General features: G+C 68.3%; 56 protein-coding genes and 1 pseudogene (2 of these 57 running past the window's edge). 35 read left to right on the top strand and 22 right to left on the bottom strand.

Going from position 1 to position 55281, the window contains the following annotated elements; all coding sequences use genetic code 11:
* Nucleotides 1-772, bottom strand: partial view of a flagellin N-terminal helical domain-containing protein gene (locus L0977_RS13300; RefSeq protein WP_234265337.1) — the 5' portion only. The gene continues 53 nt to the left of window position 1, outside the view; only the first 772 of its 825 coding nucleotides appear in the window; the start codon lies at nt 770-772; its stop codon lies off the left edge, out of view.
* A gap of 513 nt (nt 773-1285) precedes the next feature.
* Here L0977_RS13300 and flhD point away from each other — a divergent pair.
* From flhD to L0977_RS13210, 18 genes are all read left to right on the top strand, one after another.
* Entirely contained in the window at nt 1286-1621 is a 336-nt protein-coding gene (gene flhD / locus L0977_RS13295) for a flagellar transcriptional regulator FlhD (RefSeq protein WP_234265336.1), read from the top strand.
* A 29-nt stretch (nt 1622-1650) separates the two neighbouring features.
* Nucleotides 1651-2187: a flagellar transcriptional regulator FlhC gene (gene flhC / locus L0977_RS13290; RefSeq protein WP_234265335.1), complete on the top strand. Its 537-nt coding sequence runs from the start codon at nt 1651-1653 to the stop codon at nt 2185-2187.
* Nucleotides 2188-2337: 150 nt separating this feature from the next.
* Entirely contained in the window at nt 2338-3198 is an 861-nt protein-coding gene (gene motA, locus L0977_RS13285) for a flagellar motor stator protein MotA (protein ID WP_234265334.1), read from the top strand.
* Nucleotides 3199-3242: 44 nt separating this feature from the next.
* Entirely contained in the window at nt 3243-4211 is a 969-nt protein-coding gene (motB, locus tag L0977_RS13280; protein WP_234265333.1) for a flagellar motor protein MotB, read from the top strand.
* 27 nt (nt 4212-4238) lie between these two features.
* Complete coding sequence (gene cheY, locus L0977_RS13275) at nt 4239-4613, top strand: chemotaxis response regulator CheY (protein WP_234265332.1); 375 nt, start codon at nt 4239-4241, stop codon at nt 4611-4613.
* A 20-nt stretch (nt 4614-4633) separates the two neighbouring features.
* Complete coding sequence (locus L0977_RS13270) at nt 4634-5260, top strand: protein phosphatase CheZ (protein WP_234265331.1); 627 nt, start codon at nt 4634-4636, stop codon at nt 5258-5260.
* Nucleotides 5261-5452: 192 nt separating this feature from the next.
* Nucleotides 5453-6613 (top strand): EscU/YscU/HrcU family type III secretion system export apparatus switch protein, encoded by a 1161-nt coding sequence (locus L0977_RS13265; RefSeq protein ID WP_234265330.1) that lies wholly within the window; start codon nt 5453-5455, stop codon nt 6611-6613.
* Complete coding sequence (flhA, locus tag L0977_RS13260) at nt 6610-8691, top strand: flagellar biosynthesis protein FlhA (RefSeq protein WP_234265329.1); 2082 nt, start codon at nt 6610-6612, stop codon at nt 8689-8691. The genes L0977_RS13265 and flhA overlap by 4 nt, the downstream gene beginning before the upstream one ends.
* On the top strand, nt 8688-10163 hold the full coding sequence (gene flhF / locus L0977_RS13255) for a flagellar biosynthesis protein FlhF (RefSeq protein WP_234265328.1): 1476 nt from the start codon (nt 8688-8690) through the stop codon (nt 10161-10163). Before flhA ends, flhF begins: the two co-directional genes overlap by 4 nt.
* Entirely contained in the window at nt 10156-10959 is an 804-nt protein-coding gene (locus tag L0977_RS13250) for a hypothetical protein (protein ID WP_234265327.1), read from the top strand. The genes flhF and L0977_RS13250 overlap by 8 nt, the downstream gene beginning before the upstream one ends.
* 4 nt (nt 10960-10963) lie before the next feature.
* Nucleotides 10964-11680 carry an RNA polymerase sigma factor FliA gene (locus L0977_RS13245; RefSeq protein WP_234265326.1) on the top strand — a complete coding sequence of 239 codons (717 nt, stop codon included), beginning with the start codon at nt 10964-10966 and terminating at the stop codon, nt 11678-11680.
* A gap of 27 nt (nt 11681-11707) precedes the next feature.
* Complete coding sequence (locus L0977_RS13240; RefSeq protein ID WP_234265325.1) at nt 11708-13330, top strand: hypothetical protein; 1623 nt, start codon at nt 11708-11710, stop codon at nt 13328-13330.
* The gene (locus L0977_RS13235) at nt 13324-14664 is read left to right on the top strand and encodes a bifunctional cytidylyltransferase/SDR family oxidoreductase (protein WP_234265324.1); all 1341 of its coding nucleotides are present in this window, start codon (nt 13324-13326) and stop codon (nt 14662-14664) included. Before L0977_RS13240 ends, L0977_RS13235 begins: the two co-directional genes overlap by 7 nt.
* 133 nt (nt 14665-14797) lie before the next feature.
* Nucleotides 14798-15499, top strand: a complete 702-nt coding sequence (locus tag L0977_RS13230; RefSeq protein WP_234265323.1) for a methyltransferase domain-containing protein — start codon at nt 14798-14800, stop codon at nt 15497-15499.
* Between the two features lie 63 nt (nt 15500-15562).
* Nucleotides 15563-16345, top strand: coding sequence for an NUDIX hydrolase (locus tag L0977_RS13225; RefSeq protein WP_234265322.1), 783 nt, complete (start codon nt 15563-15565; stop codon nt 16343-16345).
* Between the two features lie 69 nt (nt 16346-16414).
* Nucleotides 16415-17011, top strand: a complete 597-nt coding sequence (locus tag L0977_RS13220) for an NnrU family protein (protein WP_234265321.1) — start codon at nt 16415-16417, stop codon at nt 17009-17011.
* A gap of 71 nt (nt 17012-17082) precedes the next feature.
* A complete protein-coding gene (locus L0977_RS13215; RefSeq protein WP_234265320.1) occupies nt 17083-18216 on the top strand; it encodes a PQQ-dependent sugar dehydrogenase in 1134 nt (377 codons plus the stop codon).
* Between the two features lie 30 nt (nt 18217-18246).
* Nucleotides 18247-18957, top strand: coding sequence for a haloacid dehalogenase type II (locus L0977_RS13210; RefSeq protein WP_234265319.1), 711 nt, complete (start codon nt 18247-18249; stop codon nt 18955-18957).
* A gap of 64 nt (nt 18958-19021) precedes the next feature.
* Here the strand turns inward: L0977_RS13210 and L0977_RS13205 are convergent, their stop codons facing one another.
* The 3 genes from L0977_RS13205 to flgA form a co-directional block, all read right to left on the bottom strand.
* Nucleotides 19022-19396 carry a hypothetical protein gene (locus L0977_RS13205; protein ID WP_234265318.1) on the bottom strand — a complete coding sequence of 125 codons (375 nt, stop codon included), beginning with the start codon at nt 19394-19396 and terminating at the stop codon, nt 19022-19024.
* A gap of 23 nt (nt 19397-19419) precedes the next feature.
* Complete coding sequence (gene flgM / locus L0977_RS13200; protein ID WP_234265317.1) at nt 19420-19764, bottom strand: flagellar biosynthesis anti-sigma factor FlgM; 345 nt, start codon at nt 19762-19764, stop codon at nt 19420-19422.
* Nucleotides 19765-19878: 114 nt separating this feature from the next.
* Nucleotides 19879-20667, bottom strand: a complete 789-nt coding sequence (gene flgA, locus L0977_RS13195; protein ID WP_234265316.1) for a flagellar basal body P-ring formation chaperone FlgA — start codon at nt 20665-20667, stop codon at nt 19879-19881.
* 180 nt (nt 20668-20847) lie between these two features.
* Here flgA and flgB point away from each other — a divergent pair, with 180 nt between their 5' ends.
* The 13 genes and pseudogenes from flgB to queC form a co-directional block, all read left to right on the top strand.
* Nucleotides 20848-21249 (top strand): flagellar basal body rod protein FlgB, encoded by a 402-nt coding sequence (gene flgB, locus L0977_RS13190; protein WP_234265315.1) that lies wholly within the window; start codon nt 20848-20850, stop codon nt 21247-21249.
* A gap of 24 nt (nt 21250-21273) precedes the next feature.
* A complete protein-coding gene (gene flgC / locus L0977_RS13185; RefSeq protein WP_234265314.1) occupies nt 21274-21678 on the top strand; it encodes a flagellar basal body rod protein FlgC in 405 nt (134 codons plus the stop codon).
* A gap of 15 nt (nt 21679-21693) precedes the next feature.
* On the top strand, nt 21694-22356 hold the full coding sequence (locus L0977_RS13180; protein WP_234265313.1) for a flagellar hook assembly protein FlgD: 663 nt from the start codon (nt 21694-21696) through the stop codon (nt 22354-22356).
* 37 nt (nt 22357-22393) lie between these two features.
* Nucleotides 22394-23602, top strand: a complete 1209-nt coding sequence (gene flgE, locus L0977_RS13175) for a flagellar hook protein FlgE (RefSeq protein WP_234265312.1) — start codon at nt 22394-22396, stop codon at nt 23600-23602.
* A 34-nt stretch (nt 23603-23636) separates the two neighbouring features.
* Nucleotides 23637-24377 (top strand): flagellar basal-body rod protein FlgF, encoded by a 741-nt coding sequence (gene flgF / locus L0977_RS13170; RefSeq protein WP_234265311.1) that lies wholly within the window; start codon nt 23637-23639, stop codon nt 24375-24377.
* Between the two features lie 20 nt (nt 24378-24397).
* Nucleotides 24398-25180 carry a flagellar basal-body rod protein FlgG gene (gene flgG, locus L0977_RS13165; protein ID WP_234265310.1) on the top strand — a complete coding sequence of 261 codons (783 nt, stop codon included), beginning with the start codon at nt 24398-24400 and terminating at the stop codon, nt 25178-25180.
* A 31-nt stretch (nt 25181-25211) separates the two neighbouring features.
* A complete protein-coding gene (locus L0977_RS13160) occupies nt 25212-25910 on the top strand; it encodes a flagellar basal body L-ring protein FlgH (protein WP_234265309.1) in 699 nt (232 codons plus the stop codon).
* 125 nt (nt 25911-26035) lie between these two features.
* Entirely contained in the window at nt 26036-27139 is a 1104-nt protein-coding gene (locus L0977_RS13155; protein ID WP_234265396.1) for a flagellar basal body P-ring protein FlgI, read from the top strand.
* 7 nt (nt 27140-27146) lie between these two features.
* On the top strand, nt 27147-28067 hold the full coding sequence (gene flgJ / locus L0977_RS13150) for a flagellar assembly peptidoglycan hydrolase FlgJ (RefSeq protein WP_234265308.1): 921 nt from the start codon (nt 27147-27149) through the stop codon (nt 28065-28067).
* A gap of 13 nt (nt 28068-28080) precedes the next feature.
* On the top strand, nt 28081-29991 hold the full coding sequence (gene flgK / locus L0977_RS13145; RefSeq protein WP_234265307.1) for a flagellar hook-associated protein FlgK: 1911 nt from the start codon (nt 28081-28083) through the stop codon (nt 29989-29991).
* Between the two features lie 20 nt (nt 29992-30011).
* On the top strand, nt 30012-31226 hold the full coding sequence (gene flgL, locus L0977_RS13140) for a flagellar hook-associated protein FlgL (protein ID WP_234265306.1): 1215 nt from the start codon (nt 30012-30014) through the stop codon (nt 31224-31226).
* Nucleotides 31227-31249: 23 nt separating this feature from the next.
* On the top strand, nt 31250-32503 hold the full coding sequence (locus L0977_RS13135) for an HDOD domain-containing protein (protein WP_234265305.1): 1254 nt from the start codon (nt 31250-31252) through the stop codon (nt 32501-32503).
* Nucleotides 32504-32558: 55 nt separating this feature from the next.
* Nucleotides 32559-33275 (top strand): annotated as a pseudogene (gene queC, locus L0977_RS13130) (7-cyano-7-deazaguanine synthase QueC); the annotation flags it as partial.
* Nucleotides 33276-33331: 56 nt separating this feature from the next.
* Here queC and L0977_RS13125 read toward each other — a convergent pair.
* The 3 genes from L0977_RS13125 to L0977_RS13115 all read right to left on the bottom strand — a co-directional run bounded on the left by L0977_RS13125 (nt 33332) and on the right by L0977_RS13115 (nt 37385).
* Nucleotides 33332-35164 (bottom strand): ABC transporter ATP-binding protein/permease, encoded by a 1833-nt coding sequence (locus L0977_RS13125; protein ID WP_234265304.1) that lies wholly within the window; start codon nt 35162-35164, stop codon nt 33332-33334.
* Nucleotides 35165-35276: 112 nt separating this feature from the next.
* On the bottom strand, nt 35277-36335 hold the full coding sequence (locus L0977_RS13120) for an aromatic ring-hydroxylating dioxygenase subunit alpha (RefSeq protein ID WP_234265303.1): 1059 nt from the start codon (nt 36333-36335) through the stop codon (nt 35277-35279).
* Nucleotides 36336-36344: 9 nt separating this feature from the next.
* The gene (locus tag L0977_RS13115; protein ID WP_234265302.1) at nt 36345-37385 is read right to left on the bottom strand and encodes an ABC transporter substrate-binding protein; all 1041 of its coding nucleotides are present in this window, start codon (nt 37383-37385) and stop codon (nt 36345-36347) included.
* A gap of 116 nt (nt 37386-37501) precedes the next feature.
* Between L0977_RS13115 and L0977_RS13110 the strand changes: the two genes are divergently transcribed.
* Nucleotides 37502-38401, top strand: coding sequence for a LysR family transcriptional regulator (locus tag L0977_RS13110; RefSeq protein WP_234265301.1), 900 nt, complete (start codon nt 37502-37504; stop codon nt 38399-38401).
* 13 nt (nt 38402-38414) lie between these two features.
* On the opposite strand, the gene L0977_RS13105 is transcribed toward L0977_RS13110, so the two are convergent.
* From L0977_RS13105 to gspG, 12 genes are all read right to left on the bottom strand, one after another.
* Nucleotides 38415-39308, bottom strand: coding sequence for a 5'-nucleotidase (locus L0977_RS13105; RefSeq protein WP_234265300.1), 894 nt, complete (start codon nt 39306-39308; stop codon nt 38415-38417).
* A gap of 70 nt (nt 39309-39378) precedes the next feature.
* Nucleotides 39379-40599, bottom strand: a complete 1221-nt coding sequence (gene gspF / locus L0977_RS13100) for a type II secretion system inner membrane protein GspF (RefSeq protein ID WP_234265299.1) — start codon at nt 40597-40599, stop codon at nt 39379-39381.
* Between the two features lie 14 nt (nt 40600-40613).
* Nucleotides 40614-42029, bottom strand: coding sequence for a GspE/PulE family protein (locus tag L0977_RS13095; protein WP_234265298.1), 1416 nt, complete (start codon nt 42027-42029; stop codon nt 40614-40616).
* Complete coding sequence (gene gspD / locus L0977_RS13090; RefSeq protein ID WP_234265297.1) at nt 42026-44164, bottom strand: type II secretion system secretin GspD; 2139 nt, start codon at nt 44162-44164, stop codon at nt 42026-42028. The genes L0977_RS13095 and gspD overlap by 4 nt, the downstream gene beginning before the upstream one ends.
* A 37-nt stretch (nt 44165-44201) precedes the next feature.
* The gene (gspN, locus tag L0977_RS13085) at nt 44202-44999 is read right to left on the bottom strand and encodes a type II secretion system protein N (protein WP_234265296.1); all 798 of its coding nucleotides are present in this window, start codon (nt 44997-44999) and stop codon (nt 44202-44204) included.
* Nucleotides 44996-45487 carry a type II secretion system protein GspM gene (gene gspM / locus L0977_RS13080; protein WP_234265295.1) on the bottom strand — a complete coding sequence of 164 codons (492 nt, stop codon included), beginning with the start codon at nt 45485-45487 and terminating at the stop codon, nt 44996-44998. Before gspM ends, gspN begins: the two co-directional genes overlap by 4 nt.
* Nucleotides 45484-46692 (bottom strand): type II secretion system protein GspL, encoded by a 1209-nt coding sequence (gene gspL / locus L0977_RS13075; protein ID WP_326491069.1) that lies wholly within the window; start codon nt 46690-46692, stop codon nt 45484-45486. Before gspL ends, gspM begins: the two co-directional genes overlap by 4 nt.
* Before the next feature lie 77 nt (nt 46693-46769).
* Nucleotides 46770-47777 (bottom strand): type II secretion system minor pseudopilin GspK, encoded by a 1008-nt coding sequence (gene gspK, locus L0977_RS13070; protein ID WP_234265293.1) that lies wholly within the window; start codon nt 47775-47777, stop codon nt 46770-46772.
* On the bottom strand, nt 47774-48511 hold the full coding sequence (locus tag L0977_RS13065) for a PulJ/GspJ family protein (RefSeq protein WP_234265292.1): 738 nt from the start codon (nt 48509-48511) through the stop codon (nt 47774-47776). Before L0977_RS13065 ends, gspK begins: the two co-directional genes overlap by 4 nt.
* Nucleotides 48511-48843 (bottom strand): type II secretion system protein GspI, encoded by a 333-nt coding sequence (locus L0977_RS13060; protein WP_234265395.1) that lies wholly within the window; start codon nt 48841-48843, stop codon nt 48511-48513. The genes L0977_RS13065 and L0977_RS13060 overlap by 1 nt, the downstream gene beginning before the upstream one ends.
* 44 nt (nt 48844-48887) lie before the next feature.
* Complete coding sequence (locus L0977_RS13055; RefSeq protein ID WP_234265291.1) at nt 48888-49358, bottom strand: prepilin-type N-terminal cleavage/methylation domain-containing protein; 471 nt, start codon at nt 49356-49358, stop codon at nt 48888-48890.
* A gap of 203 nt (nt 49359-49561) precedes the next feature.
* A complete protein-coding gene (gene gspG / locus L0977_RS13050) occupies nt 49562-50029 on the bottom strand; it encodes a type II secretion system major pseudopilin GspG (protein WP_284308597.1) in 468 nt (155 codons plus the stop codon).
* Nucleotides 50030-50114: 85 nt separating this feature from the next.
* On the opposite strand from gspG, the gene L0977_RS13045 reads away from it, so the two are divergent.
* Nucleotides 50115-50612: a general secretion pathway protein C gene (locus L0977_RS13045; RefSeq protein WP_234265290.1), complete on the top strand. Its 498-nt coding sequence runs from the start codon at nt 50115-50117 to the stop codon at nt 50610-50612.
* 9 nt (nt 50613-50621) lie between these two features.
* Here the strand turns inward: L0977_RS13045 and L0977_RS13040 are convergent, their stop codons facing one another.
* The gene (locus L0977_RS13040) at nt 50622-51713 is read right to left on the bottom strand and encodes a nicotinate-nucleotide--dimethylbenzimidazole phosphoribosyltransferase (protein WP_234265289.1); all 1092 of its coding nucleotides are present in this window, start codon (nt 51711-51713) and stop codon (nt 50622-50624) included.
* 18 nt (nt 51714-51731) lie between these two features.
* On the bottom strand, nt 51732-53312 hold the full coding sequence (gene ilvA, locus L0977_RS13035) for a threonine ammonia-lyase, biosynthetic (protein WP_234265288.1): 1581 nt from the start codon (nt 53310-53312) through the stop codon (nt 51732-51734).
* Nucleotides 53313-53544: 232 nt separating this feature from the next.
* Between ilvA and L0977_RS13030 the strand changes: the two genes are divergently transcribed.
* A complete protein-coding gene (locus L0977_RS13030) occupies nt 53545-53994 on the top strand; it encodes an OsmC family protein (protein ID WP_234265287.1) in 450 nt (149 codons plus the stop codon).
* A gap of 25 nt (nt 53995-54019) precedes the next feature.
* Here the strand turns inward: L0977_RS13030 and coq7 are convergent, their stop codons facing one another.
* Complete coding sequence (gene coq7, locus L0977_RS13025; protein WP_234265393.1) at nt 54020-54682, bottom strand: 2-polyprenyl-3-methyl-6-methoxy-1,4-benzoquinone monooxygenase; 663 nt, start codon at nt 54680-54682, stop codon at nt 54020-54022.
* Nucleotides 54683-54970: 288 nt separating this feature from the next.
* On the opposite strand from coq7, the gene L0977_RS13020 reads away from it, so the two are divergent.
* On the top strand, nt 54971-55281 hold the beginning of the coding sequence (locus tag L0977_RS13020; protein ID WP_234265286.1) for a porin. The gene runs 577 nt beyond the window's last position; 311 of the gene's 888 nt are visible here — the first part of the coding sequence; it begins with the start codon at nt 54971-54973; its stop codon lies off the right edge, out of view.

Below are 55281 nucleotides of genomic sequence, written 5' to 3'. Positions count from 1 at the left end.
TCGCCGTACCGGCCTGTTGCAGGATCTGCGTGCGCGACAGGTTGGCCGTTTCGACCGCGAAGTCCGCGTCCATGATCCGGCCGCGCGAGGCTGCCTGGTTTTCCGACGCCACCTGCAGGTTGGAGATCACCGATTCAAAGCGGTTCTGCGTCGCACCGAAGGTGGCGCGGGCCGTGGTGATCTCGTCGATGGCCGCATCGAGGTTGTCCATGGCGGCCAAGGCGTTGGTGGCGCTGGTGAGGTCGCCACCCACGACCGCGGTGATGCCCGAGCCTGCGGTCAGGTTGGTCGTGTTGATGCTGATCTGGTCTTGCGACACGTTGTTGGCGCCCACTTGGAACTGCAGGCCGGCGGAGGTGTTCAGCAGGTTGGTGCCGTTGAACTTGGTGCCGGTCAGCACGCGGGTCACTTCCTTGGCCAGTTCCTGGTATTCGGCGTCCAGGTTGGCGCGGTCGGTGCCGGAGTTCGAGGCGTTGGCGGCCTGAACAGCCAGTTCGCGCATGCGTTGCAGCGAATCGCCCACCTTGCCCAGCGCGCCTTCGGCGGTCTGCGCCAGGGAGATGCCGTCGTTGGCGTTGCGGATGGCCACGTTCATGCCCTTGACCTGGGCGTTCATGCGTTCGGCGATGGCCAGGCCGGCCGAGTCGTCCTTGGCACTGTTGACACGCAGGCCCGAAGACAGGCGTTGCATCGAGGTGGCGAGCGAGCTGGTCGTCGAGGCCAGGTTGCGCTGCGCATTGAGGGACATCACATTGGTGTTGATGGTGCTCATCGTTAACTCCTAAGAACAGAACAAAAGTAATCCGGCATCGCTGCCCATCTCAACGCCAGCCCCCTGTGGACTGGCCGCCATGACCGGAAATGCTGGAAGCGCCTGCCGGTTCGGCCCTGGGACCACTGACCGTCTCGCCGCTTCGCTTGCCGGACGACGAACCTGTTTAGAAGTTCGTTGAGTTCAATTTCGGAGGCCCGGCCATATTCTTTAGTGCCTGTGTGTGTGGCTTTGCACGAAAAAGGCGGCTTCCGGGGGCGCTGTTCGGTTCTTTCGGTGGGTGCGAGCTCTGTCAGGCGAGGGCATTGCAGGGGCGCGGACGGGGCCGGAGTTCGCGCCCGGGTGAATGCCTTGGTTGTAGGAAAAAGGCTGACAAGGTGTCGGTATCCGGATGACGACGGGAACAGATGTTTCCCGATTCAAGTTTTTTTACCGGCCGACACAATTACACACAACAGGCAAGCAGATGTAAGCAAATCGCCCATCTCCCGCCTGACCCTCTAGGAGAGACTCATGAACAGCGAACAACTTCTGGCCGAGATCCGCGAAGCCAACCTGACCTACCTGATGTTGGCGCAGAACCTGATCCGTCAGGACCGTGCCGAAGCGCTGTTCCGCCTGGGCCTGACCGAAGAAGCCGCCGACATGCTCGCCATGCTGACCACCGCCCAGCTGCTCAAGATCGCTTCGACCAACATGCTGCTGTGCCGCTTCCGCGTCGACGACGACCTGGTCTGGAACCTGCTGACGAACCACAACGTCAAGAAGGTGGACAACGCCACGACGACCCAGCTGCACGCCAACATCCTCATGGCCGGCCGTTTCGCCGACTCCATGGCCGCTCACTGAGTGGCTAGCACGGGTACACGGAGGACACCATGGCCACCAAAAGCATCCTGAACGAGTCGCGCGACATCGAACGCGCGGTGGCCCTGATCCAGCTCGGCGCCCGCCTGCAGGTGCTGGAGTACGAGACCAGTCTGTCCTACGAGCGCCTGTTGCGCCTGTACAAGGAAGTGGCGGGCAAGAGCCCGTCCAAGGGGCAACTGCCGTTTTCGACCGACTGGTTCCTGACCTGGCAGCCCAATATCCACGCCTCGCTGTTCCTGAACATCCACGAATACCTGTCCAAGGCCAGCGAGCTCGAAGAGATCGACACGGTCATCAAGGCCTTCCGCCTCTACAGCGAGCAGACCCAGGCCAGCCAGATCGAGCCCCTGTTGTCGATCACCCGCGCCTGGCGCCTGGTGAAATTCGTCAACAGCGGCATGCTGACCCTGACCAAGTGCTCGTGCTGCGGCGGCCACTTCGTGACCGAGCCCTACGAAAATGCCCGCCAGTTCGTCTGCGGCCTGTGCGAGCCACCGGCGCGAGCGGGCAAAGGCAGCGCCTCCGGCGGCCTGCGTTTGCACTGAAACCCGGCTTCAAAGCCCAAAAAGGACCCGCTTGCGGGTCTTTTTTGCGTTCACGGTGGCCCTCAATCCCTCCTAGAGTCGGTCGATACGAAAGGCAGTGGCCGTGGCAGGGGTGTCCTCCTGGGCCTGCAACCTCACTGAACTACACACATGTTTGCCATCGTCGGTCTGTTGTTCTCGATGATCTGCGTCTTCGGGGTGTTCATCGCCCACGGGGGCAACATCGGGGTGGTGCTCAAGGCCTTGCCCTTCGAAATGGCCACCATCATGGGGGCCGCGCTCGGTGCCTTCCTGGTGGCCAACCCCATGAAAGTGGTCAAGCAGTCGCTCAAGGGCATCGGCCAGTGTTTCAAGGGCAGCCGCTTCACCAAGGCCCGTTACATGGAGCTGCTGGCCCTGATGTTCGACATCCTGCAGAAGGCGCGCAAGGAAGGGCTGATGGCGATCGAGCAGGACGTGGAATCGCCCGAACAGTCGCCCCTGTTCAAGAAGTACCCGACCATCTCGGCCGATCACCACGTGGTCGAGTTCGTGACCGACTACCTGCGCATGATGGTGTCGGGCAACCTCAACGCCCACGAGATCGAGTCGCTGATGGACGCGGAAATCGAGACCCATCACCAGGAAGCGCACGCTCCTGTGGCGGCACTGACCCGCCTGGCCGGCGGTCTGCCGGCCTTCGGCATCGTGGCGGCCGTGCTGGGCGTGGTCAACACCATGGGCTCGGTCGGGCAGCCGCCAGCGGTGCTGGGGGGCATGATCGGCTCGGCCCTGGTCGGTACCTTCCTCGGGATTCTGTTGTCCTATGCGGTGTTCGAGCCGTTTGCCGGCATGCTGGAGCAGAAGGTGGAAGAGGCGTCCAAGGAATTCCAGTGCATCAAGACCACCCTGCTCGCCAGCATGCAGGGCTATGCCCCCTCGACGGCGATCGAGTTCGGGCGCAAAGTGCTGTATTCCGATGTGCGCCCGACCTTCACCGAGCTCGAAGGCCACGTCAAGGGCAAGAAGTGACGGGGACCCATCTGTAACCGCGGCGAACCGACAGGGGATTGCACATGGCAGGCGACGGCAAGAAGCTACAGCCCATCATCATCAAGCGCATCAAGAAGGGCGGTCACGCGGCCCACGGCGGGGCGTGGAAGATCGCGTACGCCGACTTCGTGACCGCCATGATGGCCTTCTTCCTGATGATGTGGCTGCTGGGCTCCACGTCCAAGGGCGATCTGCAGGGGATTGCGGACTACTTCAACACGCCGCCGCTGGTCACCCTGATGGGCGGCGACGGCACCGGCAACAGCGAGAGCGTGCTGCCCGGCGGTGGGCGCGACCTGAGCCGGGCGGCCGGTCAGGTCGATGGCGGCGACGCCCAGCGCGCTGAAAAGGTGCGGGGCGCCCAGATGGCGCGGGCCGAACTGGCGCGGCAAGATGCCATGCGCATCGACGCGCTGCACGCCAAGATCCGCGACCTGGTGGCCAACAACCCTACGCTGCGCGACTTCGGCGGGCAGATCAAGCTTGAACGCACCGCCGACGGTCTGCAGATCCAGATCGTGGACGACCAGAACCGGCCGATGTTCGACGTCGGCTCGGCGGTGGTGAAACCCTATATGCGCGACATCCTGCGCAGCATCGGCGCCGGGCTGACGGACGTCGAGAACCGCATCGCGCTGGCCGGACACACCGACGCCACGCCCTATGGCAGCGGCGACCGCGGCTACAGCAACTGGGAGCTGTCTTCGGACCGCGCCAACGCCTCGCGCCGCGAACTGGTGGCCGGCGGCCTGCCGGACGACAAACTGGTGCGGGTGGAGGGCCTGGCATCGAGCCGGCCCTACGATGCGGCCAACCCGGGCGCGGCGGTGAACCGGCGCATCAGCATCCTGGTGATGACCAAAGAGGCGGAAGAAAGGCTGACACCGGCCGATTTGCCGCCGGCCGCGGGGCCGCTGCCCCTGTCATTCCTACAGAACCACGTGGAAGTGCCGAAACCACGAGAAGAGTTCGAAACGGTCAAAAGCCGTTGAGATCACCCGCCTTGCCCGGAGCTCCTGATGAAATTCCTGATCGTTGACGACTTCTCCACCATGCGCCGGATCGTGCGCAACCTGCTCAAAGAGATCGGTCACAACGACGCCGACGAGGCCGAAGACGGTGCCATTGCGCTGAACAAGTTGCGCGAAGGCAACTTCGGTTTCGTGGTGACCGACATCAACATGCCCAACATGAACGGCTTCCAGCTGCTGGCGGAAATCAAGAAGGACGATGCGCTCAAGCACCTGCCGGTGCTGATGGTGACGGCCGAGGCGCGCAAGGAAGACATCGTGCAGGCCGCCCAGGGCGGCGCTGCGGGCTACATCGTCAAACCCTTTACCAAGGCCACGCTGGAAGAAAAGCTGGCCAACATCTTCAAGAAGATGGGCCTCTGAGCCCTACGGGAGACGCAGCCATGGATGACGACAAAGACACGGGGGCCGCTGGCAATCCCGAGATGTTCCAGCGTCTGGGGGCCATCACGCGGCAACTGCACGAAGCCCTCAAGGAGCTGGGCTACACCGACAAGCTGATGGGCACGGTGGACCAGTTGCCCGACGCGCAGAGCCGCCTGCACTACATTGCGCGCCTGACCGGCGAAGCCGCGGAAAAGGTGCTCAATCACGTCGACAAGGCCAAGGCCGAGCAGACCCTGATCGCCGAGCGCGGCGAACAGCTCGCGCGCACCATCGCCAGCGTGCCGGGCCTGGCCCGCGCCATGCCGGAGCTGCTGGTCTGGTCGAACGAGGTGGTCGAGAGCAGCCGGCGCTGCGACGGGCGGCTGACCGAAATCATGATGGCGCAGGATTTCCATGACCTCACCGGGCAGGTGATCAACCGCGTGGTCATGCTGGCGGCCACCATTGAAGAGCAGTTGCTGGCGCTGCTGCTGCAGGCCGCGCCAGGGGGCAAGCCCGGACAGGACAAGGCCATCGAGCTGCACCCAGGCCTGGGCGGTCCGGTGGTCGACCCGGCCAGCCGCACCGACGTGGTCAGCAACCAGGAGCAGGTGGACGACCTGCTGGCCAGCCTGGGGTTCTGAGCAGGCCGGGCGGTTCCGGCCGAGCACGCGGTGCTGCTGCCGTCGCATGCAGGCGGCGGATCAGCCATCGCGCGGGCATAGCAGGATCAGGGCGCTGTGCGCCGGAAAAACGGCCCGGACAGGGCCTTTATTCCCCTTTAGTTTTGGCGCCTCGCTTCCACAATCGGTCGCATCGCTTGATGAGACCGCATCATGGAAGGCTCCAGCCAGGACAAAAACCTACCGGCCACCGCCAAGCGCCTGAAGAAGGCGCGTGACGAAGGGCAGATCGCGCGCTCGCGCGACCTCGGACACTTTGCGGTCCTGGGCGGTGGTGCGGCCGTGTTCATGGCGCTGCTGCCGTCGGCTTTCGCGGCGCTCAAGGCCGGCATGGCGCGGCAATTGCATTTCGACCACCAGGCGCTGCTGGTGCCGCAGACCATGCTGGAGCGCCTGACCGACGGGGTTGGCCGCGCCTTGCTGCTGTACCTGCCGCTGGGCCTGCTGGTGCTGGCGCTGGCGTTGGGTGTGGCCTTCGCGTCCGGGGCCTGGACCCTGTCGACCAAGCCCCTGGTGCCGGACCTCAAGCGGCTCGACCCGCTGGCCGGCATCGGTCGGCTTTTTTCCAAACAGCAGCTGTTCGAAACTGTCAAGCTGGTGGGCATGGCGGCGGTGCTCGGGGCTGTCGGCTGGCAGTTTCTCCAGAGCCATCTGCAGCCGTTCGGCAGCCTGCTGATGCAGCCGCTGGAAGGCGGCCTGGGTCAGCTCGGGTCCTGGCTGTCGCTGGGCGTGGGCTTTCTGCTGCTGACGGTGGCGCTGTTCGCGGCGGTCGATTTCCCGATGCAGAAATTCCTGCACGCGCAGCGCCTGCGCATGTCGATGGACGAGGTCAAGCGCGAGCACAAGGAAAGCGAAGGCGATCCGCACATCAAGGGCAAGCGCCGCCAGCGCCAGCGCGAGCTGGCCATGCGCCAGAGCATCACGCGGGTACCCGCCGCCGATCTGGTGGTGATGAACCCGACCCACTACGCGGTCGCCATCCAGTACGACGATGCCACCATGAACGCGCCGCGCGTGATCGCCAAGGGCGCCGACCTGCTGGCGCTGAAGATCCGCGACGTGGCCAAGTCGGCCCAGGTGCCGGTGCTGGAGTCGCCCATGCTTGCACGGGCCCTGTTCGCGCACGCCGAGATCGACCAGGAAATTCCGTCGGCCCTGTACACCGCGGTGGCCCAGGTGCTGGCCTATGTCTACCAGCTCAAGGCCGCGCTCGCGGGCCGTGGCGTGATGCCCGGCGCCGTGCCCACGCCGCAGGTGCCGCCCGAGCTGGATCCGCACAACAAGAAAAAACCCAACACCGGGGGTGACGCATGAACGCGCAACTGCAGCGTGTCCAGCAATGGCTGGAGCAGAACGCCGCCTGGGCCAAGGGTCTGGCCGCACCGCTGCTGGTGGTGCTGGTGCTGTCCATGATGATCCTGCCGATGCCGGCCTGGATGCTGGACACCTTCTTCACCTTCAACATCGGCATGGCGCTGGTGGTGATGATGGTCGCGGCCTACATGAAGCGGCCGCTCGACTTCTCGGTGTTCCCGACGGTGCTGCTGCTCACCACGCTGCTGCGCCTGTCGCTGAACGTCGCCTCGACCCGGGTGGTGCTCATGGAAGGGCACACCGGACCGGCCGCTGCGGGGGCGGTGATCGAGGCCTTCGGCCACTTCCTGATCGGCGGCAACTTTGCCGTCGGCCTGATCGTGTTCGCGATCCTGGTGGTGATCAACTTCATCGTGATCACCAAGGGGTCGGAGCGGATCGCCGAAGTGTCGGCGCGCTTCACCCTGGACGCCATGCCCGGCAAGCAGATGGCCATCGACGCCGACCTGAACGCCGGCATGATCGACGAGAAAGAGGCCCGGCGCCGCCGCACCGAGGTGGGCGAGGAGGCCGAGTTCTTCGGCTCCATGGACGGTGCCTCCAAGTTCGTGCGCGGCGACGCCATCGCCGGCATCTTGATCCTGTTCATCAACATCATCGGTGGCCTGATCATCGGCATGGTCCAGCACGGGCTGGGCGCGGGCGAAGCGGCGGACAGCTACATCCTGCTGGCGGTGGGCGACGCGCTGGTGGCCCAGGTGCCGGCGCTGCTGATCTCGGTGGCCGCCGCCATGGTGGTGTCGCGTGTCGGCAAGGACGAAGACGTCGGCGTGCAACTGGTCGAGCAGATGTTCATGTCCTCGCGCGTGCTCGGCATCACCGCCGCCGTGCTGGCCCTGCTGGGCGTGATCCCGGGCATGCCCAACCTGGTCTTCCTGCTGTTTGCCAGCGCGCTCGGGGCGCTCGCCTGGTGGCGCTTCAAGGAAGAGCGCAAGCCCCCGCCCAGCGACGAGACGCCGGCCCCCGCCAGCGACGGCGAGGCCACCTGGGACGACCTGCAGCCGGTCGATTTGCTGGGCCTGGAGCTGGGCTACCGCCTGATCGCCATGGTCGACAAGAGCCGCCAGGGCGATCTGCTCACCCGCATCAAGGGCGTGCGCAAGAAGTTCGCGCAGGAGGTGGGTTTTCTGCCGCCCGCGGTGCATGTGCGCGACAACCTGGAGCTGCACCCCAGTGCCTACCGCATCACCCTGCGCGGCGTGGTGGTGGGCGAGGGCGAGGTGTTCCCCGGCATGTTTCTGGCGATCAACCCCGGTGGCGTCAACATGCCGCTGATCGGCACCCCCACGAAAGACCCCGCTTTCGGCCTGCCCGCGCACTGGATCGAAGAACGGCAGCGGGAGAGCGCGCAAATGGCCGGTTTTACCGTGGTTGATTCCGAGACCGTGCTGGCGACCCATCTTTCACACTTGATGCAAGTCCAGGCCGCGCGCTTGCTGAGCCGGACGGAGACCCAGGACCTGGTCGAACACGTGACACGCCTGGCCCCGAAACTGATCGAGGAAGTCGTGCCCAAAATGGTGCCCATCCCCACGTTCCAGCGAGTGTTGCAGTTGCTGCTGGAAGAGGGTGTGCACGTGCGCGACATCCGCACCATCGTCGAGACGCTGGCCGAAAACGCCGGTGTCGTCACCGACCCGCAGGAACTGGCACGCCGCGTGCGCATCGCCCTGGCCCCGGCCATCGTCCAGCAGATCTACGGCCCGGTCAAAGACCTCGAAGTGATCGCCATCGAGCCTGGTCTGGAGCGGCTGCTGATGCAGGCACTGGCCGGCACCAACGGCACGTCGCTCGATCCCGGCGTGGCCGAAATGCTGAGCAAGTCGGCCACCGACGTGGCCAACCGGCAGGAAGAGAAGGGCGTGCCCGCCTGCCTGCTGGTGCCCGACGCCATCCGCACCGCCATGGCCCGCCTGCTGCGCCGCGCCGCGCCGCGCCTGCAGGTGCTCGCCCACAGCGAAATTCCTGAAACCCACCTCATCCGTATCGGCCCGATTCTTGGGGAGCTTGCAGCATGAACATCCAGCGTTTCACCGCCTCGACCTCGCGCGAAGCCATGGCCAAGGCGCGCAGCACCTTCGGCGAGAGCGCCGTGATCCTCTCGACGCGCTCGACCGAAGACGGCTTCGAGGTGATGGCGGCGGCCGAAGAGAGCCTGAGCGCGCTGGCACCTGCGCCGCGCCAGATCAGCACCCAGGCCGCCGCGCCGGCCCCGCAGTCGCCTGCCGTGGCCGATGTCGAGGACGACACCGCCACCATGGCCATGAGCACCCTGTCGTTCCAGGACTATGTGCGCGAGCGCATGCTGCGCAAGCGCCGTGCGGCCCAGGGCGCGGAAGCCCCGGAGGCACCGGTCGCGCCCCAGCGCGCCGAAGCGCCGCGTGCCGCGCCCATGCCGGCGCCCGAGCGCCAGCCGATGTCGGCGCAACGCCTGGGCGATCTGGGCATGGCATCGGCCCAGGTGCCGCCGCCCATCCGCACCCGTCCGGCTGCGCCGAGCTGGGAAGAACCGGTGGTGGCCGCGCCCTCGCTGGGAGCGGGTGACCACCGCATCTCGGAGGAACTGTCGGCGCTCAAGGACATGATCGAAGAGCGCTTCAACACGCTGGCCTGGCTGGGCTCGTCCAAGCAGAACCCGATCCAGTCGAACCTGATGCTCAAGCTCATCCGCGCCGGCTTTTCGCCCACCATGTCGCGCGCGGTGCTTGAACGCATGCCGGCCGAGCTGAGCCCCGCCGAGGCGGTGCGCTGGGTCATGGACGTGCTGGCGCGCAACCTCAAGATCGCGGCGCCCGGGGCCGGCCTGGCCGACGAAGGCGGGGTGGTCGCACTGATCGGCGCCACCGGCGTCGGCAAGACCACCACCGCCGCCAAGCTGGCGGCCCAGTGCGTGCACAAGTACGGCACGGCCAGCGTCGGGCTGATCACGCTCGACACCTACCGGGTCGCGGGCTTCGAACAACTGCGCGCCTACGGCCGCATGCTGGGCGTGGTCGCGCACCAGGCACACGACCGCGCGGCGCTGGTCGACCTGCTGAACCTGCTGGCCGGCAAGCGCATGGTGATCATCGACACGGCCGGCCTGGGCCAGCGCGACCAGCGCATCCAGGAAATGCTCGACCTGCTGGACATGCCGGCGATCAAGAAGACGCTGGTGCTCAACGCCGGCGCCCACGGCGACACGTTGGACGACGTGCTGGTGGCCTTCAAGGCCAGCACCCTGCACGGTGTGGTGCTGTCCAAGGTGGACGAGGCGGTCAAGCTCGGCCCGGCCGTGGACGCGCTGATCCGCCACCAGGTGGTGTTGCGGGGACTGGCCAACGGCCAGCGTGTGCCGGAAGACTGGTCGGGTGCCGACGCCGCCGCCCTGGTCCGGCTGTCGCTGGGCAGCGAGGGCAAGTCGGCCTACGACCCCCGTGCCAGCGAAATGGGTTTTTACTTTGCGCAGTCCTCCGCCCGTGGCATCGACCTCGGAGGTGCCTATGTTTGAGCCCGGTTTCGACCAGGCGGCCGGATTGCGCACCCGCCGGCCCGGCTCGCCGGTGGTGATGCCGGTGGCCAGTCCGGCCCAGCCGGCCCGCGCCTACGAATTGCTGTGCCAGCTCTCGCTGCAACTGGCCGCGGCCGGCCGGCATCCGGTCGTGCTCGACGGCAGCGCCGCCGAATCGCTGCAACGCCGCAGCGGGCCGGACGGCAGCCACCTCGGCCTGCTGCACCTGCTGCAGGACCCGTCCATCGCCAACCTGGAGCGCCCGACCGGTGGCGGCGAATGGCTGGTGCTGCCGGCCGCCCGTGGTCTGGAGCGCCTGCAGGAAACCGCCCGTGCCGGCGGCAGCCGGCCCGCCCTCACACGGCTGCTGGCGCCGTTCGGCGACGGGGCCGCGCTCCTGCTGCTGGCGCCCGCGGCCACCCTGGCCACGCTGTTCCGCGATCTGGAAGCCCGCGTGCTGGTGCCGGTGCTGGGGCTCGCCCAGTCCAGCATCGATGCCTACGGCGCGCTGAAGCTGCTGCGTTCCCAGGGGCTGGCGCCCGTGCTGGCGCCCCTGCCGGACGAAGGCGCGCCCGACGTGCTGCACAAGGTGCTGGACACCGTGACCGATTGCGCCCGGCGCCATCTCGACTACGATGCCGAGGTGTGGCCGGCCGCTGCATGGGGAACCCGGGTGCAGGAATGCGCACTGGGCCGGCCCAGGGACCTTCGGGTGACACCCGGCACACCGGACGCTTCGGCCCCGGTGTTCCGGGGCTGGCAGCCCGGTGGCGTGGCCGGCACCCAATGGAGTTGAGGACATGTACACCGCCAAAGGCACTCTCGATCGCGACGACCAACTGCGCAAGTACAGCCCGCTGGTCCGGCGTCTGGCGCACCACATGATCGCCAAGCTCCCGCCCAGCGTGGAGCTCGACGACCTGATCCAGGTCGGCATGATCGGCCTGACCGAAGCCATCGCCCGCTACGAACCCTCGCAAGGCGTGCAGTTCGAAACCTTTGCCAGCCAGCGCATCCGCGGCGCGATGATCGACGAACTGCGCGACGGCGACTGGATGAGCCGCGGCTCGCGCAAGAGCCAGAAAGAAATCGAACAGGCTGTGCACCGGCTGCAGCAGAAGCTCCACCGCGCACCGATGGAAAGCGAGATCGCGCAGGAACTTGGCATGGGTCTGGCCGATTACCAGACCCTGCTGGCCAAGGTGCGCGGCACGCAACTGGTCTACCTCGAAGACATCACCGGTCAGGGCGATGACGACGAGAGCTTCCTCGACCGCCACATGGGCGACACCGAGGCCGACCCGGCCGCGATGCTGCAGGACCAGCGCATGCGCATGGCCCTGGTGGAAGCGATCAAGAACCTGCCCGAGCGCGAGCAGCACATCATGTCGATGTACTACGAGCACGACATGAACCTCAAGGAAATCGCCGCCGTGCTCGGGGTGACCGAGTCGCGCATCTGCCAGTTGCACAGCCAGTCCATTGCCCGACTGCGCGCCAAGCTGCGCGAGCATTGAGCGCTGCCGTTGCGCCAAGGAGTCTCCATGTACGTCTTATCCCACGAGGCCGAGCGGCTCCAGCTCATCGACCGGCTGCTGCAGCAGAAAGACCATGCCTTTCTGGAGCGCGTGACGGTCGATGAAGTGGGGAGGGGGCTGCTGGACGCGCAAACGCTTCAGGCCGCGCGCGCGCTGCGCCTGCCGGCGACCGTCATTTACCTGGCGACGCTGGGCATCGAAAACCTGCCCGCCCCGGGTGACCGGCCGGTCTGGCTCGCGGCGTACCAGTCGCTGGGCCGGGGTCAGGCCAGCGAGGCCCTGGCGCGCCTGCCAGAGCGCCTGCCCCTGAAATGGGTCGTGCGCCAGTTGCTGGCGGCCACGGCCCCGGACACCTCGACCCTGCGCAAATGCAAGGGGCAGGCCGGCGACTGGCTGGCTGCGGCCGAGTTGGCGGTCGACCACGCCCGTTTTGATCTCCTGGAAGCGCTGATCGCGGACGGTGAGCGCCGCAAGCAACCCCTGATCGACTGGCTGAACCTCACCAAGTCGCTGTTCGTGCGCCACCAACTGCTGGGGCGCCAGGCCGATCCCGAGCCCCTGGGCCGGTGCTATGAGCGCATCCGCGCGATGCTGCCGACGCACAGCCTGCCGCTCGTCAACTCCCGCAGCCGCCTGGCGCTGTATGCCAGCCAGTGTTACCTGCAGGCGGGCAAGCCTGCGGCCGCCATCGCCATGGCCGACCAGGCCAAGGCGCCGCAGGACACGCTGCTGCGCCTGATCGATCTGGCCAAGGCGCACTGCCATGCGGGCCAGCTCCAGCAGGCCCTGGTCTGGCTGGACCAGCTCATCGCCCAGGTTGCCGTGCCCGAGAAGCTGGCGGAGTTCAAGGCCGAGCGCGAGACCCGGGAGCTCGACGCCGAGGCGCCGGCCAAGTTCGACCCGATCGAAGCCTCGCAGGCGCTGGTGGCGCTGCAACAGACGCTGGAGCCGGTGGGCCAGAAGGCCTTTCTGGTGTCGGGCACGCTGTTGGGTTATGCGCGCGAGGGCCAGTTGCTGGCCCACGACAAGGATGTCGACGTCGGCATCATCGGCTGGGAAGACCAGTTCACCGTGATCCATGCGCTGCTGCAAAGCGGTGCTTTCGCGGTGGACACGCGCCGCATCGGGGGCGCGCAGACCTACCACATCCCCATCAAGCACCTGGCCACCGGTGTCAGCATCGACATCTTCATCTACCACCGCGAAAACGGGAAGCTGGTCACGGGCGTGCAGTCGTACTTCGGCTACCTGCAGAAATTCGCCTTCACCCCGTTCGAGCTGAAGTCGGTCCAATTCCTGGGCATTCCTTTCCACGTACCGGACGATGTGGAGCGCAACCTGGCCGAAAACTTCGGCGACTGGCGGGTGCCTGATCCGGGCTACATCTCGCATCTGGAGTCCCCTTCCACGGTGGACGTGGGCGGTGAGGTCTATCAGGTGGTCGGGCGCCTGCGGGCGCTGGAAGCGATCAAGGCTGGGCAGGTGGACAAGCTCACGCGGGTGATCGATCTGATGCGGGCGCACCGCTCACATCCTGGCGGCATGGGCGAAGACACCCTGCAGCGCCTGGGTTGGGTGCGCGACACCCTGGCCGCCGAAATCCCGCACGAGGTGGCCGAAGCATGTTGAACGACTTCGCTTTCGTGCTGCTGGCTGGCGGCAGCGGGACGCGCCTGGACGCGCCCGTGCCCAAGCAGTTCATTCGCGTGGCGGGCAAGACCATCCTGGAGCACAGCTACGCCTGCCTGGCGTCTTTTGCCCCGCAGGCACGCATCCTGATCACGGTGCCCGCGGACTCGCTGGAATTCGTGCGCGAGATGTTCAAGGGCACGCCGGCCGAAGTCATCGTCGGGGGCTCGTCGCGTCAGGACTCGGCCTGGGCCGCGCTGCGGCACCTGAAGGACGCCGCACCCCGGCACGTGATCCTGCACGATGCGGCGCGGCCGTTTCTGGATCACCAGATCATCCACGAGGTGGTGGCGGCGCTGCAGACCTGCGACGCGGTCGACGTGGCCATCAAGACGGCCGACACCATCATCGTCGAGCGCGACGGCTTCATCCAGAACATCCCCAAGCGCGACCACATCTTCCGTGGCCAGACGCCGCAGGGTTTCCGTTATGCGGCGCTGCTCCAGTGCTACGAGGAGCTCGGCCAGGAAAAGCTCGGTGGCTTCACCGACGACTGCGGCATCTACCTGGCCTGCAATCCGCTGAGCCCGGTGCGCATCGTCAAGGGCAGCTCGGAGAACATCAAGATCACCGACGCTGTCGACCTGGTGCTGGCCGACGAGCTGTTTCGCATCCGGCAGCAGCGGCGCTCGCCCAACCTGTCGGGGCTCGATTTCAAGGGCCGCCACGCGCTGGTGTTCGGCGGCAGCCTGGGCATCGGCAAGGCCATCGTGCAGGTGCTGGAAGAGGCTGGCTGCATCGTGCGCAGCCTCTCGCGCCGCAACGGCTGCGACGTCGCCGATCCGGCCCAGGTGGCGGCGGCGCTGGCCGCTGCGCAGGCGGACTGGGGCCGGGTGGACCACGTGGTGAATGCCGCGGGGCTGCTCATGAAAGGCCCGCTGGCGACGCAGTCGGCGCAGGACGTGGCCCAGCAGGTGGCCGTGAACCTGCTCGGGGCGCTCAACGTGGCGCAGTGCAGCCACGCGGCGCTGAAGGCGTCGCGCGGCATGCTGCTGCAGTTTTCGTCGTCGTCGTTCACCCGTGGCCGCGCGGAGTATTCGGCGTATTCGGCATGCAAGGCGGGCGTGGTCAACCTCACCCAGGCGCTGGCCGACGAGTGGATGGCCGACGGCATCCGGGTCAACTGCATCGTGCCCGGCCGTACCGACACCGCCATGCGCCGCAGCAACTTCAGCGGCGAGGATTCGCGCACCCTGCTCAGCCCGTACGAGGTGGCCCTGACGGCCGCCAAGCTGATGAGTTCCAACGATACAGGAGTTGTCGCCCGTGTCTGAAATTCCTACGTCCGAGGCGGCCGCTGCCGCAACCCAGGCGGTTGAGCCCGATGCCGGACCGTGTCCCGTGTGTGGCGGCGAGGTCTTTCGCCAGCACTACGTCTGCCGGGTACGACCCCATCAGGGAAAGGCCATGACGGGTTGCCACTGCCAGACCTGCGGTCTGGTTCGTTTTCCCGAAAATGTCGCGGTGTTTTTCAGGGACATCCGCAAGGACAGCATGGGTGGTTCGTTGCGTGCACTGCGTAACGCCAACGACGAGCGGCCCGGGCGTGAGTTCTACATGGCGGAGATGGGTATCGAGGTGCTTGACCGCCCCACTGCCGAGGTCAGTTTTTTCGGCTCGGGCATGAATACCGATTGGCGCTGGCTGGAGAAGCGGTTTCCCCAGGCCAAGACCAAGCTGACCGATATGGAGAATTTCCAGGAAGCCGCCAACTTTGAGCCGATTGCCGACGCCACACCGTCCGATGTGGTGATTGCCTGCGAAGTGATCGAGCATTTCACCGAGCCGGTGGCGCACTTCGCTTCGTTGCTGCGGCTGGTGAAAGACGACGGCATCCTGATCTGCAGCTCCAACATCTACGATGGCACCGACATCAACCTGCACCAGTACCCGTTCGAGAATGGGCACGTCGCGTACTGGACCCCGCTTTCGCTGGTGAAAGTGGCATCCGATGCGGGTTTTTTTGTGGACTTCCGTACGCCCGAAATGGGCCTCACCCGGGGCGGTCCGCGCAAGAAATACATCATCTTCTACCGCCAGGTCGAGACGCTGTACCGCATGAGTCTGTACTTCGGCACCCACATGTTCGCGCCCTCCGAGAAGACCTGAACGCCTGACCGGCCTGTCGGCGACCGGACAGGTGGTCGCCGGGGCCGCTGCCACAATCCCGGCATGGCCATCCCGCTCAACGCCGAAGTCGTTCTGACCCCACCCCTGCCCGCTGCCACCGTGATGGTGGTGCGCGATGCCTCCGACGGTCTGGAGGTGCTGCTGATCCGCCGCCATGTGCGCTCCGGCGTGCTCGGTGGCGTGCACGTGTTTCCCGGCGGCAAGCTCGATGCGGCCGATCACCACGCCCCGGACTGGCTGGGCCTGCGTGCCGCTGGCGACTGGCACGCCGCCCTGGGCGAGCCCGACCTGCCCCCCGGCGTGGCGGTGGCGCTGTACGTGGCGGCGCTGCGCGAGACGGCCGAAGAGTGCGGCCTGCGGCTGGACCCGGCGCAGCTGTTGCCGTGGTCGCGCTGGATCACCCCGCGCCAACCCTCGGTCACCAACAAGCGCTTCGATACGCGCTTCTTCGTGGCCCCGGCTCCGGCCGGGCAGACGGTGGTGCACGACAACCACGAGGCGACGGAGGCGGTCTGGACCACGCCGCGCCAGGCCTTGCAGCGCTACTGGGACGGCGCCATCGATCTGGCGCCGCCGCAGATCATGAGCCTGGCCGAACTGGCGCGGCTGCCGCGTGTGGCCGATGCGCTCGCGCTGGCCGGCACCCGCCGCCCGCCTTGCATCGAGCCCGAACCCTTCGACGACGAAGGGGGCCAGCGCGTGATCTGCTACCCCGGTGATCCGCGCCACCCGTTGCCGACGCGGTTGTGGGCGGGGCCGACGCGGCTGACCCACCGCAACCAGCGTTTCGAACCCGAAGGTGGTCTCGCAGCCCTGCTGGACTGATCCCGCCCCAGGGCGTGGCGCGGTCACGCGCTCGCGCTACAGTGGGGCACCGAACCAGGAGCCCCACGCATGATTCCACTGATTCTTGGCCTTGTCTTGTTTCTCGGCGTGCATTCGATCGGCATCGTCGCGCCTGCTGCGCGCCAGCGCTGGATCGCCGGCCGGGGCGAAGGTGCCTACAAAGGCCTGTATTCGCTGGTGGCGATCGTGGGCTTCGGGCTCATCATCTGGGGCTACGGCCTGGCCCGCGAAACCCCGGTGCTGCTCTACAGCCTGCCTGCGGGCATGCGCCATCTGGCCGCCCTGCTGATGCTGCCGGTGTTCGTGCTGCTGCTCGCGGCCTACCTGCCCGGGCGCATCCAGCGGCGGACGCGTCACCCCATGCTGCTGGCGGTCAAGCTCTGGGCGCTGTCGCACCTGCTGGCGCAGTCGGTGACGGGCGGTAGCCTGGCCGACGTGCTGCTGTTCGGCGGCTTTCTGGCCTGGGCCGTGGCCGACCGCATCGCGGTGCGGCGGCGTGAGGCGGCCGGCCATCCGCGGGCGGTGCCGGCCTTGCCCGCAGGGCGGGCCAACGACGCCATCGCCCTGATCGGGGGCCTGGCCCTGTACGCCGTCTTCGTGTTCTGGGCCCACGCGGCGCTGATCGGGGTGCGCCCGTTCGGCTGAGCCGCGTGCGCGGGAACCCCTGCGCGGGGGCGGGGTCAAGCCGGTATCTTGTGTGGCCGGAGTCCATGCCCATGCCCCTGTCCCGTCTTGCCTTCCATGGCGGCCTGTTGCTGGCCGTTGTCCTGAACACGGTGCCCGCCCGGGCCCAAGACCTGCCGGCGCTGCAGGTGGAAACCGTGGCCCGCGGGCTGGTCAACCCCTGGGGGCTGGCTTTCCTCGGCGATGGCCGGATGCTGGTGACCGAACGCCCCGGGCGCTTGCGGCTCATTGACGCCGACGGCCGGGTGGGGCCGCCGCTGGACGGCGTTCCCCGGGTGGCAGCGGGCGGGCAGGGTGGTTTGCTCGACGTGGCGGTGGACAGCGGCTTTGCCACCAACCGCACCGTGTACCTGTGTTACGCGGAGCCGGCGGCCGAAGGGCCGGGCCATTCCACGGCGCTGGCGCGGGCGCAACTGTCGGCCGACGCCCGCCGCTTGGAAGCGGTGCAGGTGATCTTCAGCCAGCAGCCCAAGACCGACAGCCGGCTTCATTTCGGCTGCCGCATCGCCGAGGCGGCCGACGGCACGCTGTTTCTCACCCTGGGCGACCGCTTTTTCCGCAAGGACGATGCGCAGACCCTGGACAACCACCACGGCAAGGTGGTGCGCATCCGCAAGGACGGCAGCGTGCCGCCCGACAACCCGTTTGTCGGCCAGGCCGGGGCCCGGCCCGAGATCTGGAGCCTGGGCCACCGCAACCTGCAAGGCGCCGCCATCGGCCCGGACGGGCGCCTCTGGACCAGTGAACACGGTCCGCAAGGGGGCGACGAGATCAACCGCCCCGAAGCCGGCAAAAATTACGGCTGGCCGGTCATCACGTATGGCGAAAACTACGGTGGTGGCCCGATCGGTGCCGGTCTCACGGCACAGCCGGGGATGGAGCAGCCCCTGCACCAGTGGACCCCGTCGATCGCGCCGGCCGGCATGGCGTTTGTGACCAGCGACCGTTACGGCCCGGCGTTGCGCGGCAGCCTGCTGGTGGCATCGCTCAAATTCCGCTATCTGGCCCGGCTGCAGCTCGACGGCGCCCGCGTGCTGCGGGAGGACCGCCTGCTGCCCGACATCGGCGAGCGCCTGCGCGACGTGCGCCAGGGCACCGACGGCTTCCTGTATGTGCTCACCGATGAGCGCCAGGGGCGCGTGCTTCGCCTGCTGCCTGGCCCTTGAGGGCGGTGGCGGGTGTCTATGATGACCGGCATGAACATGCCTGCCGCCCAGCCCCGTCTGATCGTCTTTGATGTTTTCGGCACCGTCGTCGACTGGCACGGCAGCATTGTCAAAGAAGTGAGCGAACGCTTCCCTTCGGTGGATGCCAATGGCTTGGCACTCGCCTGGCGCGCCGGCTACCAGCCGGCCATGCAGGGGGTGCGTTCGGGCGCGCGCGGCTGGGTGCGCCTGGACGTGCTGCACCGGGAAATTCTGGATGGCCTGCTGCCCCGTTTCGGCCTGGGGGGCCTGAGCGAAGCCGAGAGAGCCGATCTCAACCGCGTCTGGCACCGTCTCGATCCCTGGCCCGACAGCGTGGCCGGGCTGACCCGTTTGCGCAGCCGTTTCACCATCGCACCGCTGTCGAACGGCAACCTGGCCTTGCTGACCGCCATGGCCAAACGCGCTGGCCTGCCCTGGGACTGCGTGCTGTCGACCGAGGTGTTCCAGGCCTACAAGCCCGATCCGCGCACCTACCTGGGGGCGGTCGAGGCCTTCGGTCTGCAGCCGGGCGAGGTACTGATGGCCGCGGCCCACCAGGACGATCTGGACGCTGCCCGCTCCCACGGCCTGATGACCGCCTACGTGGAGCGGCCCTGGGAATTCGGGCGCCAGCGGCCCAAGGACGTGACGCCGTCACCCGACAACCAGTGGCATGCCCGCGACATCGGGCATCTGGCGGACCAGTTGCTGGGCACCTGAAAACACCGAGGCCGCCCGAAGGCGGCCTGTGGCTGCCCACAAGGGGCGGGCTGGTGACCGGGGGTCAGGCGCTCAGGTAGGCGTGGCCCGCACCGCCGGTGGACGAACGGGCGGCGCCCGCCAGGGGGCGGCCGTAGGTCGGGGCTTGCGACGGCATCAGGCTCTGGATGGCGCGCTGGTTCTGGGCGGCGGCGCGCATCACGGCCTGCCGCAGTTGGCCGAAGCGGTGCGCAGCCTGGGTCATTTCCAGGCGCAGCAGGCTGCCCGGCACACCAAATTCAGCGGTCGGCGGCGCTTTCTGCAACACCCCCTGCACATGGGTGCTGGCGCGTTCGACCGCGTCGGCATCGCCCCGGAGCAGGGCGGATTCGAGCGCATCCAGGCCGACCTGCAGCGCCACGGTCCAGGGATGCCGGGGGGTGGACTGCGAAGGGGGCATGGGGCGCTCCTGGTGAAGGGGTATCAGCCGCGCTGGCCGGCGCTGAGCATTTCGGCAGCGTTGGACAGCAGCTTGTCGGCAATGGCTTCGGGGTTGGCTTTGAAGCTGCCATCGGCGATGGCGGCTTTCATGGCCTCGACTTTTTCGGTGTTGAAGACCTCGCTGCCACCACTCGAACCGGCGCCAGACAGGGCCTGGGTGGTCGATGCCGACAGCGAAACGGTCACACCAGGCGCAGCCGGACGGGCCGCAGCCCCCGCAGCGGCAGCGGCTTCGGCGCCCGCGTTGGGACGCTGCTCGGCGGCCTTCTGGGGGCCGCCGGCCACGGAACCGATGTAGGAATCCGGGGTTGATGACTCGATTTTCATGGCACTCTCCATGACCCCAAAAGGGGCGTTTGGAAAGACTATCGGCGAATTGAAGGGCGACTTTAGGTCTTTTTTCGGGATGCGGGGCGGGAATGGATGCTAAGGGCTTACCGCTCAGAGCTGGACTTCGACCGTCTGGCTGTCGCGCACGGTGCCGCTGATGACTTTGCCACCGGCCAGCCGGACCCGCACCAGTTGGCCCGTGACGCCCACGCCCAGGGCCTGGCCGGTGACCACGACCTCCAGCGCGCCGGCGCGGGTGGAGACGCGGACCTGGGTGCCCGGGGCGAAGGCCGGGATCGGGCGCACCATGTTCTGGCGCAGGGTCTGGCCGGCCGACAGGGCGAAAGCCGCCTGCTGGCCCTGCCAGAGACCGGGGTCGGCCAGCACGCTGGCGGGATGCTCCGCCCAGTCGATTTCGGCCAGTTCGGCGTCGTCCTGAACCAGGGCGGTGCCGGCCGGCACGGGGCGCTTGAGCACCCAGGCCGGGCCCCAGGCCTTGACGGTGACCGGCAGGAACACGTTCCAGCGCACCGGACCTTCGAGGCAGCGCAGGCCGATCCGGCTGCGGCCCCAGAGCCGGGTGCCGGGTGGCAGATAGGGTTCGATGCGCTGACAGGCGGTCAGGCGCAGGCGCGAGTCGAGCTGGCCCACGATCACCTCGGGGCGCAACTGGGCGTTTTCGAGGCCCCCGGCAGACAGGGCCGGTTCGAGCCAGTCGCGCGCGATCTGCTCCAGCCCTGCCAGTTCACCCGTGGCGGCCACGGGTGCGGCGGGGACCAGGGCGCCTTGCGCCCGCGCGGGCGATGCCAGGGCGGCGGCCAGCAGCACACCGCCCAGCGCCAGCCAGGCAGCGGCGCGGCGCGCGGTGCTGACAGAAAGGGGAGCTTGAACGTGGACCATGCCCTCAATGTAGGACGGGTCCGGGCGCCACAAAGCAGCGAAATGCCCGGCATTGCGGCGCCTTTTTCCGGGCTTGCGGGCCCTCAAGTTTTCCCATACTTGGTCGCATGCGGGTCGCGCTGCGCCGGAAAACCGGTCACTGGCGGCCCATGTCCCGAACCCTTTGGACCGGAGGTGTGCATGTTTGAACAGATGACCGCCCGCATGGACTTCCATGCCCAAGCGCTCATGCTGCGTGCGCAGCGCCAGCAGGTGCTGGCGAGCAACATCGCCAATGCCGACACCCCCGGGTACGTGGCGCGGGACTTCGATTTTGCGGCCGCGCTGAAGAATGCCCAGAGCGGCGGGCAGTTGGGCACGGTGGCGTTGACCGACGCGCGCCACATGAGCCTGGGCGGCAGCGATCCGCTCAAGCCGCGTCTGGCCTACACGGTGCAGACCGAACCCAGCCAGGACGGCAACTCGGTCGATCTGGACCGCGAGCGCGCCAACTTCGTCGACAACAGCATCCGCTACGAGTCCACGCTGCGCTTCATCAACGGGCATGTGAAGACCATGCTCAGCGCCATCACCGGCCAGTGACGGCGCGCAGCCAGGAGATTTTCCATGTCCATGTTCTCCATCTTCAATGTGTCGGGCAGCGCCATCAGCTCCCAGGCACAGCGCCTGAATGTGGTGGCCAGCAACCTGGCCAACGTCGACGCCGTGGCCGGCCCCGACGGCCAGACCTACAAGGCCCGCCAGGTGGTGTTCCAGACCGTGCCGTTCGGTGATGTCGGCAGCGCGGGCGTGAAGGTGCAGACCATCACCGAAAACGAAACCCCGGGGCGCCGCGTGTTCAACCCGCAGCACCCGAGCGCGGACGCCGAGGGGTATGTGACGCATTCCAACGTCAATCCGGTGGAGGAGATGGTCAACATGATCTCGGCCTCGCGCTCCTACCAGAACAACGTCGAAGTCATGAACACCGCCAAACAGCTGCTGCTCAAGACGCTGCAGATGGGCCAGTAACCAGGAGCCATTGCCATGACCATGCTGACATCTGCCCTCGACCTGAGCAACCTCGGCACGACCGTGGGCAGTACCACGGCCAAGACCTCGAACAACGCCACCGACGCGCAATCTTCGCAGGACCGCTTTCTGAAGTTGCTGGTCGCCCAGATCAACAACCAGGATCCGCTCAACCCGATGGACAACGCGCAGATGACCTCGCAGATGGCGCAGATCAACACGGTCAGCGGCATCCAGCAGCTCAACGACACGCTCAAGAGCATGGCCTCGCAGTCGGCCGGCATGCAGGGCGCCGCGCTCATCGGCCGCCATGCCCTGGTGGAAGGCAACACCCTGGCTTTCGACGGTACCACGGGCACCGGGGCCTACAACCTTGCCGCCGACGCCAAGACCGTCGAGGTCGACGTGATCGGCAGTTCCGGCCAGGTTCTGGAGACGCTCAAGCTGGGCGCCCAGGGTGCGGGCCAGCACACCTTCGACTGGGACGCCGGCAGCATCGATCCGACCACCGTGACCAAGTTCGTGGTGCGCTCCGTGGCCGACAACGGCGACGCGGTCGCCAACACCGCGCTGTCGCCCCAGAAGGTCGATTCGGTGAGTTTCGCCAACGGTGCGATCACGCTGCAACTGGCCAACGGACGTGCCGTGGCCTACACCCAGGCCCGCGGCTTCATGTGAGCGCGACCCTTTCTTTCCCTTCCTCAAGGACAACACCATGGCTTTCCAGCAAGGTCTCTCCGGTCTGAACAGCGCCAGCCGCAATCTGGACGTCATCGGCCACAACATCGCCAACGCCAATACCGTGGGCATGAAAGCGTCGCGCGCCGAATTCGGTGAGCTCTACGCCAAGTCGATCAACTCGTCCGGCGGCGCCAACGCCGGCATCGGCGTGACCGTCTCCGCGGTCACGCAGCTCTTCACGCAAGGCAACATCACCGTCACCGGCAACGACCTCGATGTCGCCATCAACGGCAACGGCTTCTTCGAAGTGAAGATGCAGGACGGCACCATGGCCTATTCGCGGGCCGGCATGTTCAAGCTCGACGCCGCGGGCAACATCGTGACCGGCGACGGCGCCCGCCTCATGGGCTACCAGACCGACACCAATGGCGCCCGCACCGGCTTCGACACCGTGCCGCTGAGCCTGCCCACGGGCGGGGTGATCACGGCCAAGACCACGACCGGCATCGCGGCCGAGCTGAACCTGGACGCCCGCTCGCCCATCGTGCCGAACACGTCCACGCCCTTCGGCACCTACAGCACCTCGCTGACGGCCTTCGACGCGCAGGGCATCGAAATCCCCGTGGGCTTCGTGTTCGAGAAGACGGCCAACAACACCTGGAACGTCTACACCAGCGTCAACGGCTCCGACCCGGCCGCCTCGACGCCGTTCCAGCTGAACTTCCTGGCCGACGGCACGCTGGACCCGGCCACCGTGGTGCCGCAGCTGCAACTGGCCTCGCCCAACGACCCGACGCAGACCTTCATGGTCGATCTGGACTTTTCCGCCGCGTCGCAGATGGGGCTGGACTACGCCGTGACCGATCTGTCGCAGGACGGCTACCGCCCGGGTGAACTCACCAGCCTGAGCATCGGTGACGACGGCATCATCACCGCGCAGTATTCGAACGGACAGACCCAGGCCGCGGGCCAGATCGCGCTGGTGAACTTTCGCAACGTGCAGGGCCTGTCGCCCAGCAGCGGTGGCTACTGGACGGCCACCTACGCGTCGGGCGAGCCGGTGCGCGGTGCACCCGGCGAAGGCAAGCTGGGCTACCTGCGGGCCGGTGCGCTGGAGGACTCCAACGTCGACCTCACCGGCGAACTGGTCAACCTGATGACCGCGCAGCGCGCCTACCAGGCCAACGCGCAGACCATCAAGACGCAGGACCAGATCATGAGCACGCTGCTCAACATGCGCTGAAGCAGGCTGAACCCCGGCGCTTTCGGAGACCCGTATGGACCGCATGATCTACACCGCCATGACCGGCGCCAACGCCGCGCAGTATCGCCAGCAACTGCTGGCGAACAACCTGGCCAATGCGTCCACGCCCGGGTTCCGCGCCGAGTTGGCCACGTTCCGCGCCGTGCCGGTGCGCGGCGACGGGGCCAGCACGCGGGTGTTCGCGCTGGAAGCGACGGCGGGGCATTCCGACGCGCCCGGACCGGTCAACCCGACCGGGCGCAGCCTCGACGTGGCAGCCCGCGGCGGCGCCTACTTCGCGGTGCAGGGGCTGGACGGCACCGAGGCCTACACCCGTGCCGGGGCGTTCGAAGTGAATGCCGAAGGCTTGCTGGTCACCGCGAACGGCCTGCCCGTGCTCGACCAGGGCGACGCCCCGATCAACATCCCCCAGGGGGCCAAAGTCGACATCGGCGATGACGGCACGATCACCACGCACGTGGGCGACCAGCCCGCGCAGGCGCTGGGCCGGCTCAAGCTGGTCACGCCCAACGATCTGGACCGCATCGCGCGCAGCGAAGACGGTCTGTTCCGGCCCACGCAGGGCGCACCGCTGCCGGCCGACAACCTGGCGCGCGTGCAGGGTGGGGCGCTCGAAGGCAGCAACGTCAACGCCATCGAGGCCATGGTCGGGATGATCGCCGTGGCCCGCCAGTTCGAAGCCCAGATGCGCCTGCTGCAGAACAGCGAAACCAACGACCGGGCCGCGGCCCAGCTGCTCAGTCTCAACGGCTGAAGCCCTCCCAGGAGAACACCATGATCAATTCGCTCTGGATTTCCAAGACCGGCATGCAGGCCCAGCAGACGCAGCTGGACGTGATTTCCAACAACCTGGCCAACAGCTCGACCAACGGCTTCAAGCGCGCCAATGCCGTGTTCGAAGACCTGATGTACCAGAACCTGCGCCAGGTCGGTGGCGCGGCCACCGAGCAGAACAACCTGCCTACCGGCCTGCAGCTGGGCCTGGGTGTGCGCACCGTGGCCACTTCGCGCTCGTTCACCCAGGGCAACCTGCAACAGTCGGGCAACCAGCTCGACATTGCGGTCAATGGCAACGGCTTCCTGCAGGTGACCATGCCCGACGGCAATATCGGCTACACCCGCGACGGCAGCCTGCAGGTCGATGCGCAGGGCCGCCTGGTCACCGCCAACGGCATGCCCATCGCCGGCGACATCACCATCCCGGCCGAGGCGCAGAGCGTGACGGTCGGCGCTGACGGTGTGGTCACCGTCAAGCTGCCGGGCAATGCCCAGCCGCAGCAGGTGGGCAACATCGAACTGGCCGGCTTCGTCAACCCGGCCGGCCTGGAGCCGCTGGGCCAGAACCTCTACGCCGAGACGGTGGCTTCGGGCAACCCGATCAACGGCGCGCCGGGCACCGGCGGGCTGGGCAACCTGATGCAGGGTTACGTCGAGACCTCCAACGTCAACGTGGTGCAGGAGCTGGTGACCATGATCCAGACCCAGCGCGCCTACGAAATGAACTCCAAGGCCATCCAGACTTCCGACCAGATGCTCCAGCGTCTGTCGCAGCTGTGAGGCCTGTCGCCCCCGATCCAAGGAGCGTGCCATGAAGCGCACCCTGTTGTCTTTGTCGTTCTGGGCCCGCTGGGTGGGCCTGGGCGCGCTGCTGGCGCTGGCCGGCTGCACCACCCAGCCGGTCGAGGTGCTGCCCGCCACGCCCATCCAGTACCCGGCCGCGCCGCAGGCGCCGGCGGTGGCCACGGGCGGCATCTTCCAGGCCGTGGCGTACCGGCCGGCGTTCGAAGACGCCCGCGCCCGCCTGCCGGGCGACACGCTGACCATCCAGATCACCGAGAAGGTCAGCGCGAGCCAGTCGTCGACCGCTTCGCTCGATCGCAGCGGCAGCGTCTCCGGCAGCGTCTCGGCCATTCCCGGCATCCGGGCCAAGGAACTCACGCGCGACCGCAACTTCAATCTCGGTGGCGAATCGTCCAACACCTTCTCGGGCAAGGGCGACAACGAAAACGCCAACGACTTCTCCGGCGTGATCACCGTCACCGTGCAGCAGGTGCTGCCCAACGGCCACCTTGTGGTGGTGGGCGACAAGCAGATCGGGGTCAACCACAACGTCGACGTGCTGCGCTTTTCCGGCACGGTCGATCCGCGCAACATCCGGCCGGGCAACGTGGTCGCCTCGACCCAGGTGGCCAATGCGCGCATCGAGTCCAAGGGGCGCGGCGCCACGAACGAAGCGCTCTCAATTGGCTGGCTCGGGCGGTTCTTTTTGAACGTTATGCCGTTCTGACGGCGACCTAGGATCGGGTCATGAAGTTCCTCCTCCGCTCCCCCTACCGCCAGGGCGGCTTCCGGCGCGGCATCTTCGTGGCCCGGGCCCGGAGCGCGACGCCCACCGCCCGCCTGCGCCGCGCCATGGTCTGGCTGCTGCTGGTGGCCGGCCTGGCCCTGTGGCTGGCCGTGCCGCAGACGGCGCACGCCATCCGCATCAAGGAGATTGCGGCCGTGCAGGGCGTGCGCACCAACCAGCTCACCGGGTTTGGCCTGGTCGTGGGTCTGGACGGCACCGGCGACCAGACCACGCAGATGCCCTACACCACGCAGAGCATGAGCAACTACCTGCAGCAGCTCGGCCTGACGCTGCCGGCCGATGCCAAGGTGCAGATGAAGAATGTGGCGGCCGTCATGGTCACGGCGCAACTGCCGCCGTTCGCGCAGCCGGGCCAGTTGATCGATGTGACCGTCTCCAGCATCGGCAATGCCAAGTCGCTGCGTGGCGGCACGCTGATTGCCACACCGCTCAAGGGCGCCGACGGCGAAATCTATGCGCTCGCCCAGGGCAACATGCTGGTGGGCGGCGCCGGGGCGTCGGCCGGTGGCAGCAAGGTGCAGATCAACCACCTGAGCGCGGGTCGCATCCCGTCGGGCGCCCAGGTCGAACGCAGCGTGCCGACCCCGTTCGCGCTCGGCGACACCATCGATCTGGGGCTGAATGCCGCCGACTTCCAGACCGCCCGCCGCGTGGCGCAGGCGATCAACGACCGCATGGGCACCGACGTGGCCCAGGCGCTGGACGGCCGGGTGGTGCGCCTGCGCGCGCCGATCGATCCGAACGCCCGCGTGGTGTTCATGGCCGAAGTGGAAGAGCTGCAGCTCGAAGCCACGGTGCCCGCCGCGCGGGTGATCGTGAACACGCGCACCGGCTCCATCGTGATGAACCAGGCCGTCACCCTGAGCGCCTGTGCGGTGGCGCACGGCAATCTGTCGGTGAGCATCAGCTCGACCCCGGTGGTCAGCCAGCCGAACCCGCTGTCGGGCGGGCAGACCGTGGTGGCCGAAAAGGCCGACATCAAGATCAGTCAGGACGGTGGTGCGGTCATCCAGATGGACGCGGCCCCGCAACTGGCCGACCTGGTGCGCCTGCTCAATGGCCTGGGTGCCACGCCGCAGGACCTGCTCGCCATCCTCCAGGCCATCAAGGCCGCCGGCGCCATGAACGCCGAGCTGGAAGTGATCTGAGGCCGCCATGAGCACGCCGTCGATGCTCACCCCGCAAGGCCTGGCGGCCGATCCGTCGGCGCTCAATGCGCTGCGCTACGGCGTGGCCAAGGGCGGCGACCGGCAATCGGTCAAGGAAGCTGCGCGGCAGTTTGAAGCCCTGTTCATGCGTGAGTTGCTCAAGAGCATGCGCGAGGCCACGCAGAAGTCCGGCCTCATGGACAACGACGGCTCGGCGCTGGGCAGCGACCTGCTCGACCAGCAGTTCGCCGTGCAGATGACCGGCATGCCCGGGGGCCTGAGCGAAGCCATCGAGCGCGAGCTCTCGCGCCAGATGAACCCCGAAGGCGCACCGACGGAAGCGCCCGTGTTCAAGCCGCTGAACCGCTCCGCCGTGCGGGCGGTGCAGCGCGAGGCCGCCGGTACCGACGTGGCGGCCATGCCCAGCACCGTCAGCCGCGTCGGCGCGGCCAGCACGCGGCAGAGCGGCTTTGTGGCCCAGCACAGCGAGGCGGCGGCCCAGGTGGCGAGCGAGTCGGGCATTCCGGCCAGCTTCATGCTCGGCCAGGCCGGCCACGAAACCGGCTGGGGCCGCAGCGAAATCCGCATGAAGGACGGCTCACCCTCGTTCAACCTGTTCGGCATCAAGGCCGGTGCGAACTGGAAGGGCAAGGTCGCCGAGATCACCACCACCGAATACGTCGACGGCGTGCCGCGCAAGACCGTGGCCAAGTTCCGCGCCTACGATTCCTACGCCGATTCGTTCCGCGACTATGCGCGCCTGATCAGCCAGAGCCCTCGCTATGGCAAGGTCATGGACCAGCTCGACTCGGCGCACGGTTTCGCCAGCAGCCTGCAGAAGGCCGGCTACGCGACCGACCCGCAGTACGCCCACAAGCTGGGGCGGGCGATCAACACCGCGCTGAGCCTGCAGCGCCTGAACAGCTGACACGGGGCGCAACATGGCATCGGTTCTGAACATCGCCACCCGGGCGCTCAACACCAACCTGTCGACGCTGCAGGTCATCGGCAACAACATCGCCAACGTCAACACGGCCGGGTATTCGCGGCAGACGGCCAACCTGGCGTCGGCCGGTTACCAGCAACTGGGTTCGCAGTACTACGGCATGGGGGTCCAGATCGACTCCGTGACCCGGGCCCACGACGTCTACCTCACCCGGGAGGCGCAACTCACGGCCTCGCTGGCGGCCGCCGACAGCACCCGCCTGGCGCGCCTGCAGCAGCTGGAGAACCTGTTCCCGGTGGGCGAGGACGGGCTGGGCGCCTCCGTCAACGAACTGCTCAACGCCTGGACCGACGTGGCCTCGTCGCCGACCAACCAGGCCGCGCGCGTGGTGGTGCTTGGCCGTGGCGAGGAACTGGCCTCCCGCCTGCGCGAGACGGCCACCCAGATCGACCTGCTGGCGCGCACCACGTCGCAGCAGGTCACCGACACGGTGACGCAGGTCAACCGGCTGTCCGAGGACATTGCCAAGATCAACCAGAAGATCATCGAGGCGCAGGGCAGCAAGAGCTCGCCCAACGACTTGCTCGACCAGCGCGACAAGCTGGTGGCCGAGCTCAGCCAGCTCATGCAGGTGTCCACCGTGGCCGCCGACGACGGCACGCTCAGCGTGTTCGCCGGCGGCAGCCAGCCGCTGGTGCTGGGCACCAAGGCGTCCAGCCTGGCGGTGGAGCGCGACACCACCGATCCGTCGCAGATCAACGTGGTCTTCAAGCAGTCGGGTTATGCCATGACGCTGGCCCCCAGCTCGCTGGGCGGTGAACTCGGTGGCCTGATGACCTTCATGACGCAGGACCTGGCGTCGGCGCAGAACCAGCTCGGGCGCATGGCGCTCGTGCTGTCGAGCACGGTCAACGCGCAGCACCAGCTGGGGGTGGACCTGCAGGGCAATGCCGGTGGTGATTTCTTCGTCGCCGCGGCCCCTGCACAGGGCCTGGCGGCGGCCGGCAATACCGGCAACGCGCAGATCGCCGCGTCGGTGGCCGACGCGACGCAGCTCCAGGCGTCGAACTACGAAATGCGTTTCGATGCCAGCGGGGTGACCCTGGTGCGCCTGTCCGACGGCACCAGCCAGTCGTTCGGCAGCCTGCCCGCCACGTTCGACGGCCTGCAGTTCGAGGCCGCCAGCGGCTCCGGGGCGGTGGGGGACGTGTTCCTCATCAAACCCTATGCCGACGTCGCGCGCAACATGCAGATGGCCGTGAGCGCGGCCGACCGCCTGGCGGCCGGCAGCCCGGTGATCATCACGCCCGCCAGCGGCAACACCGGCGGCGCGTCGATCGAGAACCTGTACGCGGTCAGCGATTCCGCCAACCTCACCGATCCGGTGACCATCACGTTCCAGGCCGACGGCAGCTTCACCGTCACGGGCCTGGGCCCGGACAATCCCGCGCCCGACAACCCGGGCCCGCCGGCCAGTTACAACTACACCCCGGGTCAGCCGATGCAGTTCAACGGCTGGAGCCTGACGCTGCGGGGCACACCCTCGGCGGGCGATTCGTTCTCCGTCACGGCCACTCCGGCCGGTGGTGGGCAGCAGAACGCCGGCAACGCCAACGGCATGCTGGCCCTGCGCGATCTGACGACCTACGACGGTGTGAGTCTGTCCAACGGCTACGGCACGCTGATCTCCGATCTGGGGACGCGGGTGCAGGGCGCCCAGTTCGCGGCCACCTATTCGAGCAGCATCGCCGCCAGCGCCGAAACGGCGCGCCAGTCGGTGTCGGGGGTGAACCTCGACGAAGAAGCCGCGCGCCTGCTGCAGTACCAGCAGGCATACCAGGCCTCGGCCAAGCTGCTGCAGATGGCGCAGAGCATGTTCGACACCATTTTGCAGACCGTGCGTTAATGAACTGAGAGACCCCCGTCATGCGAGTCGCCACCGCCCACAGCTACGACACGACCGTCGCCAACCTCAACAAGCGCCAGTCGGATCTGGCGCAACTGCAGGCGCAGCTGTCTGCGGGCAAGCGCGTGCAGCGCGCCAGCGACGACCCGGCCGCCGCCGTGCAGGCCGAAGCGGCGCAGAACCGCCTGGCCCGCGCCGTGGCCGACCAGCGCGCGGTGGAGGCTTCGCGCACCAGTCTGGCCCAGGTCGAGAGCGCGCTCGGCTCGGCGGGCGAAACCATCCAGCAGGTGCGTGAACTGTTCCTGAAGGCCGGCAACGCCACCTACGGCAGCGCCGACTACAAAAGCATCGCGCAGGAAATCGAAGGTCTGCGCGACCAGTTGCTCGCTGTGGCCAACCAGACCGACAGCATGGGGCGCACGCTCTTTGGGGGGCAGGGCGGCTCCTCGGTGCCGTTTGTCGAGGTGTACGGCCCCGGCGGCAACGGTGTGCGCTTTGACGGGCAGAGCGGCCAGGTGGCCGCTGGCGACCTCACACTGCCGCAATCGCTTGATGGCCAGTCGGTCTGGATGAGCGTGCCACCGGGCAACGGCACCTTCACCGTGGCGCTGGGCAGCGGCAACGCCGGCAGTGTCACCACCGACATCGGCCGCGTGGCCGACCCTGCTGCGGTGACCGGCCACGGCTACAGCATCAGCTTCGCCGACGCCGGGGGCACCCTGCAGTACACGGTGACCGACACCACCACCGGCCTGCCGGTGCCCGCGCACAACGGTGTCGCCTACCAGCCGGGCACCATCGAATTCGACGGTCTGGCCGTCGAGCTGAAAGGGCAGCCGAAGGCCGGTGACAGCGTAGCCGTCGATCCGGTGAGCGGGTCAACCGACCTGTTCCGGGTGATGCAGGACGCCATCGACGCCCTCAACGGCGCCAGCACCGGGCAGACGCCGCAACTGACCCAGGCCCTGGGCCGCGCACTGACCGAGCTGGACGCCGGCTACGACCGCGTGCTCGCTGCCCGCAGCCAGGCTGGCCAGTGGCTCAACCGGGCCGATTCGTTGGACAATCGGCTGGCCGACCGTCAGGTGGAGTACGAAGCCGAACAGTCGTCGCTGGTGGACATGGACATGATCAAGGGCATCTCCGATTTCCAGAATCAGCAGGTGGGTCTGCAGGCGGCGCTCCAGTCTTATGCCCAGGTGCAGCGCCTGTCGCTGTTCCAGTACCTCGGATGAGCCGGCGCTGAACCGGAGACGCCATGGGTCACAGCCGCACCGTTCTCGACAGCATCGCCCTCGGGTACCAGCCCGTCTGGAACCGATCCCGCCAGTTGGCGGCCGTGCGCATGCCCATGTGCACGCTCAACCCGAAGGCGGTGGACGCGCGCCACCTCATGCAGGTGCTGGGCGACGACTGGCCCATCTCCGCGCCCGCGCTCATCGTCGCACCCGACACCCCGCGCATGCTCATGCAGGCGCTGGCGTGCGAACCGGTGCCCAACACCTGGATCGAGGTGCCCTCGGCGCCGTTCCGCACGCCCGAGGGCATGGCCTGGCTGGCGATCGCCGTCCGCAAGGGGCACCGCCTGCTGCGCCACGCCGATCTGGCCGAGGTGCAGGGCGAAGTCATCGCGCCGCTGGACGTGCTCAGCCTCCTGACCCTCAGCCCCGAAGAGGTCTTGCAGGCGTTGGCCGCGCGCCCGGTCGAAGGCGGGCCGCCGCCCACCCGCCGCAGCCCGGTGATGCCGGGCCAGATCTACGAGGGCGTGGCTTCGCGCGCGCTGGCCGACCATTGCCTTGACGAAGCCGGTGCCTGGGGCGTCCTGGACTGGCCCGATGCCGACGTGCTCTACGCCCGCCGCCACCGCCCGCCGTCGTGCGACGCCCACATGATCACGCACCTGCTGCTGGCCATCGAGCGCGACGTCTCGCTCGACCAGATCGAGCGCCTGGTGCGCCAGGATCCGGTGCTGGTCTACCGGCTGCTGCTGTTCGTCAATTCGGCGGCGTTCAACCTGCGCAGCGAGGTCGATTCCCTGCGCCACGCGCTGATGATGGTCGGCTTCACCCGGCTGACCCAGTGGCTGCTTGATCAGCGCCCCGGGGCGGAAAGCGATCCGGCGCTGCACCCGGTGCGCTACGCCATGGTGATGCACGCCCGCATGGCGCAGCACCTGCTCGATCCGGGCTCGCCGGACAACCTGCGGGCCGAGGTGTTCCTGAGCGCGATGCTTTCGCACATGGGCGAGCTGTTCCAGGAGCCGCTGGCCGACCTGGTGCGCAAGCTGCCGCTGCCGGAACGGGTGCTCGACGCGGTGCTGCGCGAGACCGGTCCCTACAACGCCTACGTGGACGTGGCCCGGGCGCAGGGCGACCCGGCGCGGCTGGCCAGCTTGCCCAAGGTCTGCGAGCAGCACGACATCGATCTGGAAGACGCCAACCGCGCGCTCATCCGCATGCTGTCGAGCAGCCGCGACCACCGCATCGCCTTCCGCGCGCAGCGGCCGGCCTGATCCGCCACAAGACCCCAGGCCCGGTGCTGGCGGGGGGCGGCGCTACCATCGGCCCATGATCCAGCACCACACCGCCGCCCTCGTCCTGTTCTCCGGCGGGCAGGACTCCACCACCTGCCTGGCCGATGCGCTCTCGCGCTACCTGCGGGTGGAAACCGTGGGCTTCAGCTACGGCCAGCGCCACAGCGTGGAGATGGCCGCCCGGGGCCAGGTGTTGCAGGCCCTGCGCGATGGTTTTCCGGCCTGGGGCGCCCGGCTCGGCCAGGACCACGTGCTCGACCTGTCGGTGCTGGGGCAGATCAGCGAAACCTCGCTGACGCGCGATGAAGCGTTCCGCATGGAGAGCAGCGGGCTGCCCAACACCTTCGTGCCCGGTCGCAACCTGATGTTTCTCACCCTGGCGGGAGCCCTGGCCTACCGGCGCGGCATCCCGGTCATCATCACCGGCGTCTGCGAGACCGACTTCTCCGGCTATCCCGATTGCCGCGACGACACCATGAAGGCCATGCAGCTGGCGCTGTCGCTGGGCATGGATCGGCGCTTCCTGATCGAAACCCCGCTGATGTGGATCGACAAGGCCGAAACCTGGCGTCTGGCGCGCCGGCTCGGGGACGCCACCCGGGTGCCGCAGGGCGGTGAGCGGCTGGAGCAGATCATCATCGAGCAGAGCCACACCTGCTACCTGGGTGACCGCGAACACCGCCACGACTGGGGCTACGGTTGTGGCACCTGCCCCGCGTGCGAGCTGCGTGCGCGCGGCTGGCACCAGTACCGGGGCGAAGACACAGCCGCCACCGCCGAGGCGGCGCCGCTGCCCGCCGCGTCGGATCAGCCGGCCGAAGCGGCCCCGGAGCCGCCGGCACCCGCCGGTGATGTTGGCAGCGCCGAGACCTCGACCCGGTAAGCGGCGGCGGCCTCCGGCGCTTCCGGGCGCAGCGCCCAGCGCACGCGGTGGTGCTCGATCAGCGTGCTGCGGTGCGCGATGGACACGATGCCACCGCCCGCCCGCCGCACGGCCGCCACCAGCCGCTGGTACAACGTGGCCTCGGCCGCTTCGTCCAGGGCGCTGGTGGCCTCGTCGGCGAGCACCCAGGCCGGGCGCTTGAGCAGCACACGCGCCAGCGCCAGGCGCTGGCGTTCACCGCCCGAGAGCTTCTGGCCCCAGGCGTCGCGGCGGTCGAGTTGGTCGGCCAGTTGCGGCAGCAGGGCCTCGTCCAGCGCCTGCTTCAGCGCCTCGTCGGTGTAGCGGTCGGCGGATTCCGGGTAAGCCAGGGCGTCGCGCAGGCGGCCGTCGGGGAAGTATGGTTGCTGGGGAATGAACATGGTGTCGGCGGGCATCTGCACCTGGCCCTGCGCGTGCGGCCAGATGCCGGCCAGGGTGCGGAACAGGCTCGACTTGCCGCTGCCCGACGGGCCGTGCACCAGCACCGTGTCGCCCGGGGCCACCTGCAGCGTGGCGTGGTCGAGCAGGTGGCGTCCGCCGGGCAGGCCGATGCTCAGGTCCTGCGCCGCGATGGCGGCGGCCCCCGTTGGTGCGCTGCGCGCCACGGCGCTGGTGGCGCGGTCCTGCTGGGCCAGGCTGTCCTCGAACCCGGTGAGGCGGTCGGTGGTGGCTTTCCAGACGGCCAGGCTCATGTAGTTGTCGACCAGCCAGGACAGCGAATCCTGCACGCGGCCGAAGGCGGAGTTGATCTGCATGAGCTGGCCGAGCTGGATGGCGCCGCTGAAGTAGCGCGGCGCGGCCACGATCAGCGGGAAGATGATCGCGGCCTGGCCGAAGAAGCTGTTGAACCAGGTCAGGCTTTTCTGGTTCTTCAGCAGCCGCAGGTAGTTGCCCATCACGTCGGCGAAGCGCAGGTCGAGCTGCTGGCGTTCCACGCGTTCGCCACCGTCGAGGGCGATGGCTTCGCTGTACTCGCGCACGCGGATCATGTGGTGGCGGAAGTTGGCTTCCAGCATCTGCTGCTCGAAATTCAGCCGCACCTGGGGCTTGCCGATCCAGTGCGTGATGGCGCTGCCCACCAGGCAGTACAGCACGGCGGCCCAGACCATGTAGCCCGCAATGTCCCACTGCCCGCCGCCCAGGAAGCCCGGCAGCGGCACAGTCAGTGAGCCCGAGAGCGTCCACAGGATGCCGACGAAGCTCAGCAGCGTGACCAGTGCATTGAAGATGCCCATCAGCAGCGACACCGTGTAGCTGGTGAAGAGGTTCAGGTCTTCCTGGATGCGCTGGTCGGGGTTGTCGGGCAGGCGTTCGCTGCCTTCGGTGTAGCGCGCCAGCTCCAGCCGGTAGAACGCCTTGTGGGCCAACCAGCGGCCCAGATAGTGGTCGGTCATCCACACGCGCCAGCGCAGTTGCAGGATTTGCGTGAGGTAGAACTTGTAGACCGCGATCACGATGTAGATCAGCGCCAGCCAGCCGAAGCGCCCGATCTGTTGCCAGAAGACGGTCTGGTTCTTTTCCTGCAGCGCGTCGTAGAAGACGCGGTACCACTCATTGATCTGCACCAGCATGTACACCGCGCCCAGATTGAGCAGCACGATGGCCAGCAGCATGCCGCGGGCTTTCCATTTGTTTTCGCTGTTGAAGTAGGGCAGGGCAAGCGCCGCCAGCTGGCGGGCGAAGGCGCGCAGGTTGCGCGGTTGGGGTGGCTGTGCCATGGATGTCCTCGTGGGGCGGGCAGCGCGGCGGGCCCCGGGGGATGGGGCCCGTGCCTGTCCATGGCAGAAATGTAGCGCTGCGGCAGCCGGTCCGCGCGGCGCCGGCAGCGGTTCACCCCGTGTGGGTGTGGGGCCTTTCAGCGTGTGCCCGTTCGGCCGCCAGGCACTCGGCCAGGCGCCGCCGCAGCCGCACCACCCCGGTGTCGGAGGCGATGCGCATTGGTGTGAGGTCCGGGTGGGCGTTTTCCTCCCGCTGGATGGCTTCGAGCAGCACTTTGTCTTCGTCGAAGGTGAGCTTGTAAAGCGCTTCGAATTCGCGCGTGGTCGCCTCATCGTCGGCGGCGAAGTTGCGCAACTGCAGCGAGAAGTAGTGCGTGCTGTCGCGCGTGCAGGGCGTGAGGAAGGCGTAGGACAGCACGCGGTAGGGCGCGCGGTCCTGTTCTTCGGCCGTATGGGGCCGGCCGGCTTCGAAGGCGCCGAAGTCGACCCAGGTGGTGCCGGGCAGGCGGTAGTGGTAGAACTGCCAGCGGTCGACCAGCCCCTGGAGCCCCGTGTAGCGCCGCACCACCGGCACGGGGGGCGCGTTGTCGACCCAGCGGCCGCAGCGGATCACGTCGCCCTCTTCGGTGGCGGTGACCCGCACGTCGTCGCCGGCGTCGTTGCCGATGGTGCGCTGGTGCACGAAGCTGGTGTGCGCCGGGTCGATCAGGTTGTCGGCGATGTTCTGCCAGCAGGCCTGGAACAGGTCGTAGCCACGCGAGACGCCCCAGCCGGGCTGGCCGTAGGGCGCAATGGCCGTCAAGGCGGCCGGGTCGGCCAGCGCCGGATCGCCCATCCAGACGAACACCAGGCCATAGGCTTCGACCACCGGGAAGGCATCGACCCGTGCGGCGTCGGGGATGCGGTCCTGGCCGGGAATGCGGGTGCAGCGGCCATCGGCGCCAAACCGCATGCCGTGGTAGGGGCAAGCCAGGTTGTCGCCGTGCACGGGGCCTTGCGACAGCGGTGCGAAGCGGTGCGGGCAGCGATCGCGCAGCGCCGCCACCTGGCCGGCTTCCGTGCGGAAGAGCACCAGACGCTGTTCCAGCAGGGTGCGGGCGGTCGGACCGGGGGCGACGTCGGTGCATGCGGCCGCCGCGTACCAGGCGTTGAAGAGGTAATCGCCAGACATGGGGGCTCCTTACAGCAGGCGCTCGCGCTGGGCCGGCAGAAAGGCCGGGTTGAACAGCTTCGAGGCGTCGACCGGGTGGGGGAGGCCGAAGGCCGTGCTGATGCGGGCCACGTCCGACGCCAGCCGTGCCGGCACGGCGCCGCCCAGGCCCGCCTGGCGCACGGCGGGCGTGGCCACGAAGTGATCGAGGAACGCACGCAGGCGCCGCTCTTCCACGTCGGCCTTGAGCAGCGGATCGCGCTGGCGGATGGCCTGGATGCCCGCGGCCGGATCGGCCACGCAGGCCTTGATGCCGCGGTTGAGCGCGCGCAGAAAACCCGCCACGGCCTGGGGCTGGGCGGCGGCAAAGGCCGCCCGGGTGACCACGGCGTTGCCGTAGAGGCTGACGCCGTGGTCGGCGTAGCGGAAGGTGACCAGGTCTTCGGCCGGCACGCCGCGGGCTTCCAGCGTGAGCAGGCCGGTGTAGTAGAAGCTGGTGATGGCGTCGACGTCGCCCTTTATCAGCAGCATCTCGCGCAAGGCGGGGTCGACGTTCACCCAGGTGACGGCGTCCGGCGCCAGACCGTTGGCCTGGGCGAACAGGGGCCAGGTCTTGCGACCGGCATCGAACACCGGCGCGCCCAGTTTGCGGCCTGCCAGATCGGCCGGCCGGCGGATGCCGGACGACTTGAGCGCAAACACGGTGGCCGGCGCGCGGTCCATGAGCATGTAGATGGCATCGATGGCGGGTGCGTCCGGGTGCGTGCCGCGGAATTCGACCAGCGAGCCCATGTCGGCAAAGCCGATGTCGTGCGTGTCCGCCGCCAGCCGCTGCACCGAAGCGGCCGAACCGTTGCCTGCGTCGATGACCACGTTCAGGCCTTCGTCGGCAAAGTACCCACGCGCCTGCGTCAACAGCACGATGGCGCCCGGGCCGTCGATGCGCCAGTCCAGGGTGAAGCGCAGGCGCGTGGCCGGGCGGGCGTGCAGCGCTGGCGCCAGGGCCGGCAAGGTGGCGGCGCTGGCCAGGGTGAGCAGATGGCGGCGGTTCAGGGAGGCGGGTAGGGGCATTGGGGGTAACCGGTGACGGGTGAAAGCGAAGCCCGCACGGTACGCAAGGACGAACACCTTGAAAATGGGAAAAATCGTATAAATTGATCTGAAAAACCGATCAATTAAACCCGCCCATGAAAGACTACCTGCGCGAACTGCGCGTGTTCACCGTGGTGGCCGAGATGGGGCATTTCACCCGCGCGGCCGAACGGCTCAACCTGTCGCAATCGGTGCTCAGCAGCGCCATCAGCCGGCTGGAGGCCATGCTGGGTACGCGGCTTTTTGATCGCCACACGCGCCAGTGCCGCCTGACACCGGCGGGCCTGGCCCTGTTGCCCGACGCTCACCGCCTGGTCAACGACTGGGAGCGCCTGGTGGCCGGCGCGCGGGATTTCCAGGGCATGGGGCGTGGGCAACTGACGGTGGCGGCCCCGTCGGCCCAGTGCGCCTTCCTGCTGCCGCCGCTGGTGCGCGAATTCAGCGAACGCCATCCGGGCGTGAAGCTCAGCCTGCGCGACGTGCCCGAGCAGCAGGTGCACGAACTGGTGCGCAACGGCAGCGCCGACCTGGGCATCGCCACCGAGACGGCGGTGCGTTCCGATCTGTCGGCGACACCGTTCTATGCCGACCAGTACGTGGCTGCCGTGCCGGCGACGCATCCGCTGGCCACGCGCCGCGCGGTCGAGTGGCGGCACGTGGCTGCCTTCCCGGTGATCGGTCCGCTGCCGGAGAATCCGGTGCGCCAGCACCTGGACGCGCGGCTGGCGGCAGCGGGCATCCGGCTCGATTACGCGCACGAAGTGTCGCTGCCCTGGACCATGGTCGGCTTGGCCCAGGCCGGGCTGGGCGTGGCGGTGGTGACGGTCGCCTTGCGGCCGCTGACCCAGTGGCGCCAGCTCGTGACACGCCCAGTGGGGCGCCCGGCGATCTCGCGCACCCTGTTGCTGCTGCGCCAGCCCGACCGGGCGCTGTCCCCGCAGGCGGCGGTGTTCCGCGATCTGGTGATGGGCCGCAAGCCCGCGGCGACCGGCTGAACGTCGGCCGGGATCAGCGCTGGTCGTTGGCGACGCCGCTGGCGACATGGCCGGCCGGCACGTGCTGCGCGGCGTGCTCGATGTGGCCGGTCTGGTCGTCGAAGAAAAAATCGGGCTCGAACTCGCGCAGGAATTCACCCTTGTGAAGTCCGCCGAGGAACATGGCTTCGTCGACCTCGATGTTCCAGTCCATCAGCGTGCGGATCGCGCGTTCGTGGGCCGGTGCGCTGCGCGCGGTGACCAGGGCGGTGCGGATGCGCATGCCCTCAGATTGCAGCCGGTGCAGGGCCTCGAGAACAGGTTTGAATGGGCCCGCTTGCAGGGGCAAGGCCGCCTTGCTTGACTCGTGTTGCTGAAAGGCAGACAGCCCTTCGGCCTGGTAGACCCGCTCCGCCTCGTCGGAAAAAAGCACCGCGTCACCATCAAAAGCGATACGCACTTCGTTGGGGTAGTTGGGGCTGGCTCTGACCGACCGGGTATGGACGGTTGCTGCCGCAAAGCCTTCGTTGAGCGCCGCGCGAACGTCGTTGGGGTTTGCCGAAAGAAACAGATTGGCCTTGAGTGGGCGCAGGTATTTGTAGGGCTCTCTCCCCTTGGTGAATACGCCTCGCTCCAGTTTGAGTTCGGTGGCTTGCGCTGACCGGAATACGCGCATACCGGACACGGGGTCGTTGCGCGAGAGGATCACCACTTCCACGCGCTGCGCCTCGGCATCGTTGAACGCCAGCAGCTTCTTCACCAGCGAGAACGCGACGCCGGGTGGCGCGGGCTGCTCCAGCCGGTCGAGCTGCAGGCGCATATAGGCGCGGTCATCGCCTTTTTCGAATTCCCGGTTCTCTTCCTCGAAGTCGAACAAGGCGCGAGAGGAGATCGCGACCACCAATTTCCCATCCAGGGTTGCAGCCATGTTCAGAGTTCTCCGATAGCGGTGTCGTTTCGGGGGACGCCGTGGTGGTGGTGTGGCGTCGGGTAGGGGCTCATTTCACCAATTGGTTGAGCTGGATGATCGGCATCAGCACCGCCAGCACGATGAGCATCACCACCAGGCCCATGCCGACGATCAGCAGCGGCTCCAGCACGGTGGCCAGGTGCAGCGCGCGGCGCTGCACTTCGGCGCCGAGCTGCTGTGCCGCCCGCTGCAGCATGGCGGGCAACTGGCCGGTCTGTTCGCCGAGCCGCGCGAACATGGGCAGCAGCGAGGGAAAACGGGGTTTGCTGGCCAGGGCGGTGGCCAGTGGGGCGCCTTCGCGCACCAGGGTCAGGGCGTCGAGCGCGTCGGCCCGCATGGCGCGGTTGCCCAGGGTTTCGGCGGCCGTCTGCAGCGCGCGCAGGATGGGCACGCCCGCGCCTGCGAGCATGGCCAGCGTGCCGGCGAAGCGCGCGGCGTTGTAGCCACGTGCCAGGCGACCGACCAGGGGCAGGCGCAGCCAGGCAGCGTCCAGCCGCTGGCGCGGCCCCTCGCGCCGTCGCGCCAGCCACAGGGCTGCAGCGGCCAGGGCGGCGATCAGCAGCAGCAGCCAGCCCCAGTGGCGCACGAAGGCGCTGAGCTGCAGCATCACCACCGTCAGCAACGGCAGCGCGCGCTGGCTGCCCGCGAACACGCCCGCGACCTGGGGTACCACGTAGGTGACCAGAAACACCACGATGACCACCGCCACCAGCGACACGATGGCCGGGTACAGCGAGGCGGCCAGCAACTGGTTGCGCAGCGCCTGGCTGGCTTCCAGATCGTCGGCCAGCCGCTCCAGCACGGTGGCCAGTTGGCCGCTTTGCTCGCCGGCCGCGATGACCGCGGTGTAGGTCTCGCCGAATTCCCGGGGGTGCTGGCCGAGTGCGCGCGCAAAGGGCGCGCCGGCATTGACCTCGGCGCGCAGCGAGGCCACCAGGCGTTGCTGGGGTTCGCCCTCGGCCTCGTCGGCCAGGGCGGCCAGCGCGCGCTCCAGCGGCAGGCCGGCCGAGACCAGCCCGGCCAGCTGGCGGGTCCACACGGCCAGGCCGGTGGCGTTGAAAACGCGCGCCTGCCACAGCACCAGGTTGAGCCCGCTGCCGGTCCGCCCGGCTGCGGCCGGCTCCACCGACAGCGGCACCAGCGCCCGGTCGCGCAGCAGGCTGCGCGCGGCGCGCGGGGTGTCGGCATCGATCACCCCTTTCTGGGTCGCCCCCTTGGCGTCGAGGGCTTCGTAGGCGTAGGCGGGCATGCGCGTGTCGGGGGTCAGTCGCGCGTGACGCGCAACACTTCTTCGGGGCTGGTGACGCCGGTGGCGACCAGGCGCTGGCCGTCTTCGCGCATGAGCTGCATGCCGTGGCGCAGCCCGCATTCGCGCAGCACCGCGTCGCTGGCACCCTGGTGGATCAGGCCACGCAGTTCGTCGTTGGCCACCAGCAGCTCGAACACGCCGGTGCGGCCGGCATAGCCGCTGCGGCCGCAGTGGTCGCAGCCGGTGCCCTGGCACTGCGGGCACCACTTGCGCACCAGGCGCTGGGCCAGCACCCCCAGCAGCGAGGAGCTGAGCAGGAAGGGTTCGACCCCCATGTCGGCCAGCCGGGTGACGGCGCTGGCCGCGTCGTTGGTGTGCAGCGTGGCCAGCACCAGGTGGCCCGTGAGCGAGGCCTGGATGGCGATCTGCGCGGTTTCGAAATCGCGGATTTCGCCGATCATGATCACGTCCGGGTCCTGGCGCAGGATGGCGCGCAGCGCGGCGGCGAAGGTGAGGTCGATCTTGGCGTTGACCTGGGTCTGGCCGATCCCGGGCAGCTCGTACTCGATCGGGTCCTCCACCGTCATGATGTTGGTGGTGCTCGCGTCCAGCCGCTGCAGGGCCGCGTAGAGCGTGGTGGTCTTGCCCGAACCGGTCGGGCCGGTCACGAGGATGATGCCGTGCGGTTGCGCCACGAGCTGCTCGAAGCGTTCCAGCACCGTGCCCTGCATGCCCACGGCCTCCAGCGTGAGGCGGCTCTCGCTCTTGTCGAGCAGGCGCAGCACGGCGCGTTCGCCGTGGGCGCCGGGCAGGGTGGAGACACGCACGTCGATGGCCCGGGTGCCGAGGCGCAGGCTGATGCGGCCATCCTGCGGCAGGCGTTTTTCGGCGATGTCCAGCTCGGCCATGATCTTCAGGCGCGAGATCAGCGCCGCGTGCAGCGCGCGGTTGGGTTGCACCACTTCGCGCAGCGTGCCGTCGACACGGAAGCGCACGCTGGAATGGCGTTCGTAGGGTTCGATGTGGATGTCGCTGGCGCCATCGCGCGCGGCCTGCGTCAGCAGGGCGTTGAGCATGCGGATGATGGGCGCGTCGTCGGCGGTTTCCAGCAGGTCTTCGATGGCGGGCAGATCCTGCAGGATGCGGCTGAGGTCGGCGTCGCTCTGCACCTCGCTGACCACCATGGCGGCGCTCGACTCGCCCTGCGCGTAGGCCGCGCTGATGCGCTGCGCCACCGCGTCAGGGGGCTGCCATTCGAAGCCCTGCACGTCGTGGCGGCGCAGGATTTCCGACAGCGCCGAGAGCCGGCGCGTGCGCAGCTCGGGCTCGTCGGCCACCGCGTCCGGGCCGATCAGCGTCAGGCCGTCGGGGCGCGCTTCCAGCAGCCACTGGTGCTCGCGCGCAAACGCGTAGGGCAGCGGGTGCTTCATGGCGCGGCGGGCGCGGGCGCCGCCGGGGCGTTGGACGGCATGACGGGCGCTTCGTTGACCTTGAGGGCGCCGCTGGGCGCGGGCTGGGCCGATTGCTGGGTGGCGCGCATGAGCTCGTAGCGGTCGAGCGAGAAGCTGTTCGTGGCGCGGGCGTCGCGCAGCACCACCGGGCGAAGGAACACCATCAGGTTGGTCTTCTTGCGGCTGCGGGTTTCGCTGCGGAACAGGTTGCCCAGCAGCGGCACGTCGCCCAGGCCGGGCACCTTTTCCTGGCTGCCGGCGTACTCGTCCTGCAGCAGGCCGCCGAGCACCACGATGCCACCGTCGTCGACCAGCACGGTCGATTCGATGGTGCGTTTGTTGGTGATCAGCCCGGTGGTGGAGCTGACCGACGACGCCAGCACGCTGCTGACCTCCTGGTAGAGGGTCATCTTGATGGTGCCGTTCTCGCTGATCTGCGGTTTGACGCGCAGGGTCAGGCCCACGTCCTTGCGCTCGATGGTCTGGAACGGGTTGACCGAGCCGTCGCTGCTGCCGGTGTTGGTGTACTGCCCGGTCACGAACGGCACGTTCTGGCCGATGACGATCTTGGCTTCTTCGTTGTCCAGCGTCAGCAGGTTGGGCGTGGAGAGGACGTTGCCGTCGCCGTTCTGCTGCAGGAAGCGCGCCAGCAGGCCCAGTATGTACACGCCGTTGCGGCGCTGCGCCAGCGCGAGGTTCAGGCCGGTGCCCGGCGCGGTGAGGCTGCTGGTGTCTTCGTCGGCCACGGCCAGCGTGTTGGTGAGGATGTTGTTGCCGCCGCTGCCGAAATTGGTGCCCAGCAGGCCGACCACGCTGTTGCCCACGTTGCCCAGCGGGCCTTGCCACTGGATGCCGAACTCGGCCGCCTTGTCGGCGTTGACTTCGGCGATCAGGCTTTCCACGTAGACCTGCGCGCGCCGCACATCGAGCTGGTCGATCACCGCGCGCAGCTGGCGGTACTGCGGGTCGGGCGCGGTGATGATGAGCGCGTTGGTCGCCGGGTCGGCCTGGATCTGGCCGCCGGTCGACGGCGACGCGCTCTGGGCCACCGGCGTGGTGGCGGCGCTGCTGGTGCCCGACGAGGTCTGGCCCGTGCCCGTGTTGCGGGCGGTGGTGCTGGTCGTCGCCGTCGTCGTGGTGGCGGGCGTGCTGGCGGTGGTGGTGCTGGCCGCGCTCAGGGCGGCGCGCAGCGTGGCCGCCAGCGACACGGCGTCGGCATTGCGCAGGTAGACCACATGGATGTTGCCGGCCGGCGTGCCTTCGCCGCCGGGCTGGTCCAGCTTGGCGACGATGGAGCGCACCAGCGCCAGCCGCGCCGGATTGGCCGCGCGCAGCAGCAGGCTGTTGCTGCGCGGGTCGGCCACGATGGTGGTCTTGAACGTGGTGTCGGCCACCGCCTGGGCGCCCGCAGCGGAGCCGGTCGCGCCGCCGCTGTCGATCAGCCGGTTGACGAGGGGCGCGAGATCGGCTGCCACCGCGTGCTGCAGCACGATCACGTCGACGTCGCTGGCGCCGGAGACATCGAGCGCGGCGACGATGCGCCCGATGCGCTGCAGGTTGTCGGCGTAGTCGGTGATGACCAGCGAGTTGTTGCCCGGGTTGACGTTGATGGTGTTGTTGGGCCCGATCAGCGGACGCAGCACGGGCACCAGGTTGTTGGCCGATTCGTGGTTGAGCCGGAAGATCTGCGTGACGATCTGGTTGCCCGCGCCGAGCGCCTGCACGGGGCCGGCGTTGACGGGGTTGCCCAGCAGCTTGGCGTCGGCCTCCGGCACGATCTTGTACAGGCCGGCGGTGTCCACCAGCGAAAAACCTTGCAGGCGCAGCGCCGCGGCGAACTGGTTCAGCGCGCTGGCGGGCGGCACGGGCCGGTCGGTCGACAGGCTCACCGTGCCCTTGACGCGCGGGTCCACCACCACATTGCGGCCGGTGATGGTGGCCATGGTGCGGGCCACGGCCTCGATCTCGGCGTCGACGAAATTGAGCACCACGGGCTCGCTCGCGCGGCCCTGGGCCAGCGCGGCGGGTGCCACGGCCAGCGCGATCAGGCTGGCGGCGCCAGTGGCGGCGGCCCAGGCCAGGATGCGGCCGGCGGGTTCGCGAAAACGGTTCATGCGGTCATCCTAATTCAATGCAGTTCCGCTCCGGCGCTCAGCCGAAAGACAGGATGGAGCGCTCGCCCTGGCGGCGCCCGATGATGTTGAGCAGGTTGGCCAGGGCGGCCTCTTTGCCGGGCGCAGCGCGCGCATCGCCGACGAACCGCAGACGCTGGCCGCGCCACTGGCCCTGGCCTTGCAGCAGCAGGCTGCCTTCCAGCGTCTGCAGCTGCAGGCCGATGTCGGCGCGGTCGCCCGCGGCGTCGAACACCAGGCGGTAGCTGCCCAGCGGGCGCACGGTCGACACGCGCGAGGCCATGCCGAGCGCGTCCAGCGTCAGCCGGCCCTGGGGGCGCAGGCCACCGGCCGTGCGCTGCAGGCTGAGGCCGTCGGCCTGCAGCCGCAACTGGCCGTCGAGCTGCAGCGTGTTCCAGGGGGTGCCCAGCCCGGTCAGCAAGGGGGCCGGCCAGGTGGTGTCGATGGGGCCGGTGTGCCAGCGCAGGCCCTTCCAGCCGGCCGACAGCCACAGCGCGAGCGGGGCCCGGGTGCAGCAGTCGGCGTCGAGCTGCAGACCGATGGCCGGGCGGCCGTCGGGCCAGCCCCATTGCCAGCGCCAGCGCAGCGTGCCGGGCAGGGTGGTGCGGTCCTGGCTTTGCCGGCCGGCGCCCAGCACCAGCCGGGCGCTGCCGTTCCAGACAGTGCCTCGTGGCTGCAGCAGCAGGACCCGTTCGCCCGTGCCCTGCGCCACGGCCTGGGCCAGCCAGCGCGCCGGTGCGAACAGCAGCAGGGCCAGCAGCAGGCCGCACAGGCCGCCGATCCACGCGGCCTGCACCGGCCGTCGGGACAGCGTCACGGTGCCGCCTCCAGGCCGGGGCCGGCCAGTTGCACCTGGCCCGTCCAGCCTGTCGGGGTGCGTTGCAGGCGCGCCTGGGTGGGCACGACACGGGCGTTGATGCGCACTTGCGCCAGCCACTGCGCCAGGGCATCGGGGGCGGTGCCGTTCAACTGCACGGTGGCCTGATCGCCCTGCAGGCTCAGGCGGGCGGTCGGGCCCAGGGCCTGGGTGGCCTGCTCCAGCGCGCGGACACTGGCTTCGCGCGGCGGTGGCGGTGTGCCGTCGGCGCGCAAGGCGCGCGCCTGCGCGGCCAGGGCCTGAACCTGGTCCCATTGCGCGGTCCAGCGAGCCTGGCGTTCATCGGCCTGGCGCAGCACGCTCAGAGCTGGCGCCAGCAGCCACCACCAGGCCAGCGCGCCTGCCACCAGGGCGGCGGCCAGGACCACGGCCGCGCGTTCGCGCGGCGAAAGCTGTTGCCAGCGGGCGGACAGGGGCGGCGCGCTCATGGGGTGGTAGGCGTATCGGGTTGCAGGACCAGGGACGGGCCTTCGAGCCGGGCCTGCCAGCCTTGGGCGGCCAGGGCCGCGCGGCGGGCTTCGAGGGCGGCGGCGTCGCCGTTCCATTCAGTGAGTGTGGTGCGGCCGTTGGCGAACTCGATCGACCGGGGCACCGGCAGTTGGGCGGCTTCGCCGGGGTCGAGGGCGTTGAGCAGGGTTTCGAGATCGCCCGCACCCAGTTGGCCACCGGCCCTTTGCAGGCGTTGCACTTTGCGCAGCAACTGCGCGGGACCGTCGATCACCAGGGTCACGCCCGGGGCCGCTTCACGCACCGCCGCGTCCAGTTGTTGTTGCTGGTCTCGCTGGCGCTGGCGTTCCTGCCAGGCGAGGGCGTTCAGACCCGCGATATGGATCACCAGCAAGGCAGCCAATCCCCAGCGGGCCGGCCGCCAGGCCGGGTGCGAGCGCCAGGCGCGCCAGGCGGCCCGCAGCCGTTGTTGCTGCCGGGCACCTTTGCTCAGGCTGAAGCCCATCTGGGCGAGGTTCCAGTCGGACTGTGTGGCCTGCAACTGCTGCTGGGCCAGGGTGCGCAGGGCCACGGCATGTCCCAGCCGCTGCTCGGCGGCCGGTGCGGCGGCGGGTTCGGCCAGCCAGACATCGGCCGTTTCCCGGGGGTGTGCGCCGGGTTCGGTGCCATGCAGCGGCAGAAGAAGGACACCGTCGGCGCTGCGGGTGCCGACCCAGGGCTGGCCGTGTTCCAGATGCACCCAGTGTTCCACGCCTTCCGGCCCGGCTCCTGGAGCCATCAGCGGGACGATGCGGCCCGCGGGCCGGTTGGCAGCTTCCAGGGCCTGAAGGCAACTGCGCAGCCAGGGCGCGTGGCAGGCAGCCACCCACAGGGGCTGGCCTGGCCGCCGTTCGGCCGGCAGGGCCAGGTGGGTGTCGGCCACATCGTCGAGCAGGCGCTCTTCCAGCAAACCTTCGAGGGCGGCACGCCATTTGCCCGCCGGAACCTTGGGCCACACCACGCGGTGCCAGGCCACGCGGCGCGGCGGCAGGCAGAGCACCACGTCCGGATCGTCGGGTACCGAAGCCAGGGGGCCGCTGCCATGGCGCAGAGGTTCTCGCCCGTCGGTGCTCGTCACCCAGTCCCAGGACTCCGGGACACCGGGAGCCAGTGGGGGCTGCGAAAGGGAGGGGGTCAGGATCAGCACAGGGGCAGGCGGAGCGAGAGGGCGTCGGGCGGCGGTGTTGGGCGCATTCTAGTGAGCGGGGTGGCCCAGATCGGGCGTCAACTGCCTGGCCAGGGCACTCGGTCGCGCCAGAGCACCCGCACGTCCAGGCCGTTGCGCACGACGGTGGCGCGTTCTTCCACCCGCAGCGCGTCCAGGCGCAGCCGGACCCGGATTTCAAAATGGTTGGTCCGCACGCTGTGGCGGTCGGCCGTGATCTGCGCCGCTGCCGTGGCACCGAGCCGGGCCTTGACCGTTTCCAGGCTGGTGAAGGGCGCGTTGGCGCGCACCACGGCCAGCACCTGGGCGCTGGCCAGATCGAGCCCGGGCACACTGGCGGCCAGTGCTTCGGGCGAGGCGGTGTTGAGATTCAGTGTCGTGACCTGAGGCAGCACCATCACGTGTGGCGCCAGGCGCTGCAGGCTGCGGGGGCTGATGCCCAGCCATTCGAGTTGGGCGAAGCGCTGCGGAATCAGCGGTGAGGCCGAGGGCTCCGGATCGTTCAGGGCTTTGCGGGTCGAGGTGAGCAGGCGGCGCACGGCCGCCTGAAGTTCCTCTTCGGGCAGGCCGAGGGTTTCGTAGAGCCGCAGGAAAGCGGCCAGATCGGGTTCGGACAGGCTGGCCTGCGCCTGGGCGCCGCGGCCCGTGGTGCGGACCAGGTTGCGGAAGTTCAGGCGCGATTGCAGGTCCTGAATGTCGCCTGAGAGAAAGGCGGGCAGCAGGTCGTCACCGGTGTCGTTGTGGTCGGCGGCCAGGAAACTGGACAGCCTGGCTTCGGCCAGGGGCGTCGCCCAGGGCTCGCCCAGGTGGTCGGCATTGCCGCTGTTGCGGTTGCCGCGGGCGTCTTCGCGCAGGATCAGGCGGGCCCAGTCGAGCGCGCCGGTGAGCAGCAGGCTGGCCTGCAGGCGCTGGCGCTCGGCGCTTTCCAGCTCCACGGCTTTCCATTGGTGCCACAGCGAGGCCGCCGACAGCGAGGCCACCAGGGTCACGACCAGCATGGCCAGCAACAGGGCGGCGCCGCGCTGGTGACGGTGGCGCGAAACCGGGCTGAGGGGCGAGGCGCTCATGAGCCGGCCTTGAGCGTGGGGCGGACCCAGTCGCTGGTCAGCGTGCCGGCAAAGCCCTGGCCCCCCGGCAACGCCAGCACCAGGCGCACGCCGTCGGGCCAGCGCACATCGCTGGCGCTGGTGGCGTCGCCCGTCGAACTGCCTTCGGCCGACAGCGGGTTGCCCCAACTCTGCCCGCGGTGGTAATAGATCTGCCAGGTCGTGGCGGGCAGGGTGGCCAAAGCGGAAGCGCTGCCCGCGCTGGCGGTCGGCCCGTCGGTGGTGGGGCTGTCCGGGGGCACTTCGTCCGAGGTCGGCAGGGCGCCGCTGTCGGACCAGGTCTGGGCGGCCTGCCAGGCCCGGGCCAGTTCGTCGCGTTGGCGCAGCGGGGCCGACTGCCAGCGCATCCAGCGGGGTGTGCCGTCGGCTTCGGGTGGCCCCAGCACCCAGGCGACCACCCGCACGCCCTGGCTCTGCAGCGGCTGGTCGGCCGCGTCGCGGCGGGTCAGGCGCAGCAGGCGGCCGTCGAACGACAGCGGCGTGAGTTCCTCGGTGTCGACCAGGGCGTCGAGATCGGCTTTCCACTGGCCCAGCGTGGCCTGTATCCGGGACAGGGCCTCGCCGCGGTCTTCGGTGAGCGAGCGGGTGCGCACCATGCCGTCGATGGCGCGCCAGCTCATGAGCGTGAGCACGGCCATGGCGGCCACCGCCACCAGCAGCTCGATCAGGGTGAATCCGCGCACGGGCTGCTTCATCAGAAGCGTCCTGTGACGGTGGACAGGGTGAGCAGGCGCACGGTGTCGGCCTCGTCGAGCGTTTCGACGTCGGCGTCGACCCGACGGAAGTTGGGGTTGGGGGTGGGTTGCACCCGCAGCCGCACGCGGAAAGCGCGCCCCAACTGGTCGCAGGTGCTTTCGGTTTCGCCGGTGTCGGGCAACTGGCGGGACAGGCGCAGGCGGGCCAGTTCGTTTTCGGCACAGACCTGGGCCAGCCACTGCACGTCCTGCCGCTGGGCCGTGCGCACCAGGGCATTGGAGGCCTGGATGCCCGCGAGCAGCGCGATCGCCACGACCGCCAGCGCCACCATGACTTCGATGAGGGTGAACCCCCGGGGCCGCCGCCCGGCAAGGCTCACGGCGCGGCCTCGGGGTCGACGGCGAACGGGCCGAGGCCGTCGGTGTGCAGGCGCAGGCGGTGGTTGCCGCGTTCGAGCACCACCGTCTGGGCGGGAATCAGGGGCTCCGGCCCGAGCACCAGGGTGGTGGCACCTGAGGGCAGGGTTATGCGGGCCTGCGTGCCTTCGGCCAGCCAGGCCCAGTGCGGGGCGTTGCGGGTGGCGGGGTCGCGGTCGTCTGCTGCTTGCGATGGCAACCCCTGCAGGGCAAAACCGGTGTCATCGGCCTGCCAGCGCACAGGAATCCCGGCCGCCCGGGCCTGCGCGCGGCCCGATTCCAGCAGTGCCGACAGCCGCAGCCCTTCGCGCTCCAGCAGATCGGCATCGCTGTCGCGCATGGCGAGCACGACCCCGGTGCTCAACAGGGCGGCGATGGCCGCCACCACCAGCAGTTCCAACAGCGTGAAACCCCGTGTCCGATCGCGCATGGCCCCGTGCTCTCAGAACGTCAGCAGGCGGCAAGACCGTGCCTGGATTCCCGCGTACGCGGGAATGACAGACGCTTCGCGTGCGCGACCCGTGTAGCGGCGGAGTGTGGGGGCCTGGAATCCCGCGCCGGGCCGCCCCCAGCGGGATTCGCGCCCCCTCGGGGGGCAGCGACCCGCGCAGCGGTGGAGCGAGGGGGCCCGGTTCACTGCCAACTGCCGATGTCCGCGTTCACCCCTTCACCGCCAGGCTGGCCATCGGCCCCCAGCGACAGCACGTCCACATCGCCGTGCACACCCGGGTTGATGTACTGGTAAGGGTTGCCCCAGGGGTCGGCCGGCAACTTGTCGAGGTAGCGGCGCCAGTTGGCGGGCGCCGGCTGGGTCGTGGGCCGGTTGACCAGAGCCGCCAGCCCTTGTTCGCCCGTGGGGTAACGCTGGTTGTCCAGCCGGTAGAGCTTGAGCGCCTGCACGATGTTGTTGACGTCGGTGCGCGCTGCGGTCACCCGCGCGTCGTCGGCGCGGTCCAGCACGTTGGGCACGATCAGGGCCGCCAGCACGCCGATGATGACCAGCACCACCATCAGTTCGATCAGGGTGAAACCGCGTTGAAGGCCTTGCAGCAAACCCCGGGGCGACCGGGAGACGGGGCGAAGAGGGGCAGGGACGGTCATAAGCACAGGGGAAGACAGCGTTGGGGCCACCAGAAGGCATGGCGCCAGGAGGCGTGGCCGAGGTCGGGTCGATCATAATGCGCGCATGCAGCCCATGGCCCGGACATTGCCCCGCCAACGAACCCCCGGTCACGGTCCGGACGAGGCCGGTGTGCGGCATCCCTGGCCGGCCTTGACCGCCGCGTCGCTCTGGCTGGCGGCGGCATTGAGCGCAGGGTATTGGGGTCTGCAAATCTGGGGTTCGGGCACTGAACCCGGGTTGCCGGCGCCCGTGGCACGCTTGCAGCCGCCTTCCGACGTGGTCGCTGTCGCCCGCGCGTTGGGTGGGGGCTCCGCTGGCGTGCAAGCGGTCTCCGCCACGCCCGGCACGCGTTTCCGTTTGCATGGGGTGGTGGCCCGGCAGGGTGCCCAGGGCGCGGCACTCATTGCGGTGGAGGGCCAGCCAGCGCGGCCGTTTGTCGTGGGTTCGGTGGTGACCGACGGCCTGGTGCTGCAGTCCGTGGATCGTCGGGGTGCACGTTTGGGCGTTTCCGTGCAAGGCGCCACATCGGTCGAACTGGCGCTGCCCCAGCAACAGCCCTGACGGGTGGGTTCAGGCCTCGCTGGCCGGTGACGCCGGGAGCAATCCGGCAGCCGCTTGCAGTTGGGGCCAGGCGAGCAGGGCGCCCACGCCTTGTCCCGTGCGCAGTTCCAGATCGAGCAGAGGCTGGGATTGCAGATGAATCAGCAGCAGCCGGTGCCCTGGGTGCGCGCTGCGGTGCGCGTGGAACAAATAGTCGGCGACGGCGGGGACCAGGCCCCGGGCCACGAGGGCGGCGGCGTCGGCCACGAAGCCGTCGACCAGCACCACCCGCCGTTCCGATGCGGCCTGCAGCATTGCGCCCGCCAGCATGGCGATTTCGAACCCGCCCATGGCGGCGAGTGCATCGAAGGGGGTGATGGCTTTGCGGTGGCGCGCGGCCACCGCAAACAGGCGTTCGAGACGCAGCCGGTGCCGGACGTCGTCTTCGTCGGGTTCCAGGCCGCACGCATCGGCCAGCGGTACGCCACACAGGCGCGACAGCAGCAGGATGGCGCAGGCTTCGCCCGCCACCCCTTCGTGTCCCAGTACCAGCACGCGGCCGGGCAGATGGCGCACCACGTCCATACCGGCATGGAGGGCCGAGACGGTCTGCGCAACCGACATGGCCGGGCCAAGCACCATGTTGCGGGTCCCAAAACCGATCTTTCGGCGCAGCAGCGGATGCGGGCGCGGTGTGGTGTCCAGCGAGATGTTCGACGCCAGGCCCGCATCGACGACGCTCAGGCCAAACCCCTGGGACTTCGCCAGAGCGCAGACCGGTGCCGATCCGGACAGCAAGGCCTGCACACGTTCGAGCGAGTTGCTCGGCGTGGCGGGGCCGATGCCTTCGTCCACGATGCCGTGGTCGGCCGCAAACACCACGATCTGGGGCGAGGCCTGGGATGATTCTTCGGCGTGGCCGCCGATGGCCGCCAGGCGAAGTGCCAGCGTTTCCAGCCGACCCAGCGAATGGGGCGGCCAGGCCGGCGAATCCGTGTCGTCGGCCTGCGGGGCCAGCGTGTCGCCCGGTCTGGCCGCCACGATGTCCGGCAACTGCAGTGCCGCAGGTGCACCAGGCGGTGGTGCCACGGGCAAGGCGTTGGGCAGGACAGGCTCGGCCATGGGGCTAAATAAACGGCTTCAGGCCTTGAGAAACAGGCGGTAGACCGGGTTGTGGGTTTCCTCCACATGAGGGTAACCGAGCGTGCCGAGAAAACGGGTGAAAGCCTTGTCGTCCTTGGGCGGTACCTGCAGGCCCACCAGGATGCGTCCGTAGTCGGCACCCTGGTTGCGGTAATGGAACAGGCTGATGTTCCAGGTCGGCCGCATCAGGCTCAGGAACTTCAGCAGGGCACCGGGCCGTTCCGGGAAGATGAAGCGCAGCAGGCGCTCGTCCTGCGCCAGCGGTGAATGCCCACCCACCATGTGCCGGATGTGCTCCTTGGCCAGGTCGTCGTGCGTGAGGTCAAGCGCCTGGAAGCCGTGCCGGTTGAAGTTGGCCGCGATCTTGGCCGACTCCCCCTTGCCGTGCGTGGTCAGGCCGATGAACACATGGGCCAATTGGGCGTCGTTGATGCGGTAGTTGAACTCGGTCACGTTGCGCGGACCACCAGGCAGGTCCGCAATGACTTCCAGGAATCGCTTGAAGCTGCCGCGTTCCTCGGGGATGGTCACCGCGAACAGGGCTTCGCGCTCCTCGCCCACTTCGGCCCGCTCGGCCACGAAGCGCAGGCGGTCGAAGTTCATGTTGGCGCCGCACAGAATGGCGGCGTAGGTCTGGCCCTTGGTCTTGTGCCGGGCCACGTATTGTTTGATGGCCGCCACGGCCAGCGCGCCGGCGGGTTCGACGATGGAGCGCGTGTCCACGAAGATGTCCTTGATCGCCGCGCACACGGCGTCGGTGTCGACGATCAGGTAGTCGTCGACCAGGTCGCGCGCGACGCGGAAGGTTTCTTCGCCCACCAGCTTGACCGCCGTGCCATCCGAGAACAGGCCCACGTCGGGCAGGGTGACCCGTTCACCCGCCTGCACCGACTGCGCCATGGCGTCGGAGTCGTTCATCTGCACACCGATGACCTTGACTTCCGGACGCACGGCCTTGATGTAGTTGGCCACTCCCGAGATCAGGCCGCCGCCGCCGATGGCCACGAACACCGCGTCCAGATCGGAGCCGAGGCTTTGCACCTGACGCAGGATTTCCATCGCGATCGTGCCCTGGCCCGCGATCACGTCGGGGTCATCGAACGGGTGGACAAACGTCAGCCCTTCCTTTTTCTGCAGCGCGGCCGCATGGGCGTAAGCGTCGGAGTAGCTGTCTCCGTGCAGCACGACCTGCCCGCCCAGGGATTTGACGGCGTCGATCTTGAGCTGGGGCGTGGTGGTGGGCATGACGACCACGGCCCGCGTGCCCAGCTTGGTGGCTCCCAGCGCCACACCCTGGGCATGGTTGCCGGCCGAAGCGCAGATCACCCCCCGGCGCAACTGCTCGGGAGTGAGGTGGGCCATCTTGTTGTAAGCGCCACGAAGCTTGAAGCTGAAGACTGGCTGCTGGTCTTCACGCTTGAGCAACACCGTGTTGTGCAGGCGGCGGCTGAGGGTGCGCGCCGGCTCCAGCGAGGATTCGGTGGCCACGTCGTACACGCGCGCAGTCAGGATCTTCTTGAGGTAGTCGGCAGGGGTCAGGGCAGGGGCGGGGGGCGGGTTTTTTCGGCGCGAAGGCATGACGGTTTCCTTGAGCCAATGATATCGGCCAAAAAAAACCCGGACCGCTTGACGCGGGTCCGGGTTTGAATCCACCCGTGGAGGGTAGAGGAGACAACCTTTCAATACAATGACGCGATTGTAGCGGCTTCATGCTGCGATGCAACATCTTTCGTGGGCCAAACGCTACGCTTTCCGTAGTTGACCGGTCAAAACCGGCGCAAGCGCGTCTTTTTTCACATCCTTGAACCGCATGGAGTGCACCGTCACCTGGACCGGCGCGGCCGGAACCCGTTCCCACATGGGCTTTGTGGCTGAAACCGGCAGCGGCCATGTGCTCGCGATGGACGGGGCTCCCGACGCCGCGCGCCCCGAAAACGGAGGGGCCAACCTGGCCCCTCGCCCGATGGAGACGGTGCTGGCTGGCACGGGCGGCTGTACGGCCTACGACGTGGTGCTGATCCTCAAGCGGGGGCGTCACGATGTGAAGGGTTGCAGCGTCAAGCTCACCAGCGAGCGGGCCGAGGTGGAGCCCAAGGTGTTCACCAAGATTCACATGCACTTCACCGTCACCGGACGGGGGGTGCCGGCGTCAGCGGTGGAGCGGGCCATTGCGATGAGCCACGAAAAATACTGCTCGGCCAGCATCATGCTGGGCAAGACGGCTGAAATCACCACCAGTTTCGATCTGGTCGAAGCCTGAGCCTGTCCAGCGCGGTGGCCGGACCTCAGATCCGGTGCGCCACGCTGGTCATGATCCGCGCCGCGAACCGCATGGCGCCCTTGACCGGGGCCGGAAGGGGCTTTGCCCCTGCGTGCTCAGCTTCGCGGGCGTGACGGGCTTCGTCACGCGCCATCTGGGCAACCACGGCCCGTGAGGCATGGTCGTTGATGGGCAACCGGTCCATATGACCGGCCAGGTGTGCTTCGACCTGGCGTTCGGTTTCCACCACGAAACCCAGGCTGACGCCCGGCCCCACGCGTCCAGCCAGCCAGCCTATGCCGAAAGCCCCTGCGTACCAGAGCGGGTTCAGCCGCGAGGGTTGGTCGTCGAGGTCGTCCAGCCGTTGCGCGGTCCAGGCCAGGTGTTCGGTTTCTTCCCGTCCTGCGGCTTCCAGTTGCCGGGCCAAGGCCTCATTGGGGTGCCGGCCGGTACGTGCCGCGAGGGCTTGCGCGGTGTAAAGCGCTTGTGCGCAGACCTCTCCCACATGATTGACGCGCATCAGCGCACCGGAGAGGTGGCGGTCTTCAGGACTCAGTGACTGGCGATGCTCTTCGGCGGTGGCCGGGGAGGGCTCCGTGCTTCTGGGTTGCACAAACAAGGTGCGCAAGGCCTGATCCGCTGCGGTGCACAGTGCATCGGAAATTGATTGCCGAGGGGGGACTTCCATGGTCATGGGCGAATTGTTCATGGATGAAAAAGGAATGAAGTTATTACCTTGATATTAAGTAATAACCCTAATAAATATCTATCGTCAGATTGGTGAAAACCCTAGTCTTTTCAAGCGCTTACGGAGTTCTGGTTGCTTTTGTTGTTGGATCGCTACAGGCGAGGGAATCGCTTTCTCGAATTCTTTGCATGGTGGTGAATGTTCTGGTGCAATGCACAGAACTTCCCACAACGGAGGTTGGTCCGGACCACAGATCTTGGCCCTTTCTTAACCTTGGAGATTTCCTCAATGAAAAAAACCCTGATCGCCCTGGCTGCCCTGGCTTCTACCGCTGCCATCGCCCAGTCCACCGTGACCCTGTACGGCAAGGCCAACGTGGGTCTGCGCAAGGAATCTGGCACCAGCACCACGATGCGTGGCGGTGCTGACGGTTCGGACAGCCGTTTCGGTCTGCGCGGCACCGAAGACCTGGGTGGTGGTCTGAAGGCCAACTTCGTCTTCGAATCCGGCCTGAATCCCGCTACCGGTGAATCCGATGCTGTCATGTTCCAGCGTTCGGCATGGGCTGGCCTGAGCGGCGGCTTCGGTGAACTGCGCCT

Source organism: Hydrogenophaga sp. NFH-34, from assembly GCF_021401345.1.
Taxonomy (GTDB): domain Bacteria; phylum Pseudomonadota; class Gammaproteobacteria; order Burkholderiales; family Burkholderiaceae_C; genus Hydrogenophaga; species Hydrogenophaga electricum.
Note: the sequence above shows the minus strand (reverse complement) of the source record. Positions and strands in the feature narration are given on the sequence as shown.

Bases quoted from the DNA above. Each gene is read 5' to 3' on its own strand.
- flhD (WP_234265336.1), top strand. From the start codon at position 1,286: ATGAACAGCGAACAACTTCTGGCCGAGATCCGCGAAGCCAACCTGACC.
- flhC (WP_234265335.1), top strand. From the start codon at position 1,651: ATGGCCACCAAAAGCATCCTGAACGAGTCGCGCGACATCGAACGCGCG.
- motA (WP_234265334.1), top strand. From the start codon at position 2,338: ATGTTTGCCATCGTCGGTCTGTTGTTCTCGATGATCTGCGTCTTCGGG.
- motB (WP_234265333.1), top strand. From the start codon at position 3,243: ATGGCAGGCGACGGCAAGAAGCTACAGCCCATCATCATCAAGCGCATC.
- cheY (WP_234265332.1), top strand. From the start codon at position 4,239: ATGAAATTCCTGATCGTTGACGACTTCTCCACCATGCGCCGGATCGTG.
- L0977_RS13270 (WP_234265331.1), top strand. From the start codon at position 4,634: ATGGATGACGACAAAGACACGGGGGCCGCTGGCAATCCCGAGATGTTC.
- L0977_RS13265 (WP_234265330.1), top strand. From the start codon at position 5,453: ATGGAAGGCTCCAGCCAGGACAAAAACCTACCGGCCACCGCCAAGCGC.
- flhA (WP_234265329.1), top strand. From the start codon at position 6,610: ATGAACGCGCAACTGCAGCGTGTCCAGCAATGGCTGGAGCAGAACGCC.
- flhF (WP_234265328.1), top strand. From the start codon at position 8,688: ATGAACATCCAGCGTTTCACCGCCTCGACCTCGCGCGAAGCCATGGCC.
- L0977_RS13250 (WP_234265327.1), top strand. From the start codon at position 10,156: ATGTTTGAGCCCGGTTTCGACCAGGCGGCCGGATTGCGCACCCGCCGG.
- L0977_RS13245 (WP_234265326.1), top strand. From the start codon at position 10,964: ATGTACACCGCCAAAGGCACTCTCGATCGCGACGACCAACTGCGCAAG.
- L0977_RS13240 (WP_234265325.1), top strand. From the start codon at position 11,708: ATGTACGTCTTATCCCACGAGGCCGAGCGGCTCCAGCTCATCGACCGG.
- L0977_RS13235 (WP_234265324.1), top strand. From the start codon at position 13,324: ATGTTGAACGACTTCGCTTTCGTGCTGCTGGCTGGCGGCAGCGGGACG.
- L0977_RS13230 (WP_234265323.1), top strand. From the start codon at position 14,798: ATGACGGGTTGCCACTGCCAGACCTGCGGTCTGGTTCGTTTTCCCGAA.
- L0977_RS13225 (WP_234265322.1), top strand. From the start codon at position 15,563: ATGGCCATCCCGCTCAACGCCGAAGTCGTTCTGACCCCACCCCTGCCC.
- L0977_RS13220 (WP_234265321.1), top strand. From the start codon at position 16,415: ATGATTCCACTGATTCTTGGCCTTGTCTTGTTTCTCGGCGTGCATTCG.
- L0977_RS13215 (WP_234265320.1), top strand. From the start codon at position 17,083: ATGCCCCTGTCCCGTCTTGCCTTCCATGGCGGCCTGTTGCTGGCCGTT.
- L0977_RS13210 (WP_234265319.1), top strand. From the start codon at position 18,247: ATGAACATGCCTGCCGCCCAGCCCCGTCTGATCGTCTTTGATGTTTTC.
- L0977_RS13205 (WP_234265318.1), bottom strand. From the start codon at position 19,396: ATGCCCCCTTCGCAGTCCACCCCCCGGCATCCCTGGACCGTGGCGCTG.
- flgM (WP_234265317.1), bottom strand. From the start codon at position 19,764: ATGAAAATCGAGTCATCAACCCCGGATTCCTACATCGGTTCCGTGGCC.
- flgA (WP_234265316.1), bottom strand. From the start codon at position 20,667: ATGGTCCACGTTCAAGCTCCCCTTTCTGTCAGCACCGCGCGCCGCGCC.
- flgB (WP_234265315.1), top strand. From the start codon at position 20,848: ATGTTTGAACAGATGACCGCCCGCATGGACTTCCATGCCCAAGCGCTC.
- flgC (WP_234265314.1), top strand. From the start codon at position 21,274: ATGTCCATGTTCTCCATCTTCAATGTGTCGGGCAGCGCCATCAGCTCC.
- L0977_RS13180 (WP_234265313.1), top strand. From the start codon at position 21,694: ATGACCATGCTGACATCTGCCCTCGACCTGAGCAACCTCGGCACGACC.
- flgE (WP_234265312.1), top strand. From the start codon at position 22,394: ATGGCTTTCCAGCAAGGTCTCTCCGGTCTGAACAGCGCCAGCCGCAAT.
- flgF (WP_234265311.1), top strand. From the start codon at position 23,637: ATGGACCGCATGATCTACACCGCCATGACCGGCGCCAACGCCGCGCAG.
- flgG (WP_234265310.1), top strand. From the start codon at position 24,398: ATGATCAATTCGCTCTGGATTTCCAAGACCGGCATGCAGGCCCAGCAG.
- L0977_RS13160 (WP_234265309.1), top strand. From the start codon at position 25,212: ATGAAGCGCACCCTGTTGTCTTTGTCGTTCTGGGCCCGCTGGGTGGGC.
- L0977_RS13155 (WP_234265396.1), top strand. From the start codon at position 26,036: ATGGTCTGGCTGCTGCTGGTGGCCGGCCTGGCCCTGTGGCTGGCCGTG.
- flgJ (WP_234265308.1), top strand. From the start codon at position 27,147: ATGAGCACGCCGTCGATGCTCACCCCGCAAGGCCTGGCGGCCGATCCG.
- flgK (WP_234265307.1), top strand. From the start codon at position 28,081: ATGGCATCGGTTCTGAACATCGCCACCCGGGCGCTCAACACCAACCTG.
- flgL (WP_234265306.1), top strand. From the start codon at position 30,012: ATGCGAGTCGCCACCGCCCACAGCTACGACACGACCGTCGCCAACCTC.
- L0977_RS13135 (WP_234265305.1), top strand. From the start codon at position 31,250: ATGGGTCACAGCCGCACCGTTCTCGACAGCATCGCCCTCGGGTACCAG.
- L0977_RS13125 (WP_234265304.1), bottom strand. From the start codon at position 35,164: ATGGCACAGCCACCCCAACCGCGCAACCTGCGCGCCTTCGCCCGCCAG.
- L0977_RS13120 (WP_234265303.1), bottom strand. From the start codon at position 36,335: ATGTCTGGCGATTACCTCTTCAACGCCTGGTACGCGGCGGCCGCATGC.
- L0977_RS13115 (WP_234265302.1), bottom strand. From the start codon at position 37,385: ATGCCCCTACCCGCCTCCCTGAACCGCCGCCATCTGCTCACCCTGGCC.
- L0977_RS13110 (WP_234265301.1), top strand. From the start codon at position 37,502: ATGAAAGACTACCTGCGCGAACTGCGCGTGTTCACCGTGGTGGCCGAG.
- L0977_RS13105 (WP_234265300.1), bottom strand. From the start codon at position 39,308: ATGGCTGCAACCCTGGATGGGAAATTGGTGGTCGCGATCTCCTCTCGC.
- gspF (WP_234265299.1), bottom strand. From the start codon at position 40,599: ATGCCCGCCTACGCCTACGAAGCCCTCGACGCCAAGGGGGCGACCCAG.
- L0977_RS13095 (WP_234265298.1), bottom strand. From the start codon at position 42,029: ATGAAGCACCCGCTGCCCTACGCGTTTGCGCGCGAGCACCAGTGGCTG.
- gspD (WP_234265297.1), bottom strand. From the start codon at position 44,164: ATGAACCGTTTTCGCGAACCCGCCGGCCGCATCCTGGCCTGGGCCGCC.
- gspM (WP_234265295.1), bottom strand. From the start codon at position 45,487: ATGAGCGCGCCGCCCCTGTCCGCCCGCTGGCAACAGCTTTCGCCGCGC.
- gspK (WP_234265293.1), bottom strand. From the start codon at position 47,777: ATGAGCGCCTCGCCCCTCAGCCCGGTTTCGCGCCACCGTCACCAGCGC.
- L0977_RS13065 (WP_234265292.1), bottom strand. From the start codon at position 48,511: ATGAAGCAGCCCGTGCGCGGATTCACCCTGATCGAGCTGCTGGTGGCG.
- L0977_RS13060 (WP_234265395.1), bottom strand. From the start codon at position 48,843: ATGGTGGCGCTGGCGGTCGTGGCGATCGCGCTGCTCGCGGGCATCCAG.
- L0977_RS13055 (WP_234265291.1), bottom strand. From the start codon at position 49,358: ATGCGCGATCGGACACGGGGTTTCACGCTGTTGGAACTGCTGGTGGTG.
- gspG (WP_284308597.1), bottom strand. From the start codon at position 50,029: ATGACCGTCCCTGCCCCTCTTCGCCCCGTCTCCCGGTCGCCCCGGGGT.
- L0977_RS13045 (WP_234265290.1), top strand. From the start codon at position 50,115: ATGCAGCCCATGGCCCGGACATTGCCCCGCCAACGAACCCCCGGTCAC.
- L0977_RS13040 (WP_234265289.1), bottom strand. From the start codon at position 51,713: ATGGCCGAGCCTGTCCTGCCCAACGCCTTGCCCGTGGCACCACCGCCT.
- ilvA (WP_234265288.1), bottom strand. From the start codon at position 53,312: ATGCCTTCGCGCCGAAAAAACCCGCCCCCCGCCCCTGCCCTGACCCCT.
- L0977_RS13030 (WP_234265287.1), top strand. From the start codon at position 53,545: ATGGAGTGCACCGTCACCTGGACCGGCGCGGCCGGAACCCGTTCCCAC.
- coq7 (WP_234265393.1), bottom strand. From the start codon at position 54,682: ATGGAAGTCCCCCCTCGGCAATCAATTTCCGATGCACTGTGCACCGCA.